This window comes from Pseudomonas sp. TE12234 (assembly GCF_054061835.1).
In genome coordinates, this window is the sequence record NZ_JBSSEP010000010.1 from 1 (window position 1) to 55210 (window position 55210).

Here is a 55210-nt window from a genome sequence, read left to right on the forward strand (position 1 = left end):
CTGGATGTAGGCCATAACGAAAAATGCTCCGTATCTTTCGATACGGAGCATTTTCTTTGAGCGCTGCGCAGATTGCTAGGTTTTCACACAGTCTGCAAGGGGCCTTTTCGTAAACGCGGGGGTAATCAGCGTTCGAGATCTTTGATCTTGCCTTTGACGCCATCCCACTCTTCGGCATCGGGCAACGATTCTTTCTTCTCGGTGATGTTAGGCCAGATTTCAGCCAGCTCAACGTTGAGCTGAATGAATTCCTGCATCTCTTCCGGGACTTCATCTTCGGAGAAGATGGCCACGGCAGGGCATTCGGGTTCGCACAGTGCGCAGTCGATGCACTCATCCGGGTGAATCACCAGGAAATTCGGGCCTTCGTAAAAGCAGTCCACCGGACACACTTCTACGCAGTCGGTGTACTTGCACTTGATGCAGTTGTCGGTGACGACGAAGGTCATTTCTAATTTTCTCCTCAGGCGGCGGCAGCGGAGCCCCTTCACGTTGGGGTCGCCAGGTTCGAGAGCGATAGTCTGCAGGCCAGGCTATAGCCTGCAGCATCCCAAACCGCGCGAGATTCTAACAGCTTGCAAGCTTATGCGTTAGATCCGTGTCTTTAGTGTATAGAGCATTTCGAGCGCGCGACGCGGCGTCATGTCATCCAGATCGAGTTTTGCCAGTTCATCCAGTACCGGATGGGGCAGGCTGGCGAACATATCGCTTTGTTGCGGCGTGGCCGGCTTGCCTTTGGCGGGCTTGGGCGCCTCATGCGGCAGAGCGGTATCTTCCAGGCGGCTCAAATGCTCTCGGGCACGCAAGATCACTTCATTCGGCACGCCGGCCAGTTGCGCAACCGCCAGGCCATAGCTTTGGCTGGCAGGCCCCGGCAAGACGTGGTGCAGGAAAACGATACGTTCATTGTGCTCGGTGGCATTGAGGTGCACGTTGGCCACCAACGGCTGGGCTTCCGGCAGGACCGTCAGTTCAAAGTAGTGGGTGGCGAACAGGGTATAGGCCCGCAGGTGCGCCAGGCGCTCCGCTGCCGCCCACGCCAGGGAGAGACCATCGAAAGTACTGGTGCCACGCCCGACTTCATCCATCAGCACCAGGCTGCGCTCGGTGGCGTTGTGCAGGATGTTGGCGGTTTCGCTCATTTCGACCATGAAAGTCGAACGTCCGCCCGCCAGATCGTCACTGGAGCCGATCCGGGTGAATATGCGGTCGACCAGGGACAGCTCACAACTGGCCGCCGGCACGAAGCTGCCGATGTGTGCCAGCAGCACGATCAGCGCGGTTTGTCGCATATAGGTGGATTTACCGCCCATGTTCGGACCGGTAATCACCAGCATCCGAGTGCTATCGTCCAGGCTCAGGTCGTTGGCGACAAACGGGGTGGTCAGGACTTGCTCAACCACGGGATGGCGCCCCTGGGTGATGCGCATGCACGGCTCGCTGACGAAGCGCGGGCAGTTCAGGTCGAGGTTCAATGCGCGCTCGGCCAGGTTGCTCAACACGTCCAGCTCGGCTAGCGCCGAAGCGGTATCCTGCAGCGGTGGCAACTGTGTAATCAGGTCTTCGAGCAGCGCTTCGTAGAGCATTTTTTCCCGCGCCAGGGCACGGCTCTTGGCCGAAAGCGCCTTGTCTTCGAAGGCTTTCAGTTCCGGTGTAATGAAGCGTTCGGCGCCTTTGAGCGTCTGGCGGCGGATGTAGTCAGCCGGTGCTGATTCGGCCTGCTTGCTTGGCAGTTCGATGAAGTAACCGTGAATGCGGTTGTAGCCAACTTTCAGGTGCGAGAGGCCGGTGCGGGCCTTTTCTCGTGCTTCGAGGTCAATCAGGAACTGCCCGGCGTTCTCGCTGAGTGATTGCAGTTCATCGAGCTCACTGTCGTAACCGGTCTTCAATACACCGCCATCGCGAATCACTGCTGGCGGATTGTCGATGATGGCTTTTTCCAGCAATGCCGCCAATTCCGGGTAGGTACTGGTGGTCTTGGCCAGTTGGATAATGTGCGGGGCTTCAAGCTCAGTCATCGCCACTTGCAATTGCGGCAGTGCACCGAGGGCGTCGCGCAATCGCGCAAGGTCACGCGGGCGAGCGTTGCGCAGGCCGATTCGCGCGAGAATTCGCTCGATGTCGCCGATTTCCTTGAGCTGCGGTTGCAGCTTCTCGAAACGATAGCCGTCGAGCAGGCAGGTGATCGACGTCTGGCGGGCCAGCAATACCGTGAGGTCGCGTAGCGGGCGGTTCAGCCAACGGGTCAGAAGGCGGCTGCCCATGGCCGTCTGGCAACGGTCGACCACCGATTGCAGAGTGTTGTCACGACCGCCGGCCAGGTTGGTGTCCAACTCCAGGTTGCGCCGGCTTGCGCCGTCGAGTACGACGGTGTCGTCCAGGCGTTCATGACGCAAGCTGCGCAGGTGTGGGAGTGCGGTGCGCTGGGTTTCTTTCGCGTAAGCCAGCAGGCAACCGGCGGCGCCGATGGCCAGGGTCAGGTTTTCGCAACCGAAGCCTTTCAGATCCTGGGTAGCGAATTGCTGGCAAAGACTTTTCAGCGCCGAATCACGCTCGAAATCCCACGGCGCACGGCGACGCACCCCACGACGTTTTTCCGCCGGAAGGTCTTTCGGCCAGTCATCCGGTATCAAAAGCTCCACCGGGTTGACCCGCTCCAGTTCCGCCAGCAGGTTTTCCCAACCTTTGATTTCCAGCACACTGAAGTTGCCGCTGGTGATGTCCAGCACCGCCAGACCGAACAGACGTTCGTCACCCAGTACCGCGGCGATCAGGTTGTCTCGACGCTCATCCAGCAGCGCTTCGTCGCTCACTGTCCCCGGCGTGATGATCCGTACAACCTGGCGATCCACCGGCCCTTTGCTGGTCGCCGGGTCGCCAACCTGTTCACAGATCACCACCGACTCGCCAAGCTTCACCAATTTCGCCAAATAACCTTCGACGGCGTGGTAAGGAATCCCGCACATCGGAATCGCTTGCCCGGCCGACTGCCCGCGGGCGGTCAGGGTGATGTCCAGCAGCTTGGCGGCCTTCTTCGCGTCTTCATAGAAGATCTCGTAGAAGTCGCCCATGCGGTAGAACATCAACTGATCAGGGTGCTGGTTCTTCAGGCGCCAGTACTGCTGCATCATCGGCGTGTGGGAGGACAGGTCGGAAAGGGCTTTATTCATCGGGAATCGGAAAACTCATTGAAAGGTGTGGGGCAAAAGCGGGGCAATCGCCGGGCTTTTCCGCAATGGGCGCAAGATTAACATGGGCGGTCCGCCGGACGCAGGCATGAACGCCTCGCGGCTTGCTTCTACTGATTTATGCAATTATGCATTTGTCTTCCGGGAACAGAACAAGCACTATGTGTGGTATGCAAAAACGCAACGTTTCTACCGTCTTAAGAGCACTGCTCGACCAGCACGGGATCTCCCCCACGGAGCTTTACCGTCGCACTGGCGTGCCTCAATCCACCCTCTCGCGGATCCTCAGCGGGAAGATCGTCGACCCGTCGGATAAACACATCTCGAAGATCGCCGAGTACTTCGCCGTGAGCACCGATCAGTTGCGCGGTCGCGCAGATGTCGCGTCGGCCTACCATGGGAGACGCGATGAATTGCATCCTGAACTCAAGGACATCAGTCTGTGGGACGACGATACCCCTGTCGATGACGACGAGGTGTCGGTCCCCTTTCTTCGAGAAGTTGAATTGGCTGCGGGATCGGGAAGATTCGTCATCGAAGAGAGTGAGCGCTCTAGTCTGCGCTTCGGCAAGCGCAGCTTGCGCCATAACGGTGTGCAATTCGACCAGGCCAAATGCGTGACCGTGCGTGGCAATAGCATGCTGCCTGTGCTGCGCGACGGCGCCACGGTCGGGGTCAATGCCGGCAAGTGCGGGATTGGCGACATCGTCGATGGCGACCTCTATGCCATCAACCACAACGGTCAACTGCGGGTGAAACAGCTTTATCGCCTGCCTACCGGAATTCGCCTGCGCAGCTTCAATCGCGAAGAGCACCCGGACGAGGACTACACCTTCCAGGAAATCCAGGAGGAGCAAATCGTCATCCTCGGTCATGTCTTCTGGTGGGGCATGTACGCCCGATAATCTTGTCACTGTCAGATGAACCCGTCATCAGGCGGGTTTTTTTTTCGCCTGCCAAAAGGCCCGGCATCCCTGTTTATGGGCGCTTTTTGTGCGCTGGTGCATTTTTAATGTATGAGCAAATGCATTTCGCCATTGACTGAATATGCATTGATGCATAAATTTGCTGTCAAGGCGTTCTATAAAGCAGATCTAACCGAAGTTCTCTGCGTATCTAAAGTAAGGCTGCGTAATGGTTAAGTGCACTTGCACATCGCCCATCAATTACCCCAGGAGGCGTGACATGACAATTGAGCAACAAGCGTTGTTGGACATGCCAATCTGGCTGGTCATCGTGCTTGCCTTAGTGGGTGGGCTGTCAGGTGAAATGTGGCGCGCCGACAAGGATGGCGCTCGTGGCTGGACGCTGCTGCGACGGCTGGTCCTGCGCTCCGGGGCCTGTATGGTCGGCGGGGTCTCGGCGATCATGCTGTTGTATGCCGCCGGCCTGTCGATCTGGGTCGCAGGCGCCTTCGGGTGCCTCACCGCGATGGCTGGTGCGGACGTGGCGATCGGTCTTTATGAGCGTTGGGCGGCCAGGCGGATTGGCATTTGTGAAATGCCGCCCCGAGATTCCCGTCCGGACCAACAATGAATCCCGTCGATACACCCAAACGCGTGACTGCGTTTCTTGCGCGGGTCGGTCATGAGTCGTACCTATCTCAGAGCGCGTGCTCGCTAACATTTCGATCGACTCCGTAACTTGCAAGCATGGTTCGCTCGTGTACGGTAGGTCTCATTCCGCCCGATCAGGAGATGACTGTGAAAGAAATCACACAACTGGCCGCCGAACTCGGCAGACGCTTGCAGGTTCTCAACGCCCATGTCACCGCAGCAGAGTCCTGTACGGGCGGCGGAATTTCCGAAGCGATAACCCGGATCCCGGGCAGTTCGGCATGGTTCGAGGCGGGTTACGTTACTTACTCCAACCGCCAGAAGACCCAGCAGTTGAATGTCCCTGCCGAGTTGTTTTCAACAGTGGGGGCGGTCAGTCGCGAGGTCGTCGAAGCCATGGTCCGTGGCGCACAGGAAAAAAGCCATGCGCGTTTTGCCGTGGCGGTCAGCGGCATCGCCGGGCCGGACGGCGGCTCGCCAGGCAAACCAGTGGGCACCGTATGGCTGGCCTGGGGCGTGGGCGAGCAAGTGTTCAGTGAATTGCAACACTTCCCGGGCAACCGCGATGAAGTTCGCCGACAAACGGTGAAGGCCGCGCTAGAGGGGCTGCTGCGACATGCCGCCGGAGAAATCTCAAATCAGGGGTAGGCGATCCTCGAACGCTGTGGAATAATACTGTCTACTTATACAGGTGTTGGCCGTCAGGCCTTATTGATTACGTGAGGACTTTAATGGACGACAACAAGAAGAAAGCCTTGGCTGCGGCCCTGGGTCAGATCGAACGTCAATTCGGCAAGGGTGCCGTAATGCGTATGGGCGATCAGGACCGTCAGGCGATCCCATCCATCTCCACCGGCTCTTTGGGTCTGGATATCGCACTGGGCATTGGCGGTCTGCCAAAAGGCCGTATTGTTGAAATCTACGGTCCTGAATCTTCCGGTAAAACCACACTGACCTTGTCCGTGATCGCCCAGGCTCAAAAAGCTGGCGCGACGTGCGCATTCGTCGATGCTGAACACGCCCTCGATCCTGAATATGCCGGCAAGCTGGGCGTCAACGTCGACGACCTGCTGGTTTCCCAGCCGGACACCGGCGAGCAAGCACTGGAAATCACCGACATGCTGGTGCGTTCCAATGCCGTTGACGTGATCATCGTCGACTCCGTGGCGGCGCTGGTGCCAAAAGCAGAAATCGAAGGCGAAATGGGTGACATGCACGTGGGCTTGCAAGCCCGTCTGATGTCCCAGGCGCTGCGTAAGATCACTGGTAACATCAAGAACGCCAACTGCCTGGTGATCTTCATCAACCAGATCCGTATGAAAATCGGCGTGATGTTCGGCAGCCCGGAAACTACCACGGGTGGTAACGCACTGAAATTCTATGCTTCGGTTCGTCTGGATATCCGCCGTACTGGCGCAGTGAAAGAAGGTGACGAAGTCGTTGGTAGCGAGACCCGCGTCAAGGTTGTGAAGAACAAGGTGGCTTCGCCGTTCCGGCAGGCCGAGTTCCAGATTCTTTACGGCAAGGGCATCTACCTCAATGGCGAGATGATCGACCTGGGTGTTTTGCACGGTTTCGTTGAAAAATCCGGTGCATGGTATGCCTACAACGGCACCAAGATCGGTCAGGGTAAAGCCAACTCGGCCAAGTTCCTGGCGGATAACCCGGAAGTTGCTGCGGCCCTTGAGAAACAACTTCGCGACAAACTGCTGACCCCAGCGCCGGACGTCAAGGCTTCGCCAGTCAAAGAGACTGAAGATGACCTGGCTGACGCTGATATCTGATAGAACCGATGACCGCCGTACTCGATACCCTCGTCGCGGTGCGGCGAACCGCAATGGACCTGCTCGCACGTCGCGAGCATGGTCGAGTAGAGCTGACGCGCAAGCTGCGTCAGCGCGGCGCTCTCCCTGAAATGATCGAAACAGCACTCGACCGATTGACGGAAGAGGGGCTGTTATCTGAATCCCGTTATCTCGAAAGCTTCGTTTCCTACCGAGCTCGCTCCGGTTACGGTCCCATGCGCATTCGCGAAGAGTTGAGCCAGCGTGGCCTGCAGCGCAGCGATATCGACCTTGCGTTGCGCGAGAGCGGAATCGACTGGCAGGTACATCTGGAAGACACCTGGCGGCGCAAGTTTTCCGGGCATTTGCCAATCGACACCCGAGAGCGTGCCAAACAAGGCAGGTTCCTGGCGTATCGGGGGTACTCCATGGAAATGATCAGCCGCTTGTTCAGTGGCCGAGGGATGGATGATTGACTGAAACGGCTCGCTATTGCATAGCGGGCCGTTTTTTTATGCCTCAGATAACCTTTGACGTTTCACGAGTGTGCTGTTGCACCTGAGGTTGGGACTGCGCCCAGTTTTCCGGCAGATTGATGTAATCCACCAGTTCTCGCAGCCGGCCATGATCACGGGCATTGAAGTTGAATGCCAGTCTTGCCAGATGACTGAACTCGGCTTCGTCATGTTCCTCGCTGCTGTAGACGTGTTGATGGAAATGATCGCTCAGGCAAAGATCGGCGAACGCCACTTGCATGTGTTCGAGTGCCCGGTCACTGAGTGTGTGATTCATGCGAATCAGGAATTGATGCTTGAGCCAGCGGCTGGAGTGGAAGTTGCTGTAGAACTGGTTGATGTGCTCTACCGCTTCATCGACGCAGTAGACCAGTTTCACCAGTTTCATATCAGTGGGCAGGATGTAGCGGTTTTCCACCAATTGCTGGTGAATGAAGTCTAACGCGACCTGCCAGAATTTGCCGCCGGGAGCGTCCAGCAGCACGACCGGCACCAATGGCGTTTTTCCGGTCTGGATCAGCGTCAGTACTTCCAGTGCTTCATCCAGCGTGCCAAAGCCACCTGGGCATAGCACCAGCGCGTCGGCTTCCTTGACGAAGAACAGTTTGCGCGTGAAGAAGAAGTGGAAGGGCAGCAGGTTGGTGGTGCCGTTGACGGTCGGGTTGGCGTGTTGTTCGAAGGGCAGAGTGATGTTGAAGCCCAGGCTGTGTGTCAGGCCAGCCCCTTCATGGGCTGCGGCCATGATACCGCCACCGGCACCGGTGATAACCATCAGATCTGAGCGGGCCAGTGCGGCGCCGAGTTCACGGGCCATTCCGTACAGCGGATGCTCTATAGGCGTACGGGCCGAGCCGAAAACAGTGACTTTACGCCGTCCTTTGAACTGCTCCAGTACGCGGAAGGCCTGCTCCAGTTCGCGCAGGGTTTGAAGGGTGATTTTGGCATTCCAGCGGTTGTGGTCTTCCTGGGCCATGCGCAGCACGGTCAGGATCATGTCGCGGTAAATCGGAATATTCGGGCTGTTGGGTGAGACCAGGTTGAGTTGTTCTTCGACCTTGTTGATGAGGTCGTGGCCGCTTTGTTCAAAATGACGGCTCAAGAGGTCATTCGGTTGGTAAGGCATTCAACTTCTCCTTCTGCACAGAACCTTCGGTAGCGACGAATTCGTTCGTCGCCACCACGACACCTCTTGTGTCGTTGTCTGCCCAAGCCCATGCCTGGGCGATCCACATAACCCGAATGATTGGCGGGTCATCCATAGAGGTTCTGTTTTTCCTTGGATTGAAGAAACGTTCGCACAACGCAACACGTTACGGGCGGCCCCTTTCCTGCCCTGAAAAAGTGATTGTGGATACGTTGAAATTTAGACCCTCGCGGAAATTTTCGCTGCCTTGATCATTGCGCCGCAAAGTCTTTCCTGGCAACCGCTTATTGACGATTTGCGAGGTGGTTTCACCACTCGTCTGAAGGTACGCCCAAGGAGCAGCATTCTGATTAACTAACCTACAGGTGTATCACGACAACTTGGCGTCAAGGGTAGGCGCACGGTACGAGCGGTTTAAGGATTTGTCGCTCAAAAGAGCGAGGAGCAAGGAGGCGGGAGCCATGGCCAGAGTCATTCTGGAAATAGAGATCGATACGCAACTGTATCGATTGCTGAAGTCATCAGCCGAGACCAATCATCTAAGTCTTGAGGAGGAGTGCTGCCGGCGTCTTATGGACGCGGAGCGGCGTTCACGTTACTTGCAGGCGTTGGTGGCGGAATTGCGCGCCGAAGATGAACAGCGGCGCGCCAAGTCTCACTGATTACTTTTTCTTCTGAGGGGCTTTCGGGCAATCCGATTCCTGGTAGCTGGCAGAGCCGACCGCGCGATTGGTCTTCACTTCGGTGAAGTCGTAACGCATGGTTGCACCTTTGGCCATCAGCTTGCGGTACGACGGGTTGTTGCATACCGCGGCACCGAGTTGGAAATACACGGCTTTTGGATCGGCGCGCATCTTGTTGGCGTGGCTGCTTTGTACGCTCAGATGGTTAATCAGCGTCGTTCCCTCGACGGTATAGCCCTGATCGAGAATGTCTTCATTGATCGCCCGTGGAGTGCCAACACTGCTTTGGGTGGCGACGTTCTGCAGCTCTTTGTTCAGATTCTGTTCACTCAGGGACGCAGCCTGGGCATTGAAGGACGCCGCCAGCAAAATGGCAGCGGTGGGAACGATAAGGCGCAGCATGAAACTCTCCTGATTCAGTGACTGAGTGCTTCGACCAGTCACGTGACTGTGCGTTCAGTGGCGGTGAATTATAGGGGAGGTGGTCGGGACGGTACAGGATTGCGCTCATCGCTCTGTTAAACTGCCGACTTTTATTGCCTTGCCGAGAATTGTACGTGTCGATTTCCCCATTTTTTCGGCGTTGCACGCGATGAGCCATGCTCCTAACGCCGTAGCCCGCTTGCGCGATCAGCGCGAAGAAGAAGGCATCAAGCCGATTCAGGCCCGTGGCTGGCGGGCGACCCGTTGCCGTGCCTGTCGTGTGATCGAGAGCCATTGCTTGTGCGCGTGGCGTCCGCTGGTGGAAACCCGCTCGGGTGTGTGCCTGATCATGACGAACAAGGAAGTGTTCAAGCCGAGCAATACCGGCTGGTTGATTGCCGATGTGGTTCGTGACAATCACGCGTTCATCTGGTCGCGCACCGAGGTCGACCCAGAGCTTTTGGCATTGCTGTCCGACCCGCAATGGCAGCCTTACCTGGTGTTCCCGGGCGAATACGTCGCGCCTGAGCGGGTAACCCACAGCGTGACGCTTGATAGCACCAAGCGGCCGCTGTTCATATTGCTCGACGCGACCTGGACCGAAGCACGCAAGATTTTTCGCAAAAGTCCCTACTTCGACGCATTGCCGATCCTCAGCCTGCTGCCGGAAAAACTCTCCCGCTATCAATTGCGCCGCTCTACCCGGAGCGAACACCTGTGCACCGCGGAAGTCGCGGCGTTGTGCCTCGATCTTGCAGGCGATGTGCAGGCTGCATCGGCACTGGACGCTTATTTCGACGTGTTCAGCCAGCATTACCTTGATGCCAAGCGTCAGCTTGAGATGAACGTTGAAACACCGGCGCACGCCGAGTTGATGCCGTTCGTGCAGGGTAGTGCCGCCTCAATGAACTGATTGTCGCCCATACTGCAAAGAACTGTCCGGGCCATGCACCTTGACCACCCCGGCTACGCTGGGCATGCTTGGCGCCGATTGGGGCGCGGCCAAGGATTCATACGCCGTTTCTTTAACGTGAGAGCCACGTGATTGGCGTTGAACGTGCCCTGCTGGTGCGGCTCCGTGGCTGCACCTTGAGTGTTTGAAGAACAGGATCATTTGAAAATGGCCACATACGAAATCCTGATTGCCGATGACCACCCGCTTTTTCGTTCGGCCTTGCATCAAGCGTTGACGCTGGGTCTTGGCCCGGATGTCCGTCTTGTCGAAGTGGCGAGCATTGCCGAGCTGGAAACCCGTCTGACAGAAAAGGCTGATTGGGATCTGGTGTTGCTGGATCTGAACATGCCGGGTGCTTACGGTTTTTCCGGGCTTGTATTGTTGCGCGGTCAGTATCCGCAAATTCCGGTGGTCATGGTCTCGGCTCAGGAAGAAGCCACGATCATGGTCAAGTCCCGTGAATTTGGCGCCAGTGGCTTCATCCCCAAGTCCAGTGACCTGAGCGTGATCCAGAAAGCCGTGCGAGTGGTCCTGGATGGCGATGTTTACTGGCCACCGCAAGCGTTCGAGGCCGTCAGTGTTTCCGATGAGGCAAAGGCGGCCAGTGAGGGCCTTGCGAGCCTGACGCCGCAGCAGTTTCGCGTGTTGACCATGGTCTGTGAAGGGCTGCTGAACAAGCAGATCGCTTACGAGCTGAGTGTTTCCGAGGCGACGATCAAAGCTCACGTAACCGCGATTTTCCGTAAACTGAATGTCCGGACCCGAACCCAGGCCGCGCTGCTTCTGCAACAACTTGAGTCAATTCCGAGCCATTAAGGAAAGGCGTCTTCACGCTTTTTTGACTGTGGCTAATCTAGCTTTCCCACTTCTTTTTTGGTCAGTTGCATACCCTATGTCACCTTTCAAAGGCCAGACCGGCCTGAAACGCATCCTCAACGCCTCTGGTTATTCTCTGGACGGTCTACGCGCAGCCTTCACCGGCGAAGCGGCTTTTCGGCAACTGGTACTGCTCAACGTCGTCCTGATTCCGCTGTCTTTTTTCCTGAGCGTAAGCCGTGTCGAGCGGGCGCTGTTGATTGCAGTCTGTCTGCTGGCCTTGATTGTCGAGTTGCTCAATTCGGCGGTGGAAGCGGCCATCGACCGTATTTCCCTTGAATTGCACCCATTGTCGAAAAACGCCAAGGACATGGGCAGTGCCGCGCAACTCGTGGCATTGAGCATGATCGCGCTGGTGTGGGCAGTGATTCTGCTTTAAGCAATCGTCGGCAGTACGATCTCGTCGCTGCGCTGAACCCCGGCGGTGAAGGCGCGGCACAGATCGAGGAACTCACGCATTGCCGATGTCTGATACTTCTGTTTGTGCCAGATGAAATAAAACTGTCGCGCCAGGTCCAGATCCGGTGTCTCCACCGGTACGAGGCTGCCGCGCCGGAACGCATCCCGTAGCGCCAGCCGCGAGATACAACCGATCCCCAGTCCGGACTCCACGGCGCGTTTGATCGCTTCGGTGTGCTCCAGCTCCAGGCGTATGTTCAGCGCGCTTCGGTGATGGCGCATGGCCTGATCGAAGGTCAGTCGCGTGCCCGAACCCTGCTCGCGCAAAATCCAGGCTTCGTGGCTCAACTCATCCATGGTCGCCGTGCCGCGTTTGGCCAATGCATGCTGGGGCGCGCAGAACACCACCAGTTCATCTTCGACCCAGCTTTGCACTTCGATGTCCGGATGGCTGCAATCGCCTTCGATCAGACCCAGATCAATTTCATAGTGGGCTACTTGATGCACGATGTTGGCAGTGTTCTGCACATGCAGCTTCACTTGGCTTTCCGGGTGGCGTTGCATGAAGCCGCCGATCAGCAGGGTTGCCAGGTAATTGCCAATGGTCAGGGTTGCGCCTACCGCCAATGAGCCGAAACCGGACTTGCCATTGAGCAGGTCTTCGATTTCCTTGGCCTGGTCGAGCATGGCCACTGCTTGCGGCAGCAGCTGTTTACCAAGGGCGTTGAGGCTTAGCCGTTTGCCAGCGCGGTCGAACAATTGGCAGCTCGACTGGCGTTCCAGCTCGGTGATCGAGGTACTCGCCGCCGATTGCGAGAGGTTAAGCAGGCCCGCGGCACGGGACACGCTTTCCTGCTGGGCGACGGCGACAAATACTTGCAGTTGACGGAGAGTAAATCGCATATCGATATAACCGATAACCCTTATCTTAATAATCCATTTAACAGATATTGTCGCTGCCTTTAGAATGCGATGCAATTGTGCGAAGCCAGCTATTTTTCGCAGGGCGCGCAGACAAATCTCCAGGAGTCCCCGTACATGAGCAACATGAACCACGAGCGTGTCCTCAGTGTTCATCACTGGAATGACACTCTGTTCAGCTTCAAGTGCACCCGTGATCCGGGCCTGCGCTTCGAGAACGGTCAGTTCGTGATGATCGGCCTGCAACAGCCCAATGGCCGCCCGCTTATGCGCGCTTACTCGATTGCCAGCCCGAACTGGGAAGAGCATCTCGAGTTCTTCAGCATCAAGGTACCTGATGGTCCGCTGACTTCGCAGTTGCAACACCTGAAGGAAGGCGACGAGATCATCATCAGCAAGAAGCCTACCGGCACGCTGGTACTGGATGACTTGAAGCCTGGCAAACATTTGTACCTGCTCAGCACCGGCACCGGCCTGGCGCCGTTCATGAGCGTCATCCAGGATCCGGAAACCTACGAGCGCTTCGAAAAAGTGATCCTGTGCCACGGCGTACGCTACGTCAACGAAGTCGCCTACCGCGAGTTCATCACCGAGCACCTGCCGCAGAACGAGTTCTTCGGCGAAGCGCTGCGTGACAAGCTGATCTACTACCCGACCGTGACCCGTGAGCCGTTCGAGAACGAAGGCCGCCTGACCGACCTGATGCGCAGTGGCAAGCTGTTCAGCGACATCGGTCTGCCACCGATCAACCCGCAGGACGACCGCGCCATGCTGTGCGGCAGCCCGAGCATGCTCGACGAGACCAGCGAAGTACTGAACAGCTTTGGCCTGAAAGTATCGCCACGGATGCGTGAGCCGGGTGATTACCTGATCGAGCGTGCGTTCGTCGAGAAGTGACCGTAGGTCACCCGTAGGAGCGAGCCAGCTCGTGATGGAGGTCAACGTTAACGCGGGAAGCATGATGCCCCGAGGCGTCCTCAGGTTTTTCGCGAGCGGGCTTGCTCCTACAGTAGTTTTGCAGCGCATCTGAAAAGCCCGCATGACCTGGTCAGGTCATGCGGGCTTTTTCGTTTCCGCCATTCAGCCCTTTGCAGGAATGACTTCGAGCACACGGATCAGCTCCGGTGTCGGGTAATGCCAACGCACATCCAGGTCCCAGAACTGCGCGCCGTACTCCCGTTCCGGTACAGGCGACTGGTAAGCCGGGCGAGGATCTTGCGCCAGGCATTGCTCGATCAGCTCGATCAGTGGCTCCTGAAGGCGCTGAGCATGCCCATGAGCCTGTTGCAGCGCGGTGTCCGTCCACTGCACGGCAATCAACCGGGGGGCGGCGCTGGCGATGGTATTGGTGGCGCTGTCGATGATATCGGCGTAAGGCACGTAGGGCTTGATGTCGAGAATCGGCGTGCCGTCCAACAGGTCGATGCCGGATATCCACAAGCGATTGGCTTCGACCTTGTCCAGCTTGACCACGGACTGGCCAATGCCATTGGGCCGGTGTGTAGCGCGAGTGGCAAACACCCCCATGGATTTGTTGCCGCCGAGGCGCGGGGGGCGGACCTTCAGCCGTGGCTTGTCTTCCAGGGCTTGATGAAACAGGAACAACAGCCAGACGTGACTGACCTGCTCCAGACCCTGCACCGCGTCGCCCTGATCGAATGGCGCCACCAGTTCCAGCACGCCGCGTGCGGCCGGGGCCAGTTGGGGTTGGCGCGGGATGGCGAACTTCTCCTTGAAGCAGGAGCGCACGAAGCCGATGGGAGAAACGCTGTAGGTCATGGTTTGAAATCGAGGCGGGGAGCGGGCAGGCATGATAACCCGATCAACCTTTGTATCGGTGGTGACTGTCAACTCGCCATCGCGGGCTTGCCCGCTCCCACAAGGTTTTGTGTCAGTCGCAGGGTTCGGATACGACAGACAACCTGTGGGAGCAGGCTTGCCCGCGATGGCCGCACCGCTCATTTCAGAGACTGAAGCCGCCATCCAGCGGAATGATATTCCCGGTCATGTAGGCCCCCGCCGTACTTGCCAGACTGATCGCCAGGGCCGCCATCTCTTCCTCCCGACCCCAGCGCTTCATTGGAATCAACGCCGTATCTTCGGCCAATGCCTGCTCATCGTTGCCGATGTGCTGGGTCATCTTGCTCGGAAAACGTCCCGGCGCGATCACATTGACGTTGATGTGCTGGCTCACCAGTTCCCGCGCCAGAATGCGCGACAGTTGATGCAGGGCCGCCTTGCTCGGTCCATAGGCATAAGCCTGTTCGCCGAAGGAGGAAATCCCCGCCACTGAGCCAATGTTGATGATCCGTGCCGGATTCGCCGGTGAGCCGGCCTTGCGCAGCAGTGGCAGGAATTGCTGGATGCAGTTGAACACTGACGTCACATTGAGCTGCATGACCTTTTCCCAGCCTTTGACCGGGTAACTCTCCAATGGCGCACCCCAGGTGGTGCCTGCGTTGTTCACCAGGATATCGAGGTGGCTGATCTGCTCGCTCAGGCGGGCGGCCAATTGCTGCACGCCTTCTTCCGTGGCCAGGTTGGCGGCGACTGCGTGGCAGCGTCCAAGTGCGCCGAGTTCATCAGCCGTTTGCCGGCAGGCTTCGACCTCGCGAGCACAGACGTACACGGTCGCGCCCGCCTCGACGTACGCCTTGGCGATCATTTTGCCGATACCACGAGTGCCGCCGGTCACCAGAGCGGTGCGGCCTTGCAGGGAAAAGTAGGGGTGCATGGCGAGTCCTGAGAGCTGAGGGTCTTAACACCCTAGTCGTCAGCCGCTGGAAGCGGAGCCACTATTTTCAAGCGGAATGGAGGGCCATTCGGCTCTGAGCTGGTTTGCCAGCGAAGGTCACTAACGATAACGCGTATCGACTGGATCGACGCGGCGTTATTGAAGGCTTCGCTGGCAAGCCAGCTCCAGGCGGAGCAGTTACTGCGGGCGTACGCGCAGGGTCAGGCCCTTGAGGAAGTTGCGCAGCAACTGGTCGCCGCACGGGCGATAGTTGGTGTGGCCGAACTTGCGGAACAGGGCGCTCAACTCGGGTTTGGACACCGGGAACTCGGCGGCCTTGAGGATCGCGTGCATGTCGTCTTCTTTCAGTTCGAAGGCCACGCGCAGCTTTTTCAGGATGATGTTGTTGGTCACCGGCACTTCGATCGGCTGCGGAGGACGGCTTTCGTCCTTGCCGCGCTTGAAGATCACCAGGCCGTCGAGGAAATGCGCCATGACTTCATCGGGGCAGCGTACGAAGCCTTCTTCGTCTTCCTCTTTTTTGTCGAGGTAGCTCACCAGATCGGCCAAGGGTACGTCCATGCCACCAAGCTTGATGATCTCGATGACTTTCTTGTCGCTGATGTCGAGCATGTAGCGCACGCTGCGCAGTACGTCGTTATGAATCATGTGAGCAATCCTGATAATTCAGCTATGGGCGTCGCAGAAAACAGCGACGCCGAAATGTGTGGCGGCGCGAGCGTCTTAGAACTTCTCTTTGCCGGTCAGGTAGCGCCATTGCCCCAAGGGCACTTTGCCGATGGACACGCCGCCGATGCGGATGCGGCGGATGCCTACGACCTTCAGGCCGACGGCCTGGCAGAACAGGGCGATCACGCCCGGTTGCGGGTTCTTCATGGCAAACCGCAGGCGGTTTTCGTTTTGCCAGCTGGCCTTCACAGGCGGCAGCTCCTTGCCCTTGTAGGTCAGGCCGTGCTGCAAGCGATTGAGGCCGTGCTCAACCATGTCGCCCTCGACTTCGACCACGTATTCCTGCTCGATCTTGCTCGCGTCAGCGGTGAGTTTGCGCAGGATCTTCCAGTCCTGGGTGAACACCAGCAAGCCGCTCGCATTGGCCTGCAGGTCGGTGCTGGCGGTCAGGCGCAGGAAGTGACCCTTGAGCGGGCGTTTGCCGTAGCGGTGTTCTTCGCTCAGGGTTTCGGCGCTGATGGTCGCCATGGCAGTGTCCGCGTCCATGCCGGCGGGCACATTGAGCAGGATGGTCACCGGCTCCGGCGCGGTAGCCTTGGCGTCCTTGTCGAGCTCGACTTTCTGGTCGCCGACCTTGAACTGCGGTTCATCGATGACTTCGCCGTCGACGGTCACCCAGCCGCCCTCGATGAACAGCTCAGCCTCCCGACGGGAGCAGCCGACGAGTTCGATGAGGCGTTTGGAGAGTCGAATCGGGTCAGTCATGACAGGGCCGCAAGAAAAAAGGGGTGGGCATTGTACCTGCCTGGCGCCGGTTAATCCCGGATCCATTTTGCCGCAGGGGCTTTTTGTAGGATTTGGCTTGCCAACTAAGGCGGCCGATTGATCGCTGCAAGGCTCTCGGGTCTCTTCGCTGGCAAGCCAGCTCCTACAGTTGTTTTGTGCGGTGTCAGCCGTGTTGCGAACGTGTGTGGTTTTGGCGCATCCGCATATGCAGCAACGGATACGGCTGCCCCATGCCGTCGACTTCTGAGCGACCAATGACTTCGAAGCCCTGTTTGAAGTAAAAGCCGATGGCTTGCGGGTTCTGTTCGTTGACGTCCAGTTCATCGGCGTTAAGGTTTTCCATGGCATAGCGCAACAACTGCTTGCCCAGGCCCTGACCGCGATGCGCCGGGTCGATGAACAGCATTTCGATCTTGCCAGCCGCTACACCGGCAAATCCGGTAATGCGCTGGCGTGGGTCTTTGGTGCAGATCAGCATGACCGCGTCGAGGTAACGGGTCAGCACCAGGTTCTTCAACAATTCGATATAACTCTCTGGAAGAAAGTCGTGGGTCGCGCGCACTGAAGCTTCCCAAACCCGTGTCAGCTCTTCGTAGTCGCTCTGTTTCGGCGTATGGATGACCGAATGTTGGCGCATGCCTGACTGCTCCTTCTTTTTTCAACCGACTATTATGAGATGAGAATCCGTTCTTCATAAAACGATAGCCGTAAAAAAGCCCCGCATCTCGTCAAGAGAGCGGGGCTTTTCGTATTTTTGGCGTTTAGATCTGTTCAGCCCACAGATCGTATTCGTCGGCGTCAGTCACTTTGCACCAGACCTTGTCGCCCGGCTTCAAGTTGCTGCCATTGTCGATGAACACGTTGCCGTCAATTTCCGGGGCATCGAAGAAGCAACGGCCAACGGCGCCTTGCTCGTCGACTTCATCGACCAGCACTTCGATTTCACGGCCGATGCGCAGTTGCAGGCGCGCCGAGCTGATCGCCTGCTGGTGCGCCATGAAGCGCTCCCAGCGGTCCTGTTTGACCTCGTCCGGAACGACTTCCAGATCCAGGTCGTTGGCTGGAGCGCCTTCAACCGGCGAATACTGGAAGCAGCCGACGCGGTCGAGTTGCGCTTCGGTCAGCCAGTTCAGCAGGTACTGGAAGTCTTCCTCGGTTTCGCCCGGGAAGCCGACGATGAAGGTCGAACGGATAATCAGGTCCGGGCAGATTTCGCGCCAGTTCTTGATGCGCGCCAGGGTCTTGTCTTCGAAGGCCGGGCGTTTCATCGTCTTGAGCACTTTCGGGCTGGCGTGCTGGAACGGGATGTCCAGGTACGGAAGGATCTTGCCGGCGGCCATCAGCGGGATCAGTTCGTCAACGTGCGGATACGGGTAGACGTAGTGCAGACGAACCCAGACGCCCAGGGTGCTGAGGGCCTCGCAGAGTTCTGTCATGCGGGTTTTCACTGGCGCGCCGTTCCAGAAGCCGGTGCGGTATTTCACGTCGACGCCGTAGGCGCTGGTGTCCTGGGAGATCACCAACAGCTCTTTTACGCCGGATTTGACCAGGCGCTGGGCCTCGTCGAGCACGTCACCGACCGGGCGGCTGACCAGCTTGCCGCGCATCGACGGGATGATGCAGAAGCTGCAGCTATGGTTGCAGCCTTCGGAAATCTTCAGGTAGGCGTAGTGGCGCGGGGTCAGCTTGATGCCTTGTGGCGGCACCAGGTCGATCAGCGGGTTGTGATCCTGACGCGGCGGCACGACTTCATGCACGGCGTTGACCACTTGCTCGTACTGCTGCGGGCCAGTCACGGCCAGCACGCTCGGGTGCACGTTGCGGATGTTGCCTTCTTCGACGCCCATGCAGCCGGTCACGATGACCTTGCCGTTTTCCTTGATGGCTTCGCCGATTACTTCCAGGGATTCCGCCTTGGCCGAATCGATGAAGCCGCAGGTGTTGACCACCACTACGTCAGCGTCCTGGTAAGTGGACACGACGTCATAGCCTTCCATCCGCAGTTGGGTGAGGATGCGCTCGGAGTCGACCAGTGCTTTCGGGCAACCCAGGGATACGAAGCCAACCTTTGGATTGGCCGGCGCAGGAGTGGTGGACATGTCTAACCTCGGTATTTTGTGACGCCTCCAGCCATGATCGGCAAGGCGACAAAAGGACGCTCTATCGCGCCTCTGATCAAAAAGTGCGCAATTCTATCGATGGGAAGCGCACTTGACCAGCTTTATGCAGGGAAATACGACGAGTGCTGCGCTATGCTTCGCGCCGTTGGGCTTTACCGAATTTTTACAGTCAACAAAACGTCTGTAACCTGAAGTAAAACAGCGCATGCTGCACGACAAAGCATAGTGCTTCATTCGAAGAAGCCGGGTCTGAGAAGTAGGGAGTGTTGGATGGGGCAGGCAAGTAGTCAGACGGCAGATGCCGGACATTCGGTAGCAAAACCGTTGAGCATGCTGGTCGCGGCAGTCGGGGTGGTTTACGGCGACATCGGCACAAGCCCGTTGTATACCCTTAAAGAGGTTTTTTCCGAGCATTACGGAGTACCGGTCAATCAGGACGGGGTCTTCGGGATTCTTGCATTGATTTTCTGGTCGTTGGTCTGGGTGGTTACGATCAAGTACGTACTGTTCGTATTGCGTGCCGACAACCAGGGAGAGGGCGGGATCATGGCGCTGACGGCGCTGGCCCGGCGTGCCGCACACGCTTACCCGAAGTTGCGTGCAGTGCTGGTGATTCTGGGGCTGATTGGTGCGGCGCTGTTCTACGGCGACAGCATGATCACACCTGCCATTTCTGTATTGTCAGCGGTTGAAGGTCTGGAACTGGCGTTCGACGGACTAGAGCGCTGGGTCGTGCCCATGTCGCTGGTGGTTTTGGTCGCGTTGTTCCTGATCCAGAAACATGGCACCGATCGTATCGGCAAGTTGTTCGGTCCCGTCATGGTGGCGTGGTTTCTGGTGCTGGCCATTCTCGGTATCAGCGGCATTATCAAGCACCCAGAGGTGTTGAGTGCCTTGAACCCGATGTGGGGCGTGCGTTTCTTTATCGTGCATCCCGGCATGGGCGTGGCGATCCTGGGCGCAGTCGTGCTGGCATTGACCGGTGCCGAAGCTCTTTACGCCGACATGGGCCACTTCGGACGCAAGCCGATTGCCCGCGCCTGGTTGGCGCTGGTGCTGCCGGCTCTGGTGCTGAACTACTTCGGTCAGGGCGCTTTGTTGCTGGAAAACCCTGAGGCGGCGCGTAACCCGTTCTATCTGTTGGCGCCTAATTGGGCGTTGGTGCCATTAGTGGTGCTGGCCACTCTGGCAACGGTCATTGCTTCGCAAGCGGTGATTTCCGGTGCTTTCTCGTTGACTCGACAGGCCATTCAGCTGGGCTACATTCCACGCATGCACATTCAGCACACTTCCAGCGCCGAGCAGGGACAGATTTACATCGGGGCGGTGAACTGGGCGCTGATGGTCGGTGTAATTCTGCTTGTCATCGGCTTTGAGTCCTCCGGGGCGCTGGCTTCGGCCTATGGCGTAGCGGTGACCGGCACCATGCTGATTACCAGTATTCTGGTGGCGGCGGTGATACTCCTGCTCTGGAAGTGGCCGCCATTGCTGGCAGTACCGATTCTGATCGGCTTCATTTTGGTCGATGGACTGTTCTTTGCGGCCAACGTGCCGAAGATCATTCAAGGCGGTGCGTTCCCGGTTTTGGCGGGGATCGTACTCTTCATTCTTATGACCACCTGGAAGCGCGGTAAGGAGCTGCTGGTGGAGCGTCTGGACGAAGGTGGCTTGCCGCTGCCGATTTTCATCAGCAGTATCGCCGTACAACCGCCGCATCGTGTTCAGGGTACCGCTGTATTCCTCACCGCACGGCCAGATGCCGTGCCTCATGCCCTGCTGCACAATCTGTTGCATAACCAGGTGTTGCACGAGCAAGTGGTGCTATTGACGGTGGTGTACGAGGATATCCCGCGTGTGCCGCCGTCACGCCGGTTCGAGGTCGACTCCTACGGTGAGGGTTTCTTCCGGGTGATCCTGCACTTCGGTTTCACCGACGAGCCGGATGTGCCGCAAGCGCTGAAGCTGTGCCATCTGGATGAACTGGACTTCAGTCCGATGCGCACGACCTACTTCCTCAGTCGTGAGACGGTCATCGCCTCTAAAATCGAAGGCATGGCCCGCTGGCGTGAGGCGCTGTTCGCCTTCATGTTGAAAAACGCCAACAGCAATCTGCGCTTCTTCAATCTGCCGCTGAACCGGGTGATTGAGCTGGGTACTCAGGTCGAGATGTAAGCCTGAATCAACAGCCCCCGATGCCTCGCGGTATCGGGGGCTTTTTGTTGCCTGGCAATTGAATGAACCTTGCGCGGATACCGCTGTGTGCAAGCGTGCTCGCGAAGGCGGACTGACATTTAACTTCTATGTTGACTGACCCATCGCTTTCGCGAGCAGGCTCGCACACACACACAGGATATGCAGTACTTGGTGAAATGAAAAAGCCCCCACGCTTATGTAGCGGTAGGGGCTTTTTTGTTTGCGCGGCTCACATCACTCCTGCGCTGTTGCCTCGTCCTTGGCCTGGCGTTTTATGATGATGTCCACCAGGCGCTTGGCCAGGGCCGGGTAGTTCTCGTCGAAGTGGTGACCCCCAGGCAGCTTGATGGCTTCGCCCACGGCGGTCTTGTCGGTGCAGCCACTTTCATTGACTTCTTCTTCACCGTAGATGCACACCACTTTGGCGGCGGGCAGCTTGGCCATTTCCGGGCCGGTGGCGGCTTCTTTGCCGGCGTTGCCAAGCCAGCCTTCGACTTCGATTTCGAAGCTGCCGGTGCGGGCGAAGGCCAGCAGGATGATCGCGTCGACACGCTGCTGCTCGGACTCTGCCAGGCGGTTGTAGATCGCAGGCAACACATCGGCACCAAACGAGTAGCCGGTGAGGATGAAGCGCTTGGTGCCCCATTTCTGCCGGTAGTGCTGCATCAGTTCGGCAAGGTCCAGCGCGCTTTGCTCGGGGCTCTTGTGCTGCCAGTAGTAGCGCAGGGTGTCGATGCCGACCACCGGGTAGCCGATCTTCGCCATTTCGCCCGCCACGTCGCGGTCGAGGTCACGCCAGCCACCGTCACCGGACAGGAACAGGGTCACGGTGTCCTTGGCCTGGCCGGCCGGCACTTCAACCACGGGAATCTGCAGCCCGCCGGAGGCCTTGTCGCCACCGACCAGGAGCTTGCGCAGTTCATTGTTCAGCACTTGCGGCAGGTTGATGTCGTAGTCACTGATACTGGTTTCGGCGTTGGGTTGGTCGCGCACGAAGCCGGCACTGGTGTCATCCGGGTTGTCGTTCCACGCCACCAGCCAATGGCCGTGAGAAGCGCTTTTCGGTAGCAGGTGAGTGCAGCCACCCTTTTCCAGGGCCAGGTCGACCGAGACGGCTTGGGCATTGTCATTTTTCTGCTCGGACAACCAGCGCCAGGCGAGTACCGCACCTGGGCCGATACCGCTGACCAGGGTTGCCGGGCCTTTGAGTTCCCTCAAGCCCGATTGCAAGGCGCGGCTTTGCAGCAGACAGTCCTGGGGCAGGATTACCTGGACAATCTGCGCCGAACCGCTGCGACTCAGGGTCATCAATTGATTGTCGCTGAGCTTCTGTTCCTCAGTGACCGCCACCAGCACCTGGGCGCGAGGCGTGTTGCCCGGGATGACACGGGTCATGGCCGTGCCGTCGGCCGGGGTCAGCTGTTCGAGGGTCGGTTCCGGTGCCGGGCGTTTCAGGTACCAGTAGCCACCACCGAGAATCAGGGCCAGCACCACCAGTGTGCCCAGAACGTACCGCAAGGAGCGTCGAATCATCAGCGTTTCACCAATCCAGTCAAGCCGCCCGCGATCAGGGCAGCAGTATCGGCCAGGGCAACCAGCGGATCGAGTCCGGCGGGCACGGCCATATAACGGGGTTCCCAGTCAGGCTGGAATTTGTCTTTGAAGCGGCGCAAGCCTTGGAAGTTGTAGAGCTGCTCACCACGGCGGAAAACCATCGAGCCCAGACGCTGGGTCAAGGGGGCGCCGCGACGGGGTTGCAGCCCCGACAACGGCACCATGCCCAGGCTGAAGCGCCCGTAACCATGATTTTTATAATGTTGAATCAAGCCGACCATCATGAATTCCATGGTCAGTTTGGGGGCGTCCGGGTGGGCGCGCATCAGGTCGAGGCTGGCCAGGTCGTGGCTGTAGGTCTCGAGCAGGTTGGCGAACGCCACCGGACGTCCTTCGAAGCGGATGACCGCAATGCGGAAGTACTTGAGGTAGTCATCACTGAAGCGGCCGAGGGAGAAGCCTTTTTCGCGTACGTTCTTGCCGGTCAGCCAGGCATCGGAAATCACCTTCAGCTCGTCCATCGGCGCCTGGCCCGGCTCGAAGATCTCCAGTGACAGGCCATCCCGTGTGCCGCGGTTCCAGGTGTAGCGCAGGTCCTTCATCTCTTTGCCCTTGGCGTCGAGATCAAAGCGGTGCAGGTCGACCCTGGCTTCTTCGCCGAGTTTGATCGCCGTCAGGCCGATGTCCATGTAGTACGGCAGGTTTTCCGCGCGCACTTGATAGAACACGGGGCGCGCATGGTGGATATCGCACAGGTCGCGGAACTGCCAGATCATTTCCGCCCGTTGCTGGCTCGGACCGATCGGGTCATACAGCGCTACCAGGCTGCGGCCGCGGCGGGCGTACATCAGGAACGCTTGATCGTTGGGGTGAAACAGCAGTGCCTTGTCGCCGGTCAGGGCCAGGCCGCCATCCGGTTGCGACGAGGCCATCAGGATCTTGCTCGCGCGCTCCAGTTCGTCCGGGGTCGGCAGATGGATGACCGGACGGGCGGTACGCAGCAGCCAGGTCAGGGAAACCACCACCAGCAACACGGCGGCACCGAGCAGCGAACGCAAGCCACGAGGGGCATCGGCATCGAGGGTGAATTGCCACCAGAGTTGATGGCTGTACGGAACATCCTGATAGGCGAACAGAAGCAGCCACATGGAGGCGCCAAGCACGCACAGGCTCGACACTAGATAGAGTGGTGAGAAAGGCACTTCTGTCAGGCGGCTGGGGCGATAGAACGAACGCCGGAAAACCCCCAGTAAAGCTGCGGTCAAGGTCATCAGGCAGGCTTCTTCCCAGTCGAAGCCCTTGAGCAGCGAAAGCAGGGCGCCCACCAGCAACAGAATGGTGGTCAGCATCCAGGCAGCCGACAGTCGACGACGCAGGCCCTGGGCCAGTAGCAGGCACAGTACGCCAATCAGGCTGGCACCAAAGTGCGAAGCATCAACCAGTCGATGGGGAATGAGAAAGCCGATGTGTTCCAGGCGAGTGTCGATTTCCGGTGTCGCGCCGGAGAACAGCAGAACCACGCCGGAGAGAAACACCAGCACAGCCAGAATCGGTGCGGCCATGCCCGATGCTGCACGCAAGGACTGGCGGGTCTGGAAGATGCGCTGACCTTCGTTGATCAGCAACAACAGGCAGGCCACCAGCATCGGCAGGACGACGTAGATCAGGCGATACAGCAACAGGGCAGCGGCCAGTGGGGCGGCGCCGAGTTTGTCGGAGAAGGCCGCCAGCAAAATCGCTTCGAATACGCCGACACCGCCCGGCACATGGCTGAGAACGCCAGCAGCCAAGGCCAGCAGATAGACCAGCAGGAACGCACCGAACGGCGGTGCTTCCGGCAGTAACAGGTAAAGCACGGTCGCGGCGGCGGCCACGTCCAGCGCGGTAATGATCAGTTGCAGGAAGGTCAGGCGGCGTCCCGGCAGGCGCAAGGTACGACGGCCGACCTTGACCATCAGGTTGTCCGCGTAGGGTTGTTCCGGCAGGCGGCGGCGGTAGATGCCGATGGCCAGTACCGAAAACAGCAGTAATACAGCCGTGGCTACCGAACCCAGCAGGACTTCGGACAGGCCCAGTGCAATGGAGGCCGCTGGAAGGTCGCTGAGCGTCGCCAGTGCGGCGAGCGGTGGCAAGGCGCAGCCCAGGGAGAGGCTGGCGAACAATGTCATGTGGGCGACCTCAGCGGCCCCCAGACCATGACGTGCATACAGGCGGTAGCGAACCGAGCCGCCCGACAGCATCGAAAGACCGATGGCATTCCCGATGGCGAAAGCGGTGAAGCCTCCCAGGGCCAGGGTGCGTGGCGCCAGGTTCACGCCGGCGTAGCGACTGGCTGACCATTCGTACCCCAGCAAAATGATGAAGCCCGCCACGGTTGCGCCCAGGGCGCCCAGCAATGCGGGTTTCGGAACGTCGAGGATCGAGTCGTGCAGAGCATCCAGATCGAGCTCGCTCAACAGATGACGACAGGCAATCAGCGCAATCGCGAACAGCAGCAGAGTGACCGCCAGGCCGATGGGCTGTCGGTATTTGCTGATCAGATCGAGCAGGCGCAAGCGCTCCGCCTTGATCGGATGTGTCGCTGTGACGGTGTCTTGTGAATCAGACGAGTTGGCGCGCATCAATCACCTCTTGGATTGTGCGCGACAGGATGGGGGTATCCAGCCAAGTTACCAATCCCTGTAGAAAAAAATAATCACAAATATTAACGCTATCACCGGCTCTCGGCGACGGCATGTCATCAGTCGTGGGGGGAAAGTGTGCGTTTGAGCATAGTCGGAACTCAGCGCTTAGGTGACCCCGGACGGCTCACTACACAGTGACAGATCATTGTTGCGAAAGGGCTTTTTCAACAGATACAAAAAAGGCCACTCTTTCGAGTAGCCTTTTTTGATGTTTGGTTGCGGGAGCCGGATTTGAACCGACGACCTTCGGGTTATGAGCCCGACGAGCTACCAGACTGCTCCATCCCGCGTCTGTGTGGCGGCATTCTATAGAGATACGCCTGAGTGTCAACCGTTAATCCTGAACCCGGTCAAATAAACGTAAAAGAGCGGCAAACGGTCGCGGGGGCGGCTTAAGATTCGGAACCAGAACGATTTCTGATTTCTGTGGCGCGGGTGCCTGCGCTAATGTCGCACCTTCTGCACAAAACAGGCGCGCACAAAAAAGGCCACTCTTTCGAGTAGCCTTTTTCGATGTTTGGTTGCGGGAGCCGGATTTGAACCGACGACCTTCGGGTTATGAGCCCGACGAGCTACCAGACTGCTCCATCCCGCGTCTGTGGATCGGCATTCTATAGAGATACGCCGGGGTGTCAATCACCAATTTCGATAAAACCTGTTCCTGTTCAAACGCTTAGCTTGATTTGAAGGTGGTCGAGTATCGCTGTGAGGCAGGCGTGGCAAGGGTTTCAGCTCTATTGGTGCACGCCTTTCGATTAAGAAAATAAATTTATCGGGCGCTTTCCCACAATTGGAAAAGAACATTCTGAGTACTGGTGCTATATACAGGTGTCAGTGAGATACTGAATGTCCGACACGGCAAGACGACATTTCCTCTTCATGAACACCGCGTTGATATGACTCAGCGAAAAATCATCCACGTCGATTGTGACTGCTTCTACGCCGCCATCGAGATGCGTGACGATCCGCGCCTGGCCGGCAAGCCGCTGGCGGTAGGTGGGTCGGCGGATCGGCGTGGAGTGATCGCCACCTGCAATTACGAGGCGAGGGCCTATGGTGTGCGGTCCGCGATGTCGTCCGGGCACGCGTTGAAACTCTGCCCGGACCTGACCATCGTCAAGCCGCGAATGGACGCCTATAGAGAAGCATCGAAGGAAATTCATACGATCTTTCGCGATTACACCGACATCATCGAGCCACTTTCCCTGGATGAGGCCTACCTGGATGTGTCGGACAGCGCGCATTTCGGTGGAAGTGCCACCCGAATTGCCCAGGACATCCGTCGAAGGGTCTCCAATCAGTTGCATATCACCGTTTCGGCGGGCGTGGCGCCAAACAAGTTTCTCGCCAAGATCGCCAGCGACTGGAAAAAGCCCAATGGGTTGTTTGTCATCACGCCGGATCAGGTCGATGACTTTGTCAGTGGCTTGACAGTCAATAAGCTGCATGGCGTTGGCAAAGTGACCGCCGACAAGCTGGCCAAGCTCGGGATTGTCGACTGTTTGCAACTTCGCGAGTGGGACAAGTTGGCGCTGGTGCGCGAATTCGGCAGTTTTGGCGAGCGTCTCTGGAGTCTGGCCCGCGGGATCGATGACCGTCTGGTGCATAACGACAGTCGTCGGCAGTCGATCAGCGTCGAAAATACTTACGATGTCGATCTGCCGGATCTGCGCAGTTGTCTGGATAAGCTGCCGGAGTTACTGGAAACCCTCAGAACCCGCATGGAGCGAATCGACAGCAGCTATCGACCGGGCAAGCCGTTCGTCAAAGTGAAGTTCCATGATTTTACCCAGACCACACTTGAGCAGGCAGGGGCAGGGCGGGACTTGGGCAGTTACCAGTTGATGCTGACGCAGGCGTTCAATCGGGGTGGCAAGCCGGTGCGATTATTGGGCGTGGGAGTAAGGCTGGAGGATTTGCGGGGCGGGTTTGAGCAGATGGAGTTGTTTGAGCGGTAGTTTTGCGGTGCCTGTGAGGCCGCTTCGCGGGCGACTCGACTTGCCCGCGAAGCTTTGAGCGTTAGTTCGGTCCTGGATCCGCCACCAGGCGTCCGGCATTCTTGGTCAGGGACTTGAGGAATTCGGTCTGCAGCTCAGGATCGTTGCGGGTCAATTCGACCAGGCTCTGCTCCAGTTCGCTCGCTTCTTCTTCAAGACCCAGCTCCGACAGGCGTTTGACCCGGTGTACCCACTGGCTCACTTCGTCGTCTTCGAGGTCGTCGTAAATCAGGCTGTGAGCTTCGAGCAATTTGCCGCGCAGGGTGCTGCTGAGCACAAGGGAGGAGTCGGTATGCACATCGCCCTTTGAGTCACTGACACTGATCTGCAGCTTGCCCAGATGATTGAGGTCATATTCGGCGAACGGGCTGTCCAGCAGATTCAGGCGGAGCACGCCGTTCTTGTCGGTGGTCAGCTCGAAGGTTTCCTTGCCGGCCTTGACTTCGACCGGACGCTCGCTCCAGGGCAGGCTCGAATATTCCATGCGCTTGTCGCGCTGGACTTCGTCGATGCCAGCCAGGTTCTGCTGCGCGCGACCGTTGGATTGCATGTTCATGAACGGATTGAGTCCGGCGAAACCGTAGCTGAGCCAGTCCTTGGTCATGCTGTCGGGCAGGTTGCCGAAGGCAAAGACGTTGACCACGTTCGCACAGACACCACCCACCACCGCTACCGCGCCGAGCGGGATCTCGTAGATCTTCCGCCAGGGTTGGTATGGGGTGTAGCGATCATAATGACGGGTGACGTCGAACTCGGTGACTTCGAAGGTCTTCTGCTCGTGGATTTTCACCCGGCGTTGCGGCAGCTCAAGTACCTTGGGCTCACCGACATCAATCTGCAGACTGTGGTCGAGCAATTTACGCTCGACCCGTTCCTCGTGCTCGCTGCGCTGTGACATGTGATTGGCACAGCCGCTGACCAACAGGGTGCCGCACAGGGCGGCACCACCGAGGCCTAAGGTGTTTCGCTTGAACATGACGTCTCTATCTGGTTTCAGCGGCGGATACGGGCCTGCAGGAAAGACAGTACGTCAGCGACCGGGAGCGCTTGGGGCTCGGCCTCGGTACGACTCTTGTATTCCAGGTTGCCTTCGGCAAGGCCGCGGTCGCTGACCACGATCCGGTGAGGAATGCCGATCAGCTCCATGTCCGCGAACTTGATGCCCGGGCTGGTTTTCTTGTCGCGATCATCCAGCAGCACTTCGAAGCCGGCTGCAGTCAGTTCTGCATACAGCTTGTCGGTGGCTTCGCGAACCAGATCGGTTTCGTAGCGCAGTGGCACCAGGGCGATCTGGAACGGTGCGAGCGCGTCACTCCAGATAATCCCTTTTTCGTCGTTGTTCTGCTCGATGGCAGCTGCAACCACACGGGAAACGCCAATGCCGTAGCAGCCCATTTCCAGGGTGATCGGCTTGCCGTTCTCGCCCAGCACTTCACACTTCATCGCTTTGCTGTACTTGTTGCCCAGCTGGAAGATGTGCCCGACTTCGATGCCGCGTTTGATTTCCAGGGTGCCCTTGCCATCCGGGCTTGGGTCGCCGCTGACAACGTTACGCAGGTCGGCAACGGTCGGAACCGGCAGGTCGCGTTCCCAGTTCACGCCGAAGTAGTGCTTGTCGTCGATGTTCGCCCCAATGCCGAAGTCGCTCATCAGTTCGACCGAGCGGTCGATAATGATTGGCAGTGGCAGGTTAAGCGGGCCGAGGGAGCCGGCACCGGCGCCGATGGCGTCGCGCAGTTCGGTTTCGGAGGCCATGACCAGCGGGCTGGCAACGCCAGGCTGGTTGGCGGCCTTGATTTCGTTCAGTTCGTGGTCGCCACGGATGATCAGGGCAATCAGCTTGCCTTTCTCTTCAGCGTGAACCACGAGGGTCTTGATGGTTTTCTCGATCGGCAGGTTGAAGCCTTCGACCAGTTGCGCGATGGTCTTGGCGTTCGGCGTGTCGACCAGGCGCAGTTCTTCGGTCGGCGCTGCGCGGGAGGTTTCGCGCGGCACGGCTTCGGCTTTCTCGATGTTCGCGGCGTAGTCGGAACCGTTGCTGAAGACGATATCGTCTTCACCGGACTCGGCCAGTACGTGGAACTCGTGGGAGCCGGCACCGCCGATGGAGCCGTTGTCGGCTTCAACCGGGCGGAATTTCAGGCCCAGGCGGGTGAACACGTTGCAGTACGCCTGATGCATGCGGTCGTAGGTGACTTGCAGCGATGGCTGGTCAGCGTGGAACGAATAGGCGTCCTTCATGATGAATTCGCGACCGCGCATCAAACCGAAGCGTGGGCGGATTTCGTCACGGAACTTGGTCTGGATCTGGTAAAGGTTGATCGGCAGCTGTTTGTAGCTGCTCAATTCGTTGCGCATCAGATCGGTGATGACTTCTTCGTGGGTCGGGCCGGCGCAGAAATCGCGACCGTGGCGATCCTTGAAGCGCAGCAATTCAGGGCCGTACTCTTCCCAGCGACCGGATTCCTGCCACAGCTCTGCCGGTTGAGTGCTCGGCATCAACACTTCAAGCGAGCCGGCGGCGTTCATTTCTTCACGAACGACGGCTTCGACCTTGCGCATTACTCGCAAGCCCATCGGCAGCCAGGTGTACAGGCCCGAGGCGAGTTTGCGGATCATGCCGGCGCGCAGCATCAACTGGTGGCTGATCACGACCGCATCGGAAGGCGTTTCTTTCTGTGTGGCGAGCAAAAATTGACTGGTGCGCATGGTTGGCCGTTGTCGGTTGCTAATGACGAGAAATGACGGAGCATTGTACGGGCGAGATCCGCTGTCGTACAGGCGTACGGTCGGCGGTATGGCAGGAGGGCGGGAATCTCAGCGCCCTCTGCAAGGTTTCCTGCGGATGTTTCCTACGATTCTTCCGCGACCTGGGTCGGAACCGGTTCCGGCGTCGGTGTCGGTCCAGCACGGCGGCTTTCCTGGAACCAGTGCAGGGCGATCAATATCAGAGTAGGAACGCCCAGCAGGGCGGTGATCAGGAAGAAGTTGTGGTAACCGAACTTCTCCACCATGACGCCTGAGTAGCCGCCGATCAAGCGTGGCAGCAAGAGCATGATCGAGCTGAGCAGGGCATATTGGGTCGCCGAGAATTTGAGGTTGGTCAGGCTCGACAGGTAAGCGACGAAGGCTGAAGTCGCCATGCCCGAAGCGAAGTTATCCAGTGAAATGGTCACGATCAGCATGTTCAGGTTGGGGCCCATGTCCGCGAGCATCAGGAACAGCAGGTTGGTCGCTGCCGATGCGGCGCCACCGATGAACAGGATTGGCAGAATGCCGAAGCGCACGATCAGCAGGCCACCCATGCCGGCGCCCACCAGAGTCATGATCAGGCCGAAAATCTTACTGACGCCGGCAATCTGGTCCTTGGTGAAGCCTTGGTCGATGTAGAAAACGTTGGCCATCACCCCCATGACCGTATCGGACATCCGATAGGTGGCGATCAGCCCAAGCAGCAGCAAGGCTTGCCAGCGGTAACGAATAATAAAGTCGTTGACCGGCGTCAGCACTGGCGCCAACCCACGGCGACCCATGGTCGACAGGCACAGCGCGGTCAGCGTGGTATAGAGGATTGCCCGCAGGAATGCGCGGTCCTCCAGCAGAAGGTCGAGCAGGCTCACGCCTTTGAACAGCACGCTGGCAAAGTCGGTGTTGTACAGCTGGGTGAACATGGCCGGGACGGACACCAGCAGTACAATCAGTACGAACACGGAAGCCAGCTGATGCGCGAAGCTGTAACGCCCGGCTTGCAGTTGGGTGCGCAGCGGGACCGGTGGTTCGCGCATGAAGAAGGAGGTCAGCAGCGCCGGGATCATCAGCACGCCGAACAGCACGTAGGTGCCGGTCCAGGCGGAGTGCTTATAGTTGAAGCCGGTTGAGCCAAACCCTTCAGCGAAGAACAGTGCGCCTGCCGTAGCCAGCAAAGCGGCAATCCGATAACCGGACATGTAACTGGCGGCCAGCGCGGCCTGGCGACTGTCTTCGGCAATTTCCAGACGGTAGGCGTCCACGGCGATGTCTTGCGTCGCCGAGGCGAATGCGACAACGACCGCGATGGCGATCAGCCAGGACAGATGTTTTTGCGGGTCGCAGAAACCCATCCCGATCAGGCCCAGAATTATCAGGGATTGGGACAACACAAGCCAGGAGCGGCGTCGACCGAGCTTGCCCAGCAGCGGCAGGCGCCATTGGTCGAGCAGTGGCGACCAGACCCATTTGAAGGCGTAGGCCAGACCGATCAGGCTTGCATAACCGATGGTTTCGCGAGCCACGCCGGCTTCGCGCAGCCAGACTGAAAGGGTCGAAAACACCAACATGTAGGGCAGGCCGGCGGCGAAACCCAACAACAACAGTACGAGCGTCGAGGGGCTGGCATAAGCGGCGAGCGCGGCGCGCCAGGTTTTACGGGGCATGGGCTGGAGTCTGCCTCAAGAAATACGGAAACAAAGCGCGCACTCTAACCGCTGTGCTCTACTGGACGCCAGCCATGGCGCTGAATATCAACACGATTGTTCAGGATACTGATGCCCTCCATGCGCAATCGGGCGCGTTGTTCGTCCCCGGATGGACTGCCCGCAGGCAGGCTGATGCGCCCTCCGGCTGCGAGAACGCGGTGCCAGGGTAGTTTACTGTCGCCAGGTAATTGGCTCAGTGTTCGTCCGACCCAGCGGGCCGCGCGACCCAATCCGGCCAGCTCGGCCAATTGGCCATAACTCACTACTTTGCCTTCTGGCACTTGCGCGAGTGTCAGGTAGAGTGCCGTGCGTCGGATTTGTGCCGCGCTCTCGGGGGCAGTGGTGGGGTCGATCACGTCCGGGCTTCCTGAAAAAAATTCGCAGTACTGTCTTTAGAGTAAATCCTCGATCGCCCATTGAGAAATGAACTCAGCAGATAGCGTCGGGGTCAGTCCTTGCTAGGGGCTTATTCCAGCGGATAATGCCGATTTTTTTCGCGTACCTGAGCCTTTATTTGCTTATGTTCTCCAAAACCTTGCTGTGCCTCGCCATCGTCAGTGCTTCCACCCCCGTGCTCGCGGATACCGTCTGGTTGAAGAACGGTGACAAGTTGAGTGGCAAGATCATTCTGTTCGACGGTGGCAAGCTGCTGATCCAGACCGGGTATGCCGGCGCGGTGCCGATTGACTGGAAGCAGGTCAAAACCCTGGAAAGTGATCGGGAGTTGTTGGTCAAGCAGGACGCCTACACCGGTGAGAAGGCCAAGTCGCTGCAGGCGGCTGATGAGGGCAAAGTCACTTTGGCCAACGGTGAGGCACCCAAGACGGTTGAGCTGGCCAGCGTCCAGCAGATCCTCAAGCCCAAGCCGGTGGTCGAGGATCTGGTATGGAAGGGCAATATCGACGCGGCCCTGGATTACCAGCGTGCGGACAAAGATACCGATGATTACGGCATCGACTTCAAGACCACCGCGCGCCATGGTCGTTGGCGGCATATCGCGGAAGGCGAATACAACCGCGAGTTCCAGGATGGCGTCGTCACCACGGATAACTGGCGGGCCGAATACTCCCTCGACCGCTTTATCACCGACAAATGGTTCTGGGAAGGTCGCCTGGTTTACAAGCGCGACAAGGTAGAAGACCTGTCTCGTCAGCGTACCGTGGGTACCGGTCCCGGCTATCAGTTCTGGGATGACGAATTGGGTGCCTTTTCCCTGGGGTCGCTGGTCAACCGCACCGATTACGAGTATCACGACGGTAGCCAGGAGAATTTCTATTCTTTGGCCATGAAGTGGGATTACAACCGTTACCTGATAGGCAAGAAGGTAGAATTCTTCACCAATGGCGAGGTGGGCAAGCCGTTGTCGGGCGTGGCCGACTACGCGCTGGATGCCGAGATCGGCTTGCGCTACAAAGTGACCGATTGGGCGTCACTGAACCTGAAGGCGGAGAGGGATATCGTCAGTGGTTCCGATGAGGCTGACTTGAGCAAGACCCGTTACACCGCAGGGTTTGGCGTGACCTGGTAAATGCTGGAAAACGCAGCTTGGGCTGCGTTTTTTCATGCCTGGAAAAAAGCACGCAGGCACAAAAAAGCCCCGCTGTTGAGGGCGGGGCTTTTTACTAAAGCAAGTACAAGTTAGATAACTTGAACTTCTTCAGCTTGCATGCCTTTCTGACCGCGGGTAGCGATGAAAGAAACCTGTTGGCCTTCTTTCAGGCTTTTGAAGCCGTCGGATTGGATAGCTTTGAAGTGAACGAACAGGTCGTCACCGGATTGTGGAGTGATGAAGCCGAAGCCTTTTTCATCGTTGAACCACTTAACGGTACCGGTTTGGCGATTAGACATGGTGTAACTCCTTGAACAAAGATAACTGCGACTCAGGAAGAACCCTGGCCGAGACTGAGTGCAAAGAGCAGGAAAAATTCTTGTAGATGGTTGGATCGAAATTCAACATATCGTGTAGAGATTCTCAGTGACACAAGCAGCACAGTGACGTCACCTTAACCCTTTTTCCGGAACGTGCCAATGTTTCTTGCGAAGGTTTCTCTGTTTTCATGACTGACGGTGCGGGGTATTGCTTCGAAGGTCCGTAAATCCGGCAGGATCGTCGAGAATTGTGCCTCGCGCTTTGAACCCGGCGGCGCGCCCCGGTAAGATGCCGGACAGATTTTTCCACCACGTTATTCAGGACACCCGCCATGAGCATCAAATCGGACAAGTGGATTCGCCGCATGGCGCAAGAGCACGGCATGATCGAGCCCTTCGTAGAACGCCAGGTGCGCGGCAGCGACGATAGCCGGGTGATCTCCTACGGTGTTTCGAGCTACGGCTACGATGTGCGTTGCACTAATCATTTCAAGGTGTTCACCAACATCAATTCGGCAATCGTCGACCCGAAGAACTTCGATGCAGGCAGCTTCGTCGATATCCACAGCGACGTGTGCATCATTCCGCCCAACTCCTTCGCCCTGGCCAGTACCGTCGAATACTTCCGCATTCCGCGTAATGTGTTGACTATCTGCCTGGGTAAAAGCACCTACGCGCGCTGCGGCATCATCGTCAACGTCACGCCGCTGGAGCCTGAGTGGGAAGGTCACGTCACCCTGGAGTTCTCCAATACCACCAATCTGCCGGCGAAAATCTACGCCAATGAAGGCGTGGCGCAGATGCTGTTCCTCGAGTCTGACGAAGAGTGTGAAGTTTCCTATAAGGATCGCGGCGGCAAGTACCAGGGCCAGCGTGGCGTGACCTTGCCGCGGACCTGAGTCAGCCGTCTGACAAACCGTGGGAATTCTTGAGCGAGCGTACACTCTATGGAGTGTACGCTCCGATTCGCGCAAGGCGGATCGGGCCATCGCTCAGGAGTGCTTTATGAAGATCGACCCGCGAATAAGTGCCGAACTGGCAAGGCTGGAGCCCAATCAGGTTGGCGTCTTGGCCTGGTCCTTGTTGGCACACCCGCCGATCAACATGGCAGGGGGCATCCCCGGTCAACCCGATCCCGATACGCCCAACGAACAACCCAACGAGCCTGGTGAGCCCACCCTGCCGGATGAGCCGCCTCCCGCGCCCGTGGTCTGATTGCCAGCGCAGAAAAATGAATGGCCAGTCAGCTGAAGTCTGCGAAGACTTCAGCTGACTGGCCATATTTCGTTGTCGCCGATGACACCGCCCTACAGTTGTCGCCCCGGCGGATTTCATAGCCACCAGTAAACGCATCGGGCCATAGCCCACTGCAGTTGCACGCCACGCTTGTTGCCGGGCAATTCGTGCCATTCATCGACCACCACCCTGTGTAATGCCGAGAGTGCTGCTTGTGCTTCGGTGCGGGCGAGGCTCGCTCCCGTGTTGATCGATTCATATCCGGCAATAACTGTAATCGCCGTCGAAACCACTTGGTGATCCTGCCGTGTTCTTATCCCGGCGTTACTCGTTCTGCGACCCTTTGGGAAGGGTCGGCGTCGAGCAGTTATCCATGTCTATGAAAAGGACTTCAAATGAGTACAAATCGAGCAGGGCATTTAAGTGCCGATGTGAACACGGCCGACGGTCCCCAGCCGTTTCGCGTGACGCACGGACTCTACTTCTATGATCGGCCAGGTATCCACTGTATCGAGGCTGATAACGGGCAAGGGACGGCGTTTTATGTCTATCTGCCGGTTGGCATCCAGAGCGGCAGTTTCAATTTAGGGCTTACTGAAAGCTCCCCGATGATTATCCACGTGACAGGCACCTCCGAAGCGGATTTGTATCGAGGCGTGCTTGAGTTGACGGTGGGCGGGGAAGCGCAGTTTGCCGGGAGCTTCAGCGGTATGGATGCTGACGGTCTGGAAGTGACCAATGGCCGTTTCAGGCTTGAGCACGAAGCGACTGTTTGACGTTTGAGTGGGGGGAGCCGGGAATACGGCTCCCCCCCTTTTTTCGCTCGGCGTTTATTTCAGGTTACCGCTGAGGAATTGCTTCAACCGTTCACTCTTCGGATTGCCCAGCACGTCTTCCGGCGCGCCTTGCTCTTCCACCAGCCCCTGATGCAGGAACAGCACCTGGCTCGAGACCTTGCGGGCGAAGCTCATTTCGTGGGTCACCATGATCATGGTCCGGCCTTCTTCGGCCAGGCCCTGGATCACGCGCAGTACCTCACCCACCAGTTCCGGGTCCAGCGCCGATGTGGGCTCATCGAACAGCATGACCTCCGGCTCCATGGCCAGTGCCCTGGCAATGGCCACCCGCTGTTGCTGACCGCCGGACAGGAACGCCGGATATTGGTCCGCCACACGCGCCGCCAGGCCAACCTTGTCCAGATAGCGGCGCGCGCGGTCTTCGGCTTCCTGCTTGCTGCAACCCAGCACCCGGCGCGGAGCCATGGTGATGTTCTCCAGTACGGTCATGTGGCTCCACAGGTTGAAATGCTGGAACACCATGGCCAGGCGGGTACGGATCCGTTGCAGTTCATCCGGATCGGCGACATGCATGCCGTGTCGATCCTTGATCATGCGGATCGCCTGGCCGTCGAGGCTCATGGCGCCGTCGTTGGGTTGTTCGAGAAAATTGATGCAGCGCAGAAAGGTACTTTTGCCCGAGCCGCTGGCGCCGATCAGACTGATGACGTCGCCGGTGTTGGCCTTGAGGGAAACGCCTTTGAGCACCTGATGATCGCCGTAGCTTTTATGCAGGTCTTCGATGGTCAGTTTGTACATGGAACAGACATCCTCAAGGCGAAAGTAGGTAACCGCTGCGATAGGCTTCGGTGCCCGCGACATGGGCGATCACCATGCCGGCAGTGGCCATGCGGCGCAGCGAGCGGGCGTACATCAACCCGGCGGCGGTGCAATGAACAGGAGTGACGCGATCAGCGATCGGATCAATGATTTCAGCGATCAATTGCCCGGCTTCCAGGTACTCTCCTGGCAGCGCGGCGAACACCAGTAGCCCGCCGACGGGCGTGGCCACAGGTTCGACACCGGCCAGTGGAGTGGCCGGGTAGGGTAGCTTGGGCAGGGGCGCCGGTTCGCCGGCAATCGCTCCGAAATGAATCAGGTAATCGATCAGTGCCTGGCTGTCCAGGCTGGCCAGCGGGTGGTTGACGTCGCCCTGACCGCGCAGTTCGACGGTGACGGAAAAGCTGCCGGGCGGAATCTCGAACTGTTCGCCGAAGCGTTCTTTCAACTGCCACCAGAGCAAGGTGAAGCATTCGTCGAACGACTGACCACCGGAGTCGGTGGCCAACAGGCTGGCCTCGGCGCCGATATAACGGGCCAGCGGCTCGACCTGCGGCCAGGCATCCGGCGTGGTGTACAGGTGCGCGACGGCTTCGAAATCGCAATGCAGGTCCAGCACCATGTCGGCATCGCAGGCCAGTCGTTGCAGGGTCAGGCGTTGGGATTGCAGTTGGGTGCTGGCGGTCTGCCGGGCAAGTGCGTGGCGCAGGCTGATGCGGATCAGTTCGAGATTGCGCTGCGGGTCGTCGCCCAGTTGGCCTTCGATCTCGTTGCCGACCTCTTCGCTCAGATCGACGAACCAGCGGTTGAAGTTCTGACCGCTTTCCAGTTCGTAGCGGCCCAGCGGCACGTCCATCAGCACTTGCTCCAGGCCGACCGGATTGGCCACCGGCACCAGAACGATTTCGCTGCGCAGGCGGCCGGCGGCTTCCAGCTCCGCCAGGCGTTGCTTGAGGTGCCAGGCCACCAGCATGCCGGGCAATTCATCGGCGTGAAGGGATGACTGGATGTAAATCTTGCCTTTGGCCGGTTGCGGCCCGAAGTGAAAACTGTGGATCTGTCGTGCGGTCCCCGGCAGCGGGGACAGCAAGTCATGTATCTGGTGGCGCATGTGCGAGAAGTCCTAGTGGGTCGGCCCGAGGAAGGCCAGCCATCGGCGTTCGGCGAGACGGAACAGGCCGACCAGCGCAAAGGTGACGGTCAGGTAGATCAACGCGGCAATGCCGAACGACTGGAAGGTCAGGAAGGTCGCCGAGTTGGCGTCCCGAGCGACTTTCAGAATGTCCGGAATGGTCGCGGTGAACGCCACGGTGGTCGAGTGCAGCATCAGAATCACTTCGTTGCTGTAGTACGGCAACGAGCGACGCAGGGCCGACGGCATGATCACGTAGGCATACAACTTCCAGCCGGTCAGGCCGTAGGCCTTGGCCGCTTCGACTTCACCGTGGTTCATGCTGCGAATGGCCCCGGCGAAGATCTCCGTGGTGTAGGCGCAGGTGTTCAGGGCGAAGGCCAGGATGGTGCAGTTCATCGCATCGCGGAAAAAACTGTCGAGCAGCGGCTGCGCGCGCACGGCGGCCAGGCTGTAAATGCCTGTGTAGCAGATCAGCAATTGGATATACAGCGGCGTACCACGGAACAGGTAGGTGTAGAACTGCACGGGCCAGCGAATGTAGAGCTGCGGCGAGACCCGGGCGATGGACAGTGGGATCGACACCAGGAAACCGAAGAAGATCGACGCGCTGAGCAGCCACAGGGTCATGGCCAGGCCGGTGATGTTCTGGCCGTCTGTGTAGAGGAAGGCTTTCCAGTATTCCTGCAAGAGTTCGATCATCGCACGGCCTCCCGTGTACCGGCGGCGTACCGGCGTTCCAGCCTGCGCAGAATGAAGTTGGAGGCACTGGTGATCGCCAGGTAGATCAAGGCGGCGAGTACCAGGAAATAGAACAGCTGATAGCTGCTTTTACCGGCGTCCTGCGCAGCCTTGACCAGGTCGGCCAGGCCAATGATCGATACCAGCGCGGTGGCCTTGAGCATGACCATCCAGTTGTTGCCGATACCCGGCAGGGCAAAACGCATCATCTGCGGAAACACCACGATCCAGAAGCGCTGGCCGCGTTTGAGGCCATAGGCGGTGGCGGCTTCGACCTGACCCCGCGGTACTGCGAGAATCGCGCCACGGAAGGTTTCGGTGAAATACGCGCCATAAATGAAACCCAGGGTAATGACCCCGGCGCTGAACGGGTTGATCTCGATGTATTCCCATTCCATGTAGTCGGTGAACGACGTCAGCCAGGTTTGCAGGCTGTAGAAGATCAAGAGCATCAGTACCAGATCCGGCACGCCGCGAATCAGCGTTGTGTAGCACTGGGCAGGCAAGCGCAGCAATTTGACTTTTGACAGTTTGGCACTGGCGCCGAGCAGGCCGAGCAACACGGCCACCAGCAGCGACATCGCCGATAATTTGATGGTCATCCAGGTGCCTTCCATCAGCAACGGGCCGAAACCCTTGAGGCTGAAGGCTGCGAGCCCCAGATTTTGCAGGAGGTTTTCAAACATAAAATCAGCAACCAGATCGGAAGAAAAAAGCGCCCATCGCGAGATGGGCGCCGGGCATTATTTGCCGCTATACAGATTCAGATCGCCAAAGTGTTTCTTCTGAATGGTGGCGTAGGTGCCATCATCGTGTAACGCTTTGATACCTTTATCCAAAAGTGCTTTCAGCTCAGTGTTACCTTTCTTAATACCGACCGCTGTTTTAGCCGGCAGCAGTTCGTTATCGACCGGCTTGCTGATTTCGAAATTGGCCCCGTTTGGCGACTTCAGGAAGCCCAGTTCGGCTTGCAGCATGTCCTGGATACCGGCGTCGAGACGACCGGAAGTCAGGTCGGAATACACCTGGTCCTGGTTTTGATAGGCCTGGGTTTTCACGCCAGCCTTGTCCAGAACGGCCTTGGCATAGGCTTCCTGAATGGTGCCTTGCTCGTAGCCGACGGTTTTGCCTTTGAGCGAAGCGACGTCTGCGGTGATGCCAGAACCTTTCTTGGACACGTAGGCAGTCGGGCCGGAGAACAGCTCGCTGGAGAAGTCGATGACTTTTTCGCGGGCCGGGGTGACGGTCATCGAAGAGATCACGCCGTCGAATTTATTGGCCTTCAGGCCAGGAATCATGCCGTCGAAATCGCTTTCGACCCATTTGCACTTGACCTTCAGTTCGGCACAGATCGCGTTCCCCAGGTCGATGTCGAAACCTACCAGGCTGCCGTCGGCCGCTTTCGACTCGAACGGTGCGTAGGAAGGGTCAACGCCAAAACGCAACTCTTTGTATTCCTTTGCCAGCGCGGAGCCAGCAGCTACGCACAATGCCAGTGCAGAAAGGGTCAGCAATGCTTTTTTCATTATTCAATCCCTAAGAACCAATATGAGCGCTTGTGGCGCAGATTTATTGTTACTGGTAAGCGTAAGACCTACTGAAAGTAGCAATTTCCGAACCAGAGTGCCGAACAAGCGTTTTAAAAGGTGTTCAGGAAATTGCCGGATGGGATTAGTGCACGAAAATGGGCGGCGTGGGAAGCCTGCACTATTTCGGTTCGACTTGATGCCAATGCCTGTGGCGAGGACGCTTGCTCCCGCTGGGTTGCGAAGCGACCGCAAAACCTGTGTACGCAATTCTGTAGTCGGCCCTGATGAGGCGCGATTACGGCTGTTTCGTAGCCGAGCGGAGCAAGCTCCCTCGCCACAGGGGACTAGTGTTCACAGGGGCTGGTCAACTGAGCAAGTCCTGCAACGTGCCGAGATGGTCAGCCTCGTCGGTCAGCCCCGAGTAAGCCTTTGCGAAGGGCACCAGCGAGCGTTCTCTGGCATCGGGCGGGCCGTCCCAGACGGCGAAAGTGTAGTCGCTATAGAGGCTTGCCCGGCGGCCATGACCGCGTTGCGCGTAAATGAGCACCGCGTCGATGCTGAACGGGTCGACTTTCCATTTCCACCACACCCTCATTTCCTTGGTGCGACCAACGCCATACAACGCCTCCCGGGCCTTGAGCATCATGCCTTCGACGCCCAGGCTGCGCGACGCTTCGCGCTGGCGGGCCAGGTCGAACCAGTCTTTGCCGGTCAGCAGTGGCGAGGCGAGCAATACCGGGTTGTTGCCTCGGATGATGACCTGTTCCAGCTGACTGCGCCGCCGGAACCATGATGGTGAGCAGAGTGGATGGCTTGTTAGCCAGGAGGCTGGCGTGGAGCGAGAAGTTCTATCGGGATTTGATGGGGTGGCGCTGTACCGATGTGAGAGCCTGCTCGCGATGGCGGCCTGTCAGTCACCTCTTGAGTTGACTGGCATGGCCTCATCGCGAGCGGGCTCGCTCCCACCGGGTATGGGTGTCGGTCCTTATTTGCCCGGCGTCAGGGTCAGACGCTGGGTTCCGTAGACCTTGTCAAAGTTCTGCGGCTGCATCGGCAGGCTCATGTACTGGCCTTTCAGCCAGGGGTCGATACTGTTCAGGTAATTCGCACTGGCCGGGTTGCCGGACTGGCCGGTGGCGTTCTGGCCCATCAGCGGTTCGGCCAGGCCGAAGTCGACGATAAAGCGCATGGCAGGCGCCAGCGTGGTGTTGAAGTCCTGGCCCCAGGCGAACGCAGCGGTGTTGAGCGTGGTGTGATCGCCGCCGGCCGGCAGCGGACCGCGCACGGTCTGGCCACTGGCATTCTTCCATTCGTAGCGGTGCAGTTTGCCCCACTGCCAGGCTTTGTGGTCGCCACCCAGCTGACTGTCCCCGGCGCTGATCGCCGCTGCCAGGCTGCGGGCGAGAATCGCCGGTTTGTCTTCTTTTTGCGCGGTGCGCACGTCATCCCAGAATGGACTGTCTTCGCGGCCCAACAGGTGATCGGCCTGGGCGGAGTAGGACAACTTGCCGTTGGCGACAAAGGCCTTCCACGCCGGGCTGCTTTCCGGTCCCAGTTCGTCGAGGAAAATCTGCTTGGCGCTTTCCTGCAGGAACAGCTCGTAGATCGCCGCATCGGCGGAGGTCGGGCTGAGCTTGCCGTCGAATGCCATCAAGCGGCTCAGCGCCTCTCGTGCCTTGGCTCCATCCGCTGCGGGCAATGCCGCGATGGCTTGTTTGAGCGGTTGCGACATGCCCGGCGCTTCGAACATTTTTTTCAGTTTGGCGGCGAAGGTGGTGGTCTGGTCGTACTGCATCGCGATCAGGCTACGGGTGTCATGTTTGCCCACGCCGGCCAGTTCAGCCAGGCGTTCGCCACGTTCCGGCGCCGACCAGGAATTGGACAGTTGCATGCCATAGCCATGGGGGATGACCCGCTGGTTCGCGGTGCCGAGCCAGCCCTGGGCCGGGTCTTGATCATAGGGGTGCAGCATCGGGTCGGCGTAGCCGTCCCAATCGTAGCGACCCTCCCAACCCGGCGAGGGCAGCAGGCCTTCGCCTTCACGACGGTTCGGGTAGCGACCGGTGACTTGCCAGCCAATGTTGCTGGCATCGGCAAACACCAGATTCAGTGCAATGGCACGGATCTCGCGGCTGGCGTCCGACGCCTTCTCGACATTCTGTGCGCGGGACAGGTCAAAAAAAGCATCCAGGGTTTTGTCATCGGTGAAGCTCGGCGTCTGCAAGGCCAGGCCGAAGCCGCTGCCCTGGGCAAGACCCTGGGCGCTGTTGAGCAGCGGGCCGTGGCGGGTTTCGTACACTGCTTCGCGAATCGGCCGCTGGCCTTTGATGAAGTAGGTTTCGTTACGCACGCTTGCCGGCTGCCACTTGCCGCCGTTTTCGTAGGCCAGGCCGTTGCCCTGGCGTTTGATTTTTTCCAGGAACAGGTCCTGGTTGTCGCCCATGACGCTGGTCGTGCTCCACGCGACTTTGCCGTTGAACCCGCCGAGCACCATTGGCAACCCGGCAATGGTCACGCCGGACGCCTGATATTTCGGTGCGCGAATCTGCACGTAGCTGAATAACGACGGCACGCCCATCGGCCCATGGCTGTCGCTGGCCAGCAGGCTCTTGCCGCTGCGGCTGCGTTGCGGGGCGATGGCCCAGTTGTTCGATGAAGTGGCACCGAGCAGATTCAGCTCGGCGAGCTGGCTCGTGGCTTTGCTGATATCAGCCAGCCCCGGTATTTGCCCGTTGAGCTTGATGCTTTGCAGCTTTTCGCTTTCGGCCACCGGCAATTGTTCATCCGGGGCAGAAGGGATCAGCCACGGCAGCTTGTCGGTGGGCACCGTTTGGGCCAGCACCAGCGCGGAGATTTCTTCGGGCAGGTTGGCTGACTGGCTGAAGTTGAACAGGCAGAAAATCAGCGCCGAATCTTCCGGTTGCCAGTATTCAGGTTTGTAGCCGCTGGCGGCGAGATCGGCCGGCAGCTTGTCGCGGTAGCGGAACAGGTAAGCGTTGACCCCGCGGGCATAGACCTCAAAGAAACGCTTGAGGCGTGGCGAAGACGCCTTGTATAGCTCTCCTGCGCTTTTCTTCAGGTTGACTGCGCGCATGTAGCGGTCGGCATCGAGCAGGTCCGAACCGCGCATCTCGGCCAGACGGCCCTGGGCCAGCAAGCGCAAGGTGACCATCTGCGTGATGCGGTCGCTGGCATGCACGTAGCCGAGGGTGAACAGAGCGTCGTGGAAGCTGCTGCTTTCGATCAGCGGCATGCCCATGGCATTACGGCGCACCGAAACGTTCTGCGCCAGACCTTTGAGCGGCTGTACGCCGGAAGTCGGCGGAACGGTGTCCTGTGCGTTGAAGTTCTGACAGCCGGTCAGGCTCAAAACACCTGCAACTGCTGCGGCAACGCCGAACCGGGGTAGAAAATGTGTAAGGGCTGGCGAGGCCATGGCAAAGCTCCTGCGGGGCGGTAACGTCAGTAAAGGCGCTACGTTAGTGAGCAGGAGGTGGCCGCGCAAGCAGGTGGCGAGGTTATTTCAGGATTTGTCCGGGATCCGGTTTGCATTCGATGGCTTGCCACCGGCCGGGGCCGATGTTGAAGTGCAGCGAATCAACTGACCTGGCGTGAGAAGAGCGAGCATGGAGCTTGAGAAGAACGCGGCACTGATCATCATCGATCAACAAAAAGGCATCCTTCACCCCAGACTCGGCCGGCGCAACAATCCTCGGGCCGAAGATCGCATGTTGGAGCTGTTAGCCCGCTGGCGTCGCAGCGGGCGGCCGATCATTCACGTGCAACACCTGTCCCGCTCGCAGGATTCGGTGTTCTGGCCACAGCAATCGGGCGTGGAGTTTCAGGAGCGCTTTCAGCCATTGCCTGGCGAGCAGTTGATTCAAAAACAAGTGCCGGATGCGTTTTGTTCGACGGGGCTGGAGGCGCGTTTGCATGAATCGGGGATCGAACAATTGATCATCGTCGGCGTGGCGACCCACAATTCCGTGGAGTCCACTGCGCGTACCGCGGGCAATCTGGGGTTCGATGCGTGGGTGGTGGAGGATGCGTGCTTTACCTTCGACAAGCCTGACTTTTTCGGTAAGGCCCGTTCCGCCGAGGATGTACACGGGATGTCGCTGGGGAATCTGCATGGCGAGTATGCGACGGTCGTCAGTACCGCACAGATCTTGATGGCCGACTGAAAACCTGAGGGAGCTGGCTTGCCGGCGAAGCGGTGCGTATGACAAAACGCGTCGCATTGATCGCCAGCAAGCCGGTTCCACAGGGAAATGGGTCTAACCCATCAAGCGCCGTGGCACTTCTTGAACTTCTTGCCATTGCCGCATGGGCACGGGTCATTGCGGCCAACATCTTTCAGGGCGTTGCGCACCGGTTCCTGGTGAGCATGGCCGCAGTTCGGGCCGTGGACATGGCCGTGGTCGTGATCATGGTGGTCATGATCGTGGTTGCAGTCTGGGCCATGTACATGGGGTTGCTGGGTCATCGGGGTTACTCCGGAATTAGATCGGCGGGGATTATCACGCCATTACGCGCCAGGTGCACGTAGTGGGCGATGAATAAACCGGTTTCCATTTCACCTTCCAGCCGATAGGGGACGGGTTGTCTGGGGCTTTTCAGTTGCTTGACCAAATCCCTCACTTTCGACCACAGGTTGGTGCGGATCGGTACGTTGTAAAAACCGCTGCTTTTGGGCCCGACGGTGATCCAGTGTTCATGCTCGCCTTCGGCCAGCAGGAGGTCGCCAAGATGAATGCGATACTCCAGCCCTCGCACCGTCAGGTCGCTGTCGTTGGGATTATCGATCCGGAAATGCAGCACAAACCGCTGCTCCAGCAACTTGGCCCGCACGACTTCGACCCTGACCAGATGGACCTCGGGGTCCGGTTCCTCATCGCTGAACCACGACGCACAACCGCCGAGCCCAAGAAACACCAGCAGGATGAGGGTTTGAAGTGTGCGTCGTCGACTGAGCATGGCGGGACTCCTTTGATGCCCAGTCTAGCTCCCTGGATTTACCTCAACGGGCGAAATAACCCGAGCAGCACTTCTTGAACTTTTGCCCGCTGGCGCAGGGGCAGGCGTCGTTACGCCCGATGTCGAGGGGCACGGTGGGATCGATGAAATACCAGCGACCGGCGTTCTGTACGAATGACGAACGCTCACGATGACTGTGTTCGCCGCTGCCATCGTGCCAGCGTGCGGTGAAGGTCACGAAGGCGTGTTCCGGTTGACCGCCGAGGACTTCGGAGCTTTCCACCTCAAGACCCAGCCAGGTGCTCTGGGCGCTCCAGTTGCTGATCGATTGCCGATCAAGGCCGGCCTGCTGCGCGGGCAGGGTCGTCGCCACCAGATAATCGATCAAGCCCAGCACGTAAGCGCTGTAGCGCGAGCGCATCAGAGCTTCGGCGCAAGGGGCCGGGTGCCCGGCATGGTAATGACCGCAGCAAGCATCGAGCAGAGTGCCGCTGCCGCAAGGGCAAATGGATGTACTCATTGCGTTACCACCAATATTTCCCGAAGTTTTCCGGATTGGCCCAGAACCGCGAGTTGAGCCAGTCGGGGACTTGCTTGTAGTCAAGCAGATCATAGGTGAACAGTGTCAGCACTTGATCGTCACGCTGGAAACGTTCGCTGGCTTGCAGGGCCAGGGAGAAGAAGTCCGTTTCTTGCCAGCCGCTAGCGGGCAGGTCTGCCAGCACCGCGATGCGGCTGGCATTGAGGTTGCGGATACCGCCGAGCAAATTCAGGCCGTCACGCTTGGGCAAGTGCTCGAGGCAATCGACTACCAGTGCCAGGTCAAATCGGCGCGCCGCCAGTTCGGCCGGCAATGGCCCTGGTGCCGCGTGCGCCACGCAGGTGTCCGGATGGGCGAGCTTGAAAGCTTCAAGCGCCGGGAATTCGCTGGCGCCGATCAGCAACAGGCGCGAAGGGGCGTAAAGATCCAGCAAAGCGGCCAGCGCTTGCTGCGGCGTGCGCGAAGAGTTACCTGCAATCATCAAAGATCCTCAATCAGATCTGCCAAGACTAGCTTGCCTGCGAGTCCGAGCCTAGAGCGGCTTTGACGCAAAAGTGGCGATTGGTCCTGAACACTGGACAAAACAGCAATGGCCTATTGCTGGCGGAGATTAAAACTCCGGTCTTTACTCCCTGAATCGGTTCTAAGCCGATCCTTCAGGAGAAAACTAGATGAGCATAGTTCGGACAGCATTACCCCTGGTTCTGCTAACCAGTGTGTTGACTGGTTGCGCAGGTTTGCAAAAAACCGACTGGCCGACCTGTGCGGCCGTCGGCGGTGTCGTAGGCGCGGGTCTCGGCGCAACCGAGAGTTCGTCCTGGGCGGGTTATGGCGCGCTGCTTGTCGGTGGTACGGCAGCAGCCTATTGCTGGGTTCACGGCGATGGCGACGAAGACGGCGATGGTGTGCCGGACAGCCGCGACAAGTGCCCAGGCACGCCTCATGGCGTGAAGGTCGATGCCAATGGTTGCCCACCACCGGCGCCTGCACCAGTGGTCGAAGAGGCCGTGGTGGTCAAGGAAGAAACGATTGTCATCCGTGATGTTCACTTCCAGTTCGACAAAGCGACACTCACCGCGTCTGACAAGCAGGTGCTCGATAAGATCGCCACTCGCTTGAAAGCCGAAGCCCCTACCGCACGGATGACCGTTGTGGGTCATACCGACAGCGTGGGCAGTGCCACCTACAACCAGAAACTGTCGGATAAACGCGCCCATGCGGTGGTTGATTACCTCATCCAACAAGGTGTGCCGCGTAGCAACTTCGTGTCTGTTTCCGGTGCCGGTGAAAGCCAGCCGGTTGCCGATAACAAAACCGCCGACGGCCGTGCGCAGAACCGTCGCACGGAAATCAAAATCGAGCGCTAAGCCCCTCGCATCCGCGCCTTGTGCAGTCGCGGATGCGGGTCTTTACTCCTGTGTAACCGGCACTGGCCGGTGACACAGGAGCTTCTGAAAATGACCAGACTCACACGGACCGTCTTGCCGGTTCTGCTGCTTGGCAGCCTGTTGACCGGTTGCGCCACTCACAGTGATGGTACTGCCCCCCTCAATCAACGTACCTGGCCGATCTGCAGCGTCATTGGCGGACTGGTCGGCGGAGGCCTGGGCGCATTCGAAAGTGGTGGATGGGCGGCGGGCGGAGCGGCGCTCGGTATTTTGACCGGTGGTTTGATTTGTTATGCCCAGGATGGCGACGAGGATGGCGATGGCGTTTTCGACCGCCGTGATCGCTGCCCTCACACCCCGGCCAATACCCCTGTCGATCATCATGGTTGCCCTTTGCCGCAGTATCCGGCCAGCGTCAAGCCAGCCGAACCGGTGCAGTCGGAGGTCATTACCCTGAGCGATGCCGGCGATGTCCTGTTTGCCTCTAATCAGTCCGAGCTGACGCCCGCCGCGAAGAGTCAGCTGGACGCGATCATGGGCAAGCTGGAGGACGCCGATGTGGTCAGCATCAAGGTGGTTGGCTTCACCGACAGCGTCGGGTCCGATACCTACAACCAGGCACTCTCGGAGCGGCGCGCCAGCAGTGTCGCGCAATACCTGTTGAGCCAGGGCGTGGCGCCGAACAAACTCACCAGCGAGGGCAAGGGTGAAAGTCAGCCAGTGGCCGATAACGAAACCGATGCAGGACGCGCGAAAAACCGTCGGGTGGAATTGCATATCAATCGCTAAGCCACGGAATAGAGCTGTCGGGCTTTTTTTGCGGCGTTCCGGCAGCCATTCGGCGGTCTTCTTGAAGAATTTTTGTTTGCCCTCTGGCTTATCCCGCGCGGAAGCCGTTACTGTGCGTGCAAATAATAATTCTCACCGGGGGAGCGTATGAAGGTGATATGGGGGCTGGGGAAGCTGTTGTCCCTGCTGTTCTGGTTAGTGGTGCTGGTCAATCTGCTCACGCCGTTCATCCATCCGCTGCATCTGTTGGTCAACCTGGCCGGCAGCCTGCTGGCAGGGCTCCATCTGCTGGAGGCCGTCTTCAGCTTCCGCAGCCTCAGGGGCCGCGACCATCCCTGGCGTGATCGCTTGAAAATCCTCTTTTTCGGCGTATTCCACCTGCAAACCATTCCCGCTCCGACCGCACCGAAGGCTTCTCATGCGTAAACTCTATCTGCTCGCCGTACTCATCAGCCCTCTGGCCTGCGCGCAGGTGGTGAGTGTTGAAACCAACTCGCTGATGCGCCTGCCCAACACCGCCAGCACCTTGCAGCTGGAACGTCTGGAAGTGGCTGATTACGGGACTCTGCTGATCCCGTCGAATGTCACCGAGGTCACCGTCGGTGAACTGCGCCTGGGGCGTGATGCGCGGATTGCCATCGTGCCCGGTGAACAAGCGCTGGAGTTGAAGGTCAGCCGTGCCGAGTTGTCCGAGGGCAGCCAGATCACCGCTCGCGGTGCGCCCGGCACTTACCAGAAGGCCGCCCGCTCGGGGCGTAATCTGAACTTGCAGATCAAGGCACTGAAGGCGCCGCAATTGTTGGTGGATGCTCGCGGTGGTACGGGAGCGCCGGGATTTGTCGGCCTCGACGGGGCCAATGGCCAAGCGCCGGGTTGCGCCTGGGGGCAGGCAGGTCGCGGTGCCGATGGCAGCGATGGCAGTAATGGTCAGCCAGGCGCGCCGGGGGCGTTGGTCAAGCTGATAGTGCCGCGCGATTATCCTGCGCAGCAGATCAAGGTTCAGGTGGCCGGTGGAGCCGGTGGCTTGGCCGGTCCCGGCGGCAAGCCTGGAGCGGGCGGTAAAGCCAAGGGTTGCTTCATCTACGAGGCCGATGGCGGCAAAAGCGGCAAACCTGGCGCCGATGGCCAGCCGGGGCCGGCCGGTGCGTCAGGAGAGGTGACGGTTCAGCGGCTGTAAGAACAACCGACTACCCTGGTGGCGAGGGAGCTCGCTCCCGCTGGGCTGCGCAGCGGCCCCGACATCGGCAATCGTGTTTTTCCAGAATGTAGGGGTCGCTGGATGACGACTGCTATGCAGCCGAACGGGAGCAAGCTCCCTCGCCACAGAACTTATGTATTCATCAAAACATCGGACGCGCTGCGGCAATCGCCACCAGCAGCAAGCCGACAATCAGATTGATCCCCACCAGGCGCCGAATCTTCCCGAGCACCGCCGCCCCGACCGGCCAATCCTGTGCGGTGACCGCCGTGCGCAACTCAGGCAGCATCAGCGCCTGAATCCGGATGAACAGCGCCGTCATCACCACATACAAGCCCATCATCACCTGCACATATCGCGGGGCGGTTTCAAAACCGTTGAAGTGCATATGCAACATGCCCACGCCGCTGACGGGCAGCAGTACGACGGCGACCCAGACCCAGCGGAAAAAACCTTGAAACACTTCTACCCACAACTTCAGTCGGGCAGGGCCCTCAAGGGCCTTCACAGCCGCGGGGCGCAAGACCATCCAGGCGAAAAACATGCCGCCTACCCACACCAGTGCGGCGAGGACATGCAGGCTATAGACAAGGCTAAAAGCGGTCATTGGGGTACTCCGTTCTGCGCGGGATTAATTAGCGGGGTATGATAGCCGTCGTTCCGAACCACTGAAAATTTATCCAGCGTTTTTTGCGCCCGACAATCCATGATCAGCACTGAACTCAAAACCACGATCCAGGGCGCCTATTCGCGTTTTCTCGAAGCCAAGAGCCTCAAGCCGCGCTACGGCCAACGCCTGATGATTGCCGAAGTGGCCAAGGTCCTCGGGGATATCGACACCGATGACGAAGGCCGGCGCAGCGGCGAGCCCGCGATTGTCGCGGTGGAAGCCGGCACCGGTACCGGCAAGACCGTCGCCTACAGCCTGGCCGCCATCCCGACGGCGAAAGCGGCCGGCAAACGCCTGGTGATCGCCACGGCCACCGTCGCCCTGCAAGAGCAGATCGTCTACAAGGACTTGCCTGACTTGATGCGCAACAGCGGGCTGAATTTCAGCTTTGCGTTGGCCAAGGGGCGCGGGCGCTACATGTGCCTGTCCAAACTCGACATGTTGCTCCAGGAAGGTCACGCACAGACCGCCACGGCACAGTTGTTCGAAGAGGAAGGCTTCAAGATCGAGGTCGATGAGGCCAGCCAGAAGCTGTTCACCAGCATGATCGAAAAACTCGCCGGCAATAAATGGGACGGCGATCGTGACAGCTGGTCCACCGCGCTGGAAGACGCCGACTGGGCGCGCCTGACCACCGATCACAGCCAGTGCACCAACCGACATTGCCCGAACTTCGGCCAGTGCGCCTTCTATAAGGCCCGCGAAGGCATGGGCAAGGTCGACGTCATCGTCACCAACCACGACATGGTCCTGGCTGACCTGGCCCTGGGCGGCGGCGCCGTGCTGCCGGACCCGCGAGACACTATTTACGTATTCGACGAAGGCCATCACCTGCCGGACAAGGCCATCGGCCATTTCGCCCACTACACGCGCCTGCGTTCCACCGCCGATTGGCTGGAAACCACGGCCAAGAACCTCACCAAGTTGCTGGCACAACACCCGTTGCCCGGCGATCTGGGCAAGTTGATCGAGCAGGTGCCGGAGCTGGCGCGGGAGATCAAGACCCAGCAGCAGTTCATGTTTACTGCCTGCGAGCAGGTCGCTGAGTTCAAACCCGGTGAAGATGTCGAAGGTCGCGAGCGGCCGCGCCACCGGTTCGTCGGCGGGGTCATCCCCGAGCACATGCGCGAAATGGGCATCGAGTTGAAAAAAGGCTTTGCCCGCCTGACCGACCTGTTCACGCGCCTCACCGATTTGCTCAAGGAAGGCATGGACGGTGAGGTCAACATCGGTATTGCCAGCAATCAGGCCGAAGAGTGGTATCCGCTGTTCGGCAGCCTGTTGTCGCGTTCTTCGGGCAACTGGGAGTTGTGGACCGCCTTCACCGTCGAAGATCCGGAAGACAACCCGCCCATGGCGCGCTGGCTGACCCTGGCCGAGAGCGGCTCGCTGTTCGACATTGAAGTTAACGCCAGTCCGATCCTCGCGGCGGAAATGCTGCGACGCAACTTGTGGAACGTAGCCTACGGTGCGCTGGTGACCTCAGCCACATTGACCGCCCTCGGCACCTTCGACCGCTTCCGCATGCGCGCCGGTCTGCCGAAAAAAGCGGTGACCGCCGTGGTGCCCAGCCCGTTCCATCACGCCGATGCCGGAGTGCTGCGGGTGCCGAATCTGAATGCTGACCCGCGGGATGCGGCAGCGCACACGGCAGCGATCATCCGCGATCTGCCGGAACTGGTAGAAGGCTCTCGTGGCACCCTGGTGCTGTTTTCCTCGCGCAAGCAGATGCAGGACGTGTTCGACGGCCTGGATCGCGATTGGCGCAAGCAAGTGTTCATTCAGGGCAACCTGTCGAAGCAGGAAACCCTGAACAAGCACAAGGCGCGGGTTGATGGCGGCGATTCCAGCGTGCTGTTCGGCCTGGCCAGTTTCGCTGAAGGGGTCGACCTGCCCGGCGCCTATTGCGAGCACGTGGTGATCGCCAAGATTCCGTTCTCGGTGCCGGATGACCCGGTCGAGGCGGCGCTGGCCGAATGGATCGAAGCCCGTGGCGGCAATCCCTTCATGGAAATCTCCGTGCCCGACGCTTCGCTGAAGCTGGTACAGGCTTGCGGCCGCTTGCTGCGCACCGAAGAAGACCGCGGCACCATCACCTTGCTTGACCGGCGCCTGGTCACCCAGCGCTATGGCAAGGCGATCCTCAATGCGTTGCCGCCATTTCGTCGTGAAATTTCCTGACACATCGGTGGGCAAATCAGCCCACCGTGTTGTCTATCTCTCTGTCATTGCTTTTCCACTGGCCCATCCGGGTCGCTAGGGAGAATTCCGTTCTCATGATTCGCCGTTCGTTGCGTCAATCGTTACCTGCCGTTTTTGCCCTGTTGTTTGCATCGCCTTTGCTGGCGGCTACTGCCAACCAGCAGACGCTGTTCAACTTTGTGCGTCCCGCCGATGTGGTCCAGGTAGCGACCCAGGATGCGAGCCTGCCGCAATCCAACGCCGAGCAAACCGCCGAAGGTGAAGTGCTGCGCCGGGTGACATTCAATCCGGTCGCCCGGCCAACCTTGCGTTTGAGCCCCCAGAACGGGGCCTGGGACTGGTCTCAGTCAGGCTTCATGAGCTTGCGCGTGCAAAACGCCATGGATTGGGCGCTGACCCTGTACGTGGCCATCCAGAGCAACGATGGCAAGACCCTGGTCAGCCGTGTCGATCTGCCGGCCGGCCCGGCGCAGACCCTGTTGGTGCCGTTGCAGCCGACGTCGCCGTTGAGCATGGGCATGAAAGCCGGGCCGCCCATGCCGATGACGGTCGAGGGTCAGCGCATCCTTCTGGCCAGCAGCGCTGGTGATCTGGATCGCGGCCAGGTCGTGTCGGTGAGCGTGTCGATGGATCAGCCGAAAGTCGCCCAGAGCATTCTGCTGGAGCGCTTCGGTGTGCAGAATGCCGAGGCCGTGACCCAGGCCGTGTATGGCGGATTGGTGGATGCCTACGGTCAATCGACCCGGGCCAAATGGCCGGAAAAGGTCAGCAGCGACGAACAACTGAAAAGCGCTGCGGCCAAGGAACAGCAACAACTGAAAACCTGGCTGGCCGAGCGCGAGAAGTCTTCGCTGGACAAATTCGGTGGCTGGATCAAAGGCCCGTCATTCAAGGCCAGTGGTTTCTTCCGCACGGAAAAACGCGACGGTCGCTGGTACCTGGTGACGCCACAAGGGCACCCGTTCTATTCGCTGGGGGTCAACACCGTTACCCCGGACGTCAATCAGACCTACACCGCCGGTCGCGAATGGATGTTCGAGTCCCTGCCCAAGGCTGATGAGGCACTGGCTCATCACTTCGGTGAAGGCGACAACCGTGGCGGTAACGGCGTCGACCTGGGCCGGGGCTTCAATTTCGGCCAATGGTATGACTTCTACGGCGCGAATCTGCAGCGTTTGTACGGCGACCCTTGCGCTTTGGATCGCGATACCAAGTCTGGCGTGGCTGAAGCGGCCAAGGCCGAAGCGGTAGAGGCAACGACCGAGAAGGCTGCCGAGCAACCCGTGGTTCCTTCAACGGCCGAAGCCGGTATCGCCGAAGCCGCCAAGACCGGCGCCGCCGATGCCACGGCAGCGAAAGCGGCTGAGCCAACCCCTGCTGGCCCCTGCAAAACGACGATCGATGAGCCGCGCTGGACCCGCCACACCCTTGATCGACTGCAAGCCTGGGGTTTCAACACCATCGGCAACTGGAGCGCGCCGGTGCTGGGCGATGCTGAACGGGTACCCTACACCTTACCGCTGTCAATCGTCGGCGATTACGCCAGCATCAGCACGGGGACCGACTGGTGGGGCGGCATGCCAGACCCGTTCGATCCGCGTTTCGCCATGGCCACCGAGCGCGCGGTGGCCATTGCGGCCCGCGATCATCGTGATGACCCTTGGCTGATCGGTTACTACGCCGATAATGAACTGGCCTGGGCTGGCCCGGGCGACGACCCCAAAGCCCGCTACGCCCTGGCCTACGGCACGTTGAAAATGACCACCGACGTGCCGGCCAAACGAGCGTTCCTCAAGCAATTGCGCGACAAGTACCGCAATCAGGCAGGGCTGTCGAAAGCCTGGGGCATTGATCTGCCGGCCTGGGAATTAATGGAAGACCCCGGTTTCGTGCCGCCGCTGCCAAGCGCTGACCACCCGGAAATCGAGGCCGACTTCAAATACTTCCAGAAGGTCTTCGCCGACACTTACTTCAAGACCATTTCCGATTCGCTCAAGTGGCACGCGCCAAACCAGTTGTTGCTCGGTGGCCGTTTTGCCATCAGTACGCCAGAAGCCGTGGAGTCCTGTGCCCAGTATTGCGACGTACTGAGTTTCAACATGTACACCCTGCAACCCCAGGACGGCTATGACTTCGCCCAACTGAAAAGCCTCGACAAACCGGTGCTGATCACTGAGTTCAACTTCGGTTCGACGGATCGCGGCCCATACTGGGGCGGCGTGACTCAATTGGCGAAGGAAGAGGACCGTGGGCCGGCCTACGCGAATTTCCTCAAGCAAGCACTGAGCGAGCCGTCGATTGTCGGGGTGCACTGGTTCCAATACCTAGACCAACCCGTAACCGGGCGACTGCTGGATGGCGAAAACGGTCATTTTGGCCTGGTCGGTATTACCGATCTGCCATTCCAGGGCTTTGTCGACAGTGTGCGCAAAAGCAACCTGGCAGCCATTGAACAGTTGGGCAAAGAGGCGCAGAAGGCCAGTGCCGAGGCCAATAAAGCCAACCATGACACCGAGGGCGGGCGCAAAGGCGAAGCTGGCCAAGGGCCAGGCAAGGCCACTGGCGGGCATTCCGGCAAGGGGCACTGAGTCCAGACGGACCGCGTTATCGTTTATCGCGAGCAGGCTCGCCCCACAGGAGCCTGCTCGCGATGACGTCTGTGCGGACGCCAGAAACAATCTGATCACTTCCAGGGGCGGCTGACCGCCCGGCCTGGCCCTGTTCCCAAATCCCTCAAAGGCTGGAACAATGCGGGGCATTTTGTAGAACGCTTATCCGGAGAGTAGCGGGTGCAGATTCAGGGTTATTACGAGCTCAAGTTCGAAGCGGTACGCGAGGCGTTCGCGGCGCTGTTCGACGATGCTCAGGAGCGTGGCGCGGCGTTGTGCATCCGGATCGGTGGCGAAACCGTCGTCGATCTCTGGGCCGGTACTTCCGACAAGGACGGCGCGCAAGCCTGGCACAGCGACACCATCGCCAACCTGTTTTCTTGCACCAAAACCTTCGCTGCCGTTACTGCCCTGCAATTGGTCGCCGAAGGAAAGCTGCAACTGGATGCACCGGTTGCCCGGTACTGGCCGGAATTCGCCGCAGCCGGCAAAGAGTCTGTGACGTTGCGCCAATTGCTCTGTCACCAGGCCGGTTTGCCGGCGCTACGGGAGTTGCTGGCGCCCGAAGCACTTTACGACTGGCAAACCATGGTTGATGCCCTGGCTGCTGAAACTCCGTGGTGGACGCCGGGGCAGGGGCACGGGTATGCGGCAATCACCTATGGCTGGCTGGTCGGTGAGCTGTTGCGTCGTGCCGATGGGCGCGGGCCGGGTGAGTCCATCGTGGCACGGGTAGCGAAGCCTTTGGGACTGGATTTCCACGTCGGCCTGGCCGACGAAGAGTTTCATCGGGTGGCGCATATCGCCCGTGGCAAGGGCAACATCGGTGATGCAGCGGCCCAGCGCCTGCTGCAAGTGACGATGCGCGAACCAGCGGCCATGACCACCCGGGCGTTTACCAACCCTCCGTCAGTGCTGACCAGCACCAACAAGCCGGAGTGGCGGCGCATGCAGCAACCTGCGGCCAACGGCCACGGTAACGCCCGTAGCCTGGCCGGGTTCTACGCCGGCCTGCTCGATGGCAGCTTGCTCGAAGGCGAAATGCTCGACGAACTGA

53 protein-coding genes, 2 tRNA genes and 1 pseudogene (1 of these 56 cut by a window edge) are annotated in these 55210 nt (G+C 59.1%); 24 read left to right on the plus strand and 32 right to left on the minus strand.

Annotation, left to right across the window (positions count from 1 at the left end):
• Positions 1 to 125 precede the first annotated feature (125 nt).
• Together fdxA and mutS are read right to left on the minus strand one after the other, a co-directional pair.
• Positions 126 to 449 carry a ferredoxin FdxA gene (gene fdxA, locus ACVWYU_RS16595; RefSeq protein WP_007908827.1) on the minus strand — a complete coding sequence of 108 codons (324 nt, stop codon included), beginning with the start codon at positions 447 to 449 and terminating at the stop codon, positions 126 to 128.
• Positions 450 to 590: 141 nt separating this feature from the next.
• Positions 591 to 3170 (minus strand): DNA mismatch repair protein MutS, encoded by a 2580-nt coding sequence (gene mutS / locus ACVWYU_RS16600; protein ID WP_457373194.1) that lies wholly within the window; start codon positions 3168 to 3170, stop codon positions 591 to 593.
• Positions 3171 to 3358: 188 nt separating this feature from the next.
• Here mutS and ACVWYU_RS16605 point away from each other — a divergent pair, with 188 nt between their 5' ends.
• From ACVWYU_RS16605 to recX, 5 genes are all read left to right on the plus strand, one after another.
• Positions 3359 to 4093, plus strand: a complete 735-nt coding sequence (locus ACVWYU_RS16605) for a LexA family transcriptional regulator (protein ID WP_248916828.1) — start codon at positions 3359 to 3361, stop codon at positions 4091 to 4093.
• A gap of 280 nt (positions 4094 to 4373) precedes the next feature.
• Positions 4374 to 4724 (plus strand): phage holin family protein, encoded by a 351-nt coding sequence (locus ACVWYU_RS16610; RefSeq protein WP_390959066.1) that lies wholly within the window; start codon positions 4374 to 4376, stop codon positions 4722 to 4724.
• Positions 4725 to 4891: 167 nt separating this feature from the next.
• Entirely contained in the window at positions 4892 to 5392 is a 501-nt protein-coding gene (locus ACVWYU_RS16615; protein ID WP_090318348.1) for a CinA family protein, read from the plus strand.
• An 83-nt stretch (positions 5393 to 5475) separates the two neighbouring features.
• Positions 5476 to 6528: a recombinase RecA gene (gene recA / locus ACVWYU_RS16620; protein WP_090317008.1), complete on the plus strand. Its 1053-nt coding sequence runs from the start codon at positions 5476 to 5478 to the stop codon at positions 6526 to 6528.
• A gap of 8 nt (positions 6529 to 6536) precedes the next feature.
• Positions 6537 to 7004: a recombination regulator RecX gene (recX, locus tag ACVWYU_RS16625; protein ID WP_390959068.1), complete on the plus strand. Its 468-nt coding sequence runs from the start codon at positions 6537 to 6539 to the stop codon at positions 7002 to 7004.
• Between the two features lie 43 nt (positions 7005 to 7047).
• On the opposite strand, the gene ACVWYU_RS16630 is transcribed toward recX, so the two are convergent.
• Positions 7048 to 8166 carry an LOG family protein gene (locus tag ACVWYU_RS16630; protein ID WP_390959070.1) on the minus strand — a complete coding sequence of 373 codons (1119 nt, stop codon included), beginning with the start codon at positions 8164 to 8166 and terminating at the stop codon, positions 7048 to 7050.
• Positions 8167 to 8648: 482 nt separating this feature from the next.
• On the opposite strand from ACVWYU_RS16630, the gene ACVWYU_RS16635 reads away from it, so the two are divergent.
• Complete coding sequence (locus ACVWYU_RS16635) at positions 8649 to 8849, plus strand: hypothetical protein (protein WP_390959072.1); 201 nt, start codon at positions 8649 to 8651, stop codon at positions 8847 to 8849.
• Here ACVWYU_RS16635 and ACVWYU_RS16640 read toward each other — a convergent pair whose 3' ends face one another.
• The gene (locus ACVWYU_RS16640) at positions 8850 to 9272 is read right to left on the minus strand and encodes a PA3611 family quorum-sensing-regulated virulence factor (RefSeq protein WP_247254865.1); all 423 of its coding nucleotides are present in this window, start codon (positions 9270 to 9272) and stop codon (positions 8850 to 8852) included.
• A gap of 190 nt (positions 9273 to 9462) precedes the next feature.
• Here ACVWYU_RS16640 and ACVWYU_RS16645 point away from each other — a divergent pair, with 190 nt between their 5' ends.
• From ACVWYU_RS16645 to ACVWYU_RS16655, 3 genes are all read left to right on the plus strand, one after another.
• On the plus strand, positions 9463 to 10206 hold the full coding sequence (locus ACVWYU_RS16645; protein ID WP_247254864.1) for a tRNA-uridine aminocarboxypropyltransferase: 744 nt from the start codon (positions 9463 to 9465) through the stop codon (positions 10204 to 10206).
• Between the two features lie 207 nt (positions 10207 to 10413).
• Positions 10414 to 11064 (plus strand): response regulator transcription factor ErdR, encoded by a 651-nt coding sequence (gene erdR, locus ACVWYU_RS16650; RefSeq protein WP_457373195.1) that lies wholly within the window; start codon positions 10414 to 10416, stop codon positions 11062 to 11064.
• A gap of 76 nt (positions 11065 to 11140) precedes the next feature.
• Complete coding sequence (locus tag ACVWYU_RS16655) at positions 11141 to 11503, plus strand: diacylglycerol kinase (RefSeq protein WP_457373196.1); 363 nt, start codon at positions 11141 to 11143, stop codon at positions 11501 to 11503.
• On the opposite strand, the gene ACVWYU_RS16660 is transcribed toward ACVWYU_RS16655, so the two are convergent.
• The gene (locus tag ACVWYU_RS16660; RefSeq protein ID WP_090317029.1) at positions 11500 to 12426 is read right to left on the minus strand and encodes a LysR family transcriptional regulator; all 927 of its coding nucleotides are present in this window, start codon (positions 12424 to 12426) and stop codon (positions 11500 to 11502) included. The genes ACVWYU_RS16655 and ACVWYU_RS16660 overlap by 4 nt on opposite strands.
• A gap of 135 nt (positions 12427 to 12561) precedes the next feature.
• Here ACVWYU_RS16660 and fpr point away from each other — a divergent pair, with 135 nt between their 5' ends.
• A complete protein-coding gene (fpr, locus tag ACVWYU_RS16665; protein WP_003443014.1) occupies positions 12562 to 13341 on the plus strand; it encodes a ferredoxin-NADP reductase in 780 nt (259 codons plus the stop codon).
• Between the two features lie 183 nt (positions 13342 to 13524).
• On the opposite strand, the gene tsaA is transcribed toward fpr, so the two are convergent.
• The 6 genes from tsaA to rimO all read right to left on the minus strand — a co-directional run bounded on the left by tsaA (position 13525) and on the right by rimO (position 18753).
• A complete protein-coding gene (gene tsaA, locus ACVWYU_RS16670) occupies positions 13525 to 14223 on the minus strand; it encodes a tRNA (N6-threonylcarbamoyladenosine(37)-N6)-methyltransferase TrmO (RefSeq protein ID WP_248916824.1) in 699 nt (232 codons plus the stop codon).
• A 184-nt stretch (positions 14224 to 14407) separates the two neighbouring features.
• Positions 14408 to 15178 (minus strand): SDR family oxidoreductase, encoded by a 771-nt coding sequence (locus tag ACVWYU_RS16675; RefSeq protein WP_457373197.1) that lies wholly within the window; start codon positions 15176 to 15178, stop codon positions 14408 to 14410.
• 198 nt (positions 15179 to 15376) lie between these two features.
• A complete protein-coding gene (locus tag ACVWYU_RS16680) occupies positions 15377 to 15847 on the minus strand; it encodes a YehS family protein (RefSeq protein ID WP_090317038.1) in 471 nt (156 codons plus the stop codon).
• Positions 15848 to 15922: 75 nt separating this feature from the next.
• Positions 15923 to 16633: an rRNA pseudouridine synthase gene (locus tag ACVWYU_RS16685; RefSeq protein WP_090317041.1), complete on the minus strand. Its 711-nt coding sequence runs from the start codon at positions 16631 to 16633 to the stop codon at positions 15923 to 15925.
• Positions 16634 to 16817: 184 nt separating this feature from the next.
• Positions 16818 to 17291, minus strand: a complete 474-nt coding sequence (locus ACVWYU_RS16690) for a GNAT family N-acetyltransferase (protein WP_090317044.1) — start codon at positions 17289 to 17291, stop codon at positions 16818 to 16820.
• A 124-nt stretch (positions 17292 to 17415) separates the two neighbouring features.
• Positions 17416 to 18753 carry a 30S ribosomal protein S12 methylthiotransferase RimO gene (gene rimO / locus ACVWYU_RS16695; RefSeq protein WP_457373198.1) on the minus strand — a complete coding sequence of 446 codons (1338 nt, stop codon included), beginning with the start codon at positions 18751 to 18753 and terminating at the stop codon, positions 17416 to 17418.
• A gap of 351 nt (positions 18754 to 19104) precedes the next feature.
• Here rimO and ACVWYU_RS16700 point away from each other — a divergent pair, with 351 nt between their 5' ends.
• Positions 19105 to 20946, plus strand: a complete 1842-nt coding sequence (locus ACVWYU_RS16700; protein ID WP_390959855.1) for a potassium transporter Kup — start codon at positions 19105 to 19107, stop codon at positions 20944 to 20946.
• A gap of 255 nt (positions 20947 to 21201) precedes the next feature.
• Here the strand turns inward: ACVWYU_RS16700 and ACVWYU_RS16705 are convergent, their stop codons facing one another.
• The 4 genes from ACVWYU_RS16705 to ACVWYU_RS16720 form a co-directional block, all read right to left on the minus strand.
• Complete coding sequence (locus ACVWYU_RS16705; RefSeq protein ID WP_457373199.1) at positions 21202 to 22500, minus strand: AcvB/VirJ family lysyl-phosphatidylglycerol hydrolase; 1299 nt, start codon at positions 22498 to 22500, stop codon at positions 21202 to 21204.
• Positions 22500 to 25142, minus strand: a complete 2643-nt coding sequence (gene mprF / locus ACVWYU_RS16710; RefSeq protein WP_457373200.1) for a bifunctional lysylphosphatidylglycerol flippase/synthetase MprF — start codon at positions 25140 to 25142, stop codon at positions 22500 to 22502. The genes ACVWYU_RS16705 and mprF overlap by 1 nt, the downstream gene beginning before the upstream one ends.
• Positions 25143 to 25418: 276 nt before the next feature.
• A tRNA-Met gene (locus tag ACVWYU_RS16715) sits at positions 25419 to 25495 on the minus strand.
• Between the two features lie 228 nt (positions 25496 to 25723).
• A tRNA-Met gene (locus ACVWYU_RS16720) sits at positions 25724 to 25800 on the minus strand.
• Positions 25801 to 26101: 301 nt separating this feature from the next.
• On the opposite strand from ACVWYU_RS16720, the gene dinB reads away from it, so the two are divergent.
• Complete coding sequence (gene dinB / locus ACVWYU_RS16725; protein WP_390959087.1) at positions 26102 to 27163, plus strand: DNA polymerase IV; 1062 nt, start codon at positions 26102 to 26104, stop codon at positions 27161 to 27163.
• Positions 27164 to 27224: 61 nt separating this feature from the next.
• Here dinB and ACVWYU_RS16730 read toward each other — a convergent pair whose 3' ends face one another.
• The 4 genes from ACVWYU_RS16730 to ACVWYU_RS16745 form a co-directional block, all read right to left on the minus strand.
• Positions 27225 to 28178 carry a hypothetical protein gene (locus ACVWYU_RS16730; RefSeq protein ID WP_247254855.1) on the minus strand — a complete coding sequence of 318 codons (954 nt, stop codon included), beginning with the start codon at positions 28176 to 28178 and terminating at the stop codon, positions 27225 to 27227.
• Positions 28179 to 28195: 17 nt separating this feature from the next.
• Positions 28196 to 29911 carry a proline--tRNA ligase gene (locus ACVWYU_RS16735; protein WP_247254854.1) on the minus strand — a complete coding sequence of 572 codons (1716 nt, stop codon included), beginning with the start codon at positions 29909 to 29911 and terminating at the stop codon, positions 28196 to 28198.
• A gap of 143 nt (positions 29912 to 30054) precedes the next feature.
• The gene (locus ACVWYU_RS16740; RefSeq protein ID WP_457373201.1) at positions 30055 to 31614 is read right to left on the minus strand and encodes an AmpG family muropeptide MFS transporter; all 1560 of its coding nucleotides are present in this window, start codon (positions 31612 to 31614) and stop codon (positions 30055 to 30057) included.
• A 44-nt stretch (positions 31615 to 31658) separates the two neighbouring features.
• The gene (locus tag ACVWYU_RS16745; protein ID WP_090317072.1) at positions 31659 to 32012 is read right to left on the minus strand and encodes an MGMT family protein; all 354 of its coding nucleotides are present in this window, start codon (positions 32010 to 32012) and stop codon (positions 31659 to 31661) included.
• Positions 32013 to 32176: 164 nt separating this feature from the next.
• Here ACVWYU_RS16745 and ACVWYU_RS16750 point away from each other — a divergent pair, with 164 nt between their 5' ends.
• Entirely contained in the window at positions 32177 to 33184 is a 1008-nt protein-coding gene (locus tag ACVWYU_RS16750; protein WP_457373202.1) for a DUF481 domain-containing protein, read from the plus strand.
• 110 nt (positions 33185 to 33294) lie between these two features.
• Here ACVWYU_RS16750 and ACVWYU_RS16755 read toward each other — a convergent pair whose 3' ends face one another.
• Positions 33295 to 33504 carry a cold-shock protein gene (locus tag ACVWYU_RS16755; protein ID WP_002554837.1) on the minus strand — a complete coding sequence of 70 codons (210 nt, stop codon included), beginning with the start codon at positions 33502 to 33504 and terminating at the stop codon, positions 33295 to 33297.
• 353 nt (positions 33505 to 33857) lie between these two features.
• On the opposite strand from ACVWYU_RS16755, the gene dcd reads away from it, so the two are divergent.
• From dcd to ACVWYU_RS16770, 3 genes are all read left to right on the plus strand, one after another.
• Positions 33858 to 34424, plus strand: coding sequence for a dCTP deaminase (dcd, locus tag ACVWYU_RS16760; protein ID WP_007904652.1), 567 nt, complete (start codon positions 33858 to 33860; stop codon positions 34422 to 34424).
• A 106-nt stretch (positions 34425 to 34530) separates the two neighbouring features.
• Entirely contained in the window at positions 34531 to 34740 is a 210-nt protein-coding gene (locus ACVWYU_RS16765) for a hypothetical protein (protein WP_390959094.1), read from the plus strand.
• Positions 34741 to 35156: 416 nt separating this feature from the next.
• Positions 35157 to 35537, plus strand: a complete 381-nt coding sequence (locus ACVWYU_RS16770; protein ID WP_390959095.1) for a hypothetical protein — start codon at positions 35157 to 35159, stop codon at positions 35535 to 35537.
• A 54-nt stretch (positions 35538 to 35591) separates the two neighbouring features.
• On the opposite strand, the gene ACVWYU_RS16775 is transcribed toward ACVWYU_RS16770, so the two are convergent.
• From ACVWYU_RS16775 to ACVWYU_RS16805, 7 genes and pseudogenes are all read right to left on the minus strand, one after another.
• Positions 35592 to 36356, minus strand: coding sequence for an ABC transporter ATP-binding protein (locus tag ACVWYU_RS16775; RefSeq protein ID WP_457373203.1), 765 nt, complete (start codon positions 36354 to 36356; stop codon positions 35592 to 35594).
• Positions 36357 to 36369: 13 nt separating this feature from the next.
• The gene (locus ACVWYU_RS16780; protein ID WP_457373204.1) at positions 36370 to 37488 is read right to left on the minus strand and encodes a succinylglutamate desuccinylase/aspartoacylase family protein; all 1119 of its coding nucleotides are present in this window, start codon (positions 37486 to 37488) and stop codon (positions 36370 to 36372) included.
• 12 nt (positions 37489 to 37500) lie between these two features.
• Positions 37501 to 38211: an ABC transporter permease gene (locus tag ACVWYU_RS16785; protein ID WP_090317091.1), complete on the minus strand. Its 711-nt coding sequence runs from the start codon at positions 38209 to 38211 to the stop codon at positions 37501 to 37503.
• A complete protein-coding gene (locus ACVWYU_RS16790) occupies positions 38208 to 38936 on the minus strand; it encodes an ABC transporter permease (RefSeq protein ID WP_247254848.1) in 729 nt (242 codons plus the stop codon). The genes ACVWYU_RS16785 and ACVWYU_RS16790 overlap by 4 nt, the downstream gene beginning before the upstream one ends.
• 57 nt (positions 38937 to 38993) lie before the next feature.
• Positions 38994 to 39776 carry a transporter substrate-binding domain-containing protein gene (locus ACVWYU_RS16795; RefSeq protein ID WP_090317093.1) on the minus strand — a complete coding sequence of 261 codons (783 nt, stop codon included), beginning with the start codon at positions 39774 to 39776 and terminating at the stop codon, positions 38994 to 38996.
• A 406-nt stretch (positions 39777 to 40182) separates the two neighbouring features.
• Positions 40183 to 40563, minus strand: a pseudogene (locus ACVWYU_RS16800) (ATP-dependent DNA ligase); the annotation flags it as partial.
• 201 nt (positions 40564 to 40764) lie between these two features.
• Positions 40765 to 43215 carry a penicillin acylase family protein gene (locus tag ACVWYU_RS16805; protein ID WP_457373205.1) on the minus strand — a complete coding sequence of 817 codons (2451 nt, stop codon included), beginning with the start codon at positions 43213 to 43215 and terminating at the stop codon, positions 40765 to 40767.
• Between the two features lie 190 nt (positions 43216 to 43405).
• On the opposite strand from ACVWYU_RS16805, the gene ACVWYU_RS16810 reads away from it, so the two are divergent.
• Positions 43406 to 43963, plus strand: coding sequence for a cysteine hydrolase family protein (locus ACVWYU_RS16810; protein WP_457373206.1), 558 nt, complete (start codon positions 43406 to 43408; stop codon positions 43961 to 43963).
• Between the two features lie 101 nt (positions 43964 to 44064).
• On the opposite strand, the gene ACVWYU_RS16815 is transcribed toward ACVWYU_RS16810, so the two are convergent.
• From ACVWYU_RS16815 to ACVWYU_RS16830, 4 genes are read right to left on the minus strand one after another with little or no spacing between them, the layout of a single operon-like run.
• Positions 44065 to 44265, minus strand: coding sequence for an SEC-C metal-binding domain-containing protein (locus ACVWYU_RS16815; protein ID WP_034146774.1), 201 nt, complete (start codon positions 44263 to 44265; stop codon positions 44065 to 44067).
• 5 nt (positions 44266 to 44270) lie between these two features.
• On the minus strand, positions 44271 to 44756 hold the full coding sequence (locus ACVWYU_RS16820; RefSeq protein WP_390959102.1) for an LEA type 2 family protein: 486 nt from the start codon (positions 44754 to 44756) through the stop codon (positions 44271 to 44273).
• A 43-nt stretch (positions 44757 to 44799) separates the two neighbouring features.
• Positions 44800 to 45276, minus strand: a complete 477-nt coding sequence (locus ACVWYU_RS16825; RefSeq protein WP_090317097.1) for a YchJ family protein — start codon at positions 45274 to 45276, stop codon at positions 44800 to 44802.
• Between the two features lie 4 nt (positions 45277 to 45280).
• Complete coding sequence (locus tag ACVWYU_RS16830; protein WP_090317098.1) at positions 45281 to 45778, minus strand: DUF6231 family protein; 498 nt, start codon at positions 45776 to 45778, stop codon at positions 45281 to 45283.
• A gap of 190 nt (positions 45779 to 45968) precedes the next feature.
• Between ACVWYU_RS16830 and ACVWYU_RS16835 the strand changes: the two genes are divergently transcribed.
• From ACVWYU_RS16835 to ACVWYU_RS16850, 4 genes are all read left to right on the plus strand, one after another.
• The gene (locus ACVWYU_RS16835; RefSeq protein WP_457373207.1) at positions 45969 to 46664 is read left to right on the plus strand and encodes an OmpA family protein; all 696 of its coding nucleotides are present in this window, start codon (positions 45969 to 45971) and stop codon (positions 46662 to 46664) included.
• 90 nt (positions 46665 to 46754) lie between these two features.
• On the plus strand, positions 46755 to 47474 hold the full coding sequence (locus ACVWYU_RS16840; RefSeq protein ID WP_457373208.1) for an OmpA family protein: 720 nt from the start codon (positions 46755 to 46757) through the stop codon (positions 47472 to 47474).
• A 147-nt stretch (positions 47475 to 47621) separates the two neighbouring features.
• Entirely contained in the window at positions 47622 to 47900 is a 279-nt protein-coding gene (locus ACVWYU_RS16845; protein ID WP_090317101.1) for a DUF1145 domain-containing protein, read from the plus strand.
• The gene (locus tag ACVWYU_RS16850) at positions 47893 to 48651 is read left to right on the plus strand and encodes a collagen-like triple helix repeat-containing protein (protein WP_457373209.1); all 759 of its coding nucleotides are present in this window, start codon (positions 47893 to 47895) and stop codon (positions 48649 to 48651) included. Before ACVWYU_RS16845 ends, ACVWYU_RS16850 begins: the two co-directional genes overlap by 8 nt.
• Positions 48652 to 48814: 163 nt before the next feature.
• Here the strand turns inward: ACVWYU_RS16850 and ACVWYU_RS16855 are convergent, their stop codons facing one another.
• Entirely contained in the window at positions 48815 to 49279 is a 465-nt protein-coding gene (locus ACVWYU_RS16855) for a CopD family protein (protein ID WP_090317107.1), read from the minus strand.
• 99 nt (positions 49280 to 49378) lie between these two features.
• Between ACVWYU_RS16855 and dinG the strand changes: the two genes are divergently transcribed.
• From dinG to ACVWYU_RS16870, 3 genes are all read left to right on the plus strand, one after another.
• On the plus strand, positions 49379 to 51523 hold the full coding sequence (dinG, locus tag ACVWYU_RS16860) for an ATP-dependent DNA helicase DinG (protein ID WP_090317110.1): 2145 nt from the start codon (positions 49379 to 49381) through the stop codon (positions 51521 to 51523).
• 95 nt (positions 51524 to 51618) lie between these two features.
• On the plus strand, positions 51619 to 54132 hold the full coding sequence (locus ACVWYU_RS16865) for a beta-agarase (protein ID WP_457373210.1): 2514 nt from the start codon (positions 51619 to 51621) through the stop codon (positions 54130 to 54132).
• Positions 54133 to 54333: 201 nt separating this feature from the next.
• On the plus strand, positions 54334 to 55210 hold the 5' portion of the coding sequence (locus ACVWYU_RS16870; RefSeq protein ID WP_457373211.1) for a serine hydrolase domain-containing protein. 269 nt of this gene lie beyond the right edge of the window; the window shows 877 of its 1146 coding nt (coding positions 1–877); the start codon lies at positions 54334 to 54336; the stop codon falls past the right edge of the window.

What these genes read in the sequence shown, in the direction of transcription:
- fdxA (WP_007908827.1), bottom strand. Translation starts at nt 449, where the DNA reads ATGACCTTCGTCGTCACCGACAACTGCATCAAGTGCAAGTACACCGAC.
- mutS (WP_457373194.1), bottom strand. Translation starts at nt 3,170, where the DNA reads ATGAATAAAGCCCTTTCCGACCTGTCCTCCCACACGCCGATGATGCAG.
- ACVWYU_RS16605 (WP_248916828.1), top strand. Translation starts at nt 3,359, where the DNA reads ATGCAAAAACGCAACGTTTCTACCGTCTTAAGAGCACTGCTCGACCAG.
- ACVWYU_RS16610 (WP_390959066.1), top strand. Translation starts at nt 4,374, where the DNA reads ATGACAATTGAGCAACAAGCGTTGTTGGACATGCCAATCTGGCTGGTC.
- recA (WP_090317008.1), top strand. Translation starts at nt 5,476, where the DNA reads ATGGACGACAACAAGAAGAAAGCCTTGGCTGCGGCCCTGGGTCAGATC.
- recX (WP_390959068.1), top strand. Translation starts at nt 6,537, where the DNA reads ATGACCGCCGTACTCGATACCCTCGTCGCGGTGCGGCGAACCGCAATG.
- ACVWYU_RS16630 (WP_390959070.1), bottom strand. Translation starts at nt 8,166, where the DNA reads ATGCCTTACCAACCGAATGACCTCTTGAGCCGTCATTTTGAACAAAGC.
- ACVWYU_RS16635 (WP_390959072.1), top strand. Translation starts at nt 8,649, where the DNA reads ATGGCCAGAGTCATTCTGGAAATAGAGATCGATACGCAACTGTATCGA.
- ACVWYU_RS16640 (WP_247254865.1), bottom strand. Translation starts at nt 9,272, where the DNA reads ATGCTGCGCCTTATCGTTCCCACCGCTGCCATTTTGCTGGCGGCGTCC.
- ACVWYU_RS16645 (WP_247254864.1), top strand. Translation starts at nt 9,463, where the DNA reads ATGAGCCATGCTCCTAACGCCGTAGCCCGCTTGCGCGATCAGCGCGAA.
- erdR (WP_457373195.1), top strand. Translation starts at nt 10,414, where the DNA reads ATGGCCACATACGAAATCCTGATTGCCGATGACCACCCGCTTTTTCGT.
- ACVWYU_RS16655 (WP_457373196.1), top strand. Translation starts at nt 11,141, where the DNA reads ATGTCACCTTTCAAAGGCCAGACCGGCCTGAAACGCATCCTCAACGCC.
- ACVWYU_RS16660 (WP_090317029.1), bottom strand. Translation starts at nt 12,426, where the DNA reads ATGCGATTTACTCTCCGTCAACTGCAAGTATTTGTCGCCGTCGCCCAG.
- fpr (WP_003443014.1), top strand. Translation starts at nt 12,562, where the DNA reads ATGAGCAACATGAACCACGAGCGTGTCCTCAGTGTTCATCACTGGAAT.
- tsaA (WP_248916824.1), bottom strand. Translation starts at nt 14,223, where the DNA reads ATGACCTACAGCGTTTCTCCCATCGGCTTCGTGCGCTCCTGCTTCAAG.
- ACVWYU_RS16675 (WP_457373197.1), bottom strand. Translation starts at nt 15,178, where the DNA reads ATGCACCCCTACTTTTCCCTGCAAGGCCGCACCGCTCTGGTGACCGGC.
- ACVWYU_RS16680 (WP_090317038.1), bottom strand. Translation starts at nt 15,847, where the DNA reads ATGATTCATAACGACGTACTGCGCAGCGTGCGCTACATGCTCGACATC.
- ACVWYU_RS16685 (WP_090317041.1), bottom strand. Translation starts at nt 16,633, where the DNA reads ATGACTGACCCGATTCGACTCTCCAAACGCCTCATCGAACTCGTCGGC.
- ACVWYU_RS16690 (WP_090317044.1), bottom strand. Translation starts at nt 17,291, where the DNA reads ATGCGCCAACATTCGGTCATCCATACGCCGAAACAGAGCGACTACGAA.
- rimO (WP_457373198.1), bottom strand. Translation starts at nt 18,753, where the DNA reads ATGTCCACCACTCCTGCGCCGGCCAATCCAAAGGTTGGCTTCGTATCC.
- ACVWYU_RS16700 (WP_390959855.1), top strand. Translation starts at nt 19,105, where the DNA reads ATGCTGGTCGCGGCAGTCGGGGTGGTTTACGGCGACATCGGCACAAGC.
- ACVWYU_RS16705 (WP_457373199.1), bottom strand. Translation starts at nt 22,500, where the DNA reads ATGATTCGACGCTCCTTGCGGTACGTTCTGGGCACACTGGTGGTGCTG.
- mprF (WP_457373200.1), bottom strand. Translation starts at nt 25,142, where the DNA reads ATGCGCGCCAACTCGTCTGATTCACAAGACACCGTCACAGCGACACAT.
- dinB (WP_390959087.1), top strand. Translation starts at nt 26,102, where the DNA reads ATGACTCAGCGAAAAATCATCCACGTCGATTGTGACTGCTTCTACGCC.
- ACVWYU_RS16730 (WP_247254855.1), bottom strand. Translation starts at nt 28,178, where the DNA reads ATGTTCAAGCGAAACACCTTAGGCCTCGGTGGTGCCGCCCTGTGCGGC.
- ACVWYU_RS16735 (WP_247254854.1), bottom strand. Translation starts at nt 29,911, where the DNA reads ATGCGCACCAGTCAATTTTTGCTCGCCACACAGAAAGAAACGCCTTCC.
- ACVWYU_RS16740 (WP_457373201.1), bottom strand. Translation starts at nt 31,614, where the DNA reads ATGCCCCGTAAAACCTGGCGCGCCGCGCTCGCCGCTTATGCCAGCCCC.
- ACVWYU_RS16750 (WP_457373202.1), top strand. Translation starts at nt 32,177, where the DNA reads ATGTTCTCCAAAACCTTGCTGTGCCTCGCCATCGTCAGTGCTTCCACC.
- ACVWYU_RS16755 (WP_002554837.1), bottom strand. Translation starts at nt 33,504, where the DNA reads ATGTCTAATCGCCAAACCGGTACCGTTAAGTGGTTCAACGATGAAAAA.
- dcd (WP_007904652.1), top strand. Translation starts at nt 33,858, where the DNA reads ATGAGCATCAAATCGGACAAGTGGATTCGCCGCATGGCGCAAGAGCAC.
- ACVWYU_RS16765 (WP_390959094.1), top strand. Translation starts at nt 34,531, where the DNA reads ATGAAGATCGACCCGCGAATAAGTGCCGAACTGGCAAGGCTGGAGCCC.
- ACVWYU_RS16770 (WP_390959095.1), top strand. Translation starts at nt 35,157, where the DNA reads ATGAGTACAAATCGAGCAGGGCATTTAAGTGCCGATGTGAACACGGCC.
- ACVWYU_RS16775 (WP_457373203.1), bottom strand. Translation starts at nt 36,356, where the DNA reads ATGTACAAACTGACCATCGAAGACCTGCATAAAAGCTACGGCGATCAT.
- ACVWYU_RS16780 (WP_457373204.1), bottom strand. Translation starts at nt 37,488, where the DNA reads ATGCGCCACCAGATACATGACTTGCTGTCCCCGCTGCCGGGGACCGCA.
- ACVWYU_RS16785 (WP_090317091.1), bottom strand. Translation starts at nt 38,211, where the DNA reads ATGATCGAACTCTTGCAGGAATACTGGAAAGCCTTCCTCTACACAGAC.
- ACVWYU_RS16790 (WP_247254848.1), bottom strand. Translation starts at nt 38,936, where the DNA reads ATGTTTGAAAACCTCCTGCAAAATCTGGGGCTCGCAGCCTTCAGCCTC.
- ACVWYU_RS16795 (WP_090317093.1), bottom strand. Translation starts at nt 39,776, where the DNA reads ATGAAAAAAGCATTGCTGACCCTTTCTGCACTGGCATTGTGCGTAGCT.
- ACVWYU_RS16805 (WP_457373205.1), bottom strand. Translation starts at nt 43,215, where the DNA reads ATGGCCTCGCCAGCCCTTACACATTTTCTACCCCGGTTCGGCGTTGCC.
- ACVWYU_RS16810 (WP_457373206.1), top strand. Translation starts at nt 43,406, where the DNA reads ATGGAGCTTGAGAAGAACGCGGCACTGATCATCATCGATCAACAAAAA.
- ACVWYU_RS16815 (WP_034146774.1), bottom strand. Translation starts at nt 44,265, where the DNA reads ATGACCCAGCAACCCCATGTACATGGCCCAGACTGCAACCACGATCAT.
- ACVWYU_RS16820 (WP_390959102.1), bottom strand. Translation starts at nt 44,756, where the DNA reads ATGCTCAGTCGACGACGCACACTTCAAACCCTCATCCTGCTGGTGTTT.
- ACVWYU_RS16825 (WP_090317097.1), bottom strand. Translation starts at nt 45,276, where the DNA reads ATGAGTACATCCATTTGCCCTTGCGGCAGCGGCACTCTGCTCGATGCT.
- ACVWYU_RS16830 (WP_090317098.1), bottom strand. Translation starts at nt 45,778, where the DNA reads ATGATTGCAGGTAACTCTTCGCGCACGCCGCAGCAAGCGCTGGCCGCT.
- ACVWYU_RS16835 (WP_457373207.1), top strand. Translation starts at nt 45,969, where the DNA reads ATGAGCATAGTTCGGACAGCATTACCCCTGGTTCTGCTAACCAGTGTG.
- ACVWYU_RS16840 (WP_457373208.1), top strand. Translation starts at nt 46,755, where the DNA reads ATGACCAGACTCACACGGACCGTCTTGCCGGTTCTGCTGCTTGGCAGC.
- ACVWYU_RS16845 (WP_090317101.1), top strand. Translation starts at nt 47,622, where the DNA reads ATGAAGGTGATATGGGGGCTGGGGAAGCTGTTGTCCCTGCTGTTCTGG.
- ACVWYU_RS16850 (WP_457373209.1), top strand. Translation starts at nt 47,893, where the DNA reads ATGCGTAAACTCTATCTGCTCGCCGTACTCATCAGCCCTCTGGCCTGC.
- ACVWYU_RS16855 (WP_090317107.1), bottom strand. Translation starts at nt 49,279, where the DNA reads ATGACCGCTTTTAGCCTTGTCTATAGCCTGCATGTCCTCGCCGCACTG.
- dinG (WP_090317110.1), top strand. Translation starts at nt 49,379, where the DNA reads ATGATCAGCACTGAACTCAAAACCACGATCCAGGGCGCCTATTCGCGT.
- ACVWYU_RS16865 (WP_457373210.1), top strand. Translation starts at nt 51,619, where the DNA reads ATGATTCGCCGTTCGTTGCGTCAATCGTTACCTGCCGTTTTTGCCCTG.